This is a genomic window from Amycolatopsis sp. WAC 01375, from assembly GCF_003947325.1.
GTDB lineage: Bacteria > Actinomycetota > Actinomycetes > Mycobacteriales > Pseudonocardiaceae > Amycolatopsis.
The window spans coordinates 115,343-166,980 of the sequence record NZ_QHHW01000013.1 but is presented as its reverse complement, the minus strand read 5'-3'; the positions used below and the strand labels follow the sequence as shown (position 1 = coordinate 166,980).

Sequence of the window (51,638 nt, the reverse complement as noted above, 5' to 3'; positions counted from 1 at the left end):
GTCGTGAAGGGCCCCTTTGAGACCTTCATCGTCTCAAAGGGGCCCTTCACGACATCCCCACGGACCGCGACCACTCGCTGCCGGTGCAGGACGGTTTCGGTTTCGCTACCGGTTATCGCGCCGTGGCGAAGACTGTCCTTGATTTGCGGGCTGTTTCACGACGGACAGAATCAGGACAAGAAACCGCGAGCCGCAACGTCGCCGCCGCTTTCCCCGATCACCGGGTATTCGGACCACGAACGCCCGGGGGAGAGCATGGGAACCGCCACTGGCACCACGGCTGTGGGAAACGGCACGGCCGGTGCCCTGATCGTCGTCGTGATCGTCGTTCTGTACCTGGGCTATACCGCCTTCAAGAGACATGGATTCCGGCCGCGGCGCGTGGAAACGACACTGAGCGGGCAGCAGCTGCGGCAGGTCTTCAGGAGAACGGTCGCGAGGAGGGGCTGGTCCATCGCGGACGACGGAAATCCCATGATCGCCCACTCCGCGGCACTCGACGCGGTCCGGCAACGGATCGCTCTCAGTGTCTCCGAGACGAACGGGCGCACGGTAGGTGAACTGGCCGCCATTCTTCCCGGGAAGAAGACGCTCGGTGATACGACTAAGGCGTACAGCCTCCGGTGGCGGATGAACTCCTTCATCGCACAGGTCCGCCGGCTCGACTCCACCGCGAAAGTGGTGGATTGATCGATGGCGACCATCGACACTCGCCTTATCGGCGGCGAAATGCAGGGATACCGCACCTTGGCGAATTTGCCACGCCCGTCGGGCCGGCTGACCAAAGAGGTGCTCGCCCCGCTCGTCGTGGCGGCGAAGAGCGGCGATCCGGACGCGGTGCACGCCTTGCTGGCCGTCGTGAAGCCGATGCTGGTGCGCTACTGCCGCGCGCGGATGGGCGGCCGCGACCTTTCCTACCTGTCGGCCGACGACGTCGCGCAGGAGGTATGCCTCGCTGTCTTCAAGATGTTGCCCGCCTACGAGGATCGAGGTGGCTCGTTCCTCTACCTCGTGCGGGCGATCGCGGCCAACAAGGTCGCCGACGCCTTCCGCATGGTTTCCCGTGACCGATCCGACCCCGTGCCCGAGCTGCCGGAGGCCGGACCGGTCCGCAACGAGCCGGAGAGCCACGCGCTCGATGTCGACCTCGGCGTGCGGTTGGGCAGGCTCGTCGCCAAGCTCCCGAGAGTGCAGCGGGAGGTGCTCACCCTGCGGATCGTCGTCGGGTTGACCGCCACCGAGACCGCGGCCGCGCTCGGGTTGACACCGGGGAATGTACGGGTCAAGCAGCACCGCGGCTTGGTGAGACTTCGTGAACTGGTACGGGAAGAGGACGACTTCTGAGGCGGACGCCTGCTAATCCAGGACGGGGTCGCCCCAGGCCAGTTCCGGGAACCATTTGGTTTCAGTCGTGCCAGGGCGGTGGAATTCCAGCCGAAGCGTCAGCACCCCGGTGACGCCGATGTCGATCGTGGCCGGTTTTCCCAGCGCGACCTTGACCTCGGGTGACGGTCTTCCGTCGAGGAGCACGCGAAAGTGCCCGACCTGGAAGGGTTCCACGGCGTCGTCGAGGACGCCGGCCACCGCGGTCAACCTTCGGTAGGCCATTCCGAGGTCCACTTCGACGAAGGCGAGTCGCTCCGCCTCTCGTAGGACGATGCTGTCCGCGTAGTGGACGTCGTTGATCCGCGCGCCTTCCGTCCGGACACCGCCGCTGCACGCCCGCCATTCCAGGCCGGTCGCCAGCGACGTCCGGTGCGGTCCGGCCGCGCTCGCCGCGCCGCCGGACCACCGGCCGCGCTCGGGCCGCTGGTGCCGGGCTCTGCCGGTGATCGCGGCCAGCAGATCCTCCACGCCCTCCTCGGTGAACGCGTCGACCGGGTACCTCGTGGTGGAGAACGGGTTGAGGAAGTTCGGGATGTCCTCGACGGACTGCTGGGGGAACACGACCGGGAGCACCCGTTTGATCTCGCGGCCGAGATCCCTGGTCAGCCGATCGCGGATCCGCGCCGCCTCGAACTGGGATCCCCGTCCTTCGTCGGACGCAGCCGTTCCCTCCGCGCGCCGTTTGTACTCCGGGGAAGCGATGACCACTACGAAATTCGCCGTGTCGAGGTGCTTCAACGCCCACAATGACCAGTCGCGACGTTCGTTGTCGTCCCATTGATCAAGGTGCACTTCGAGGCCGATCCGGCTGTGCAGGAAATCTGCGAAGAGGCGAACCCGATCTTTGTGCTCCGGTGAATCGTGTGCGTAAGTGACGAACACGTGCGGCGGCTCGTTGTCGGCCATCGAAACTCCTGTCAGGTGAAGGTGACCCATTCTGCGGGTGCGTCGCATTCTTGACGATCGCACGGTCGAAGGCACTCGTTGTCACCCGCTTGTCATCTTTCTGTCTTTCCGTACTCGCCTGCGCTGCGGTGTCCACTTTTTGTCTTGTTTTTGGACCTTTTTAGAAACCCTCACGGGCCCCTACGATCAGGTCTGTCCGGCGGATCGGGGTGCGAAGGGGCGATGACGCTCGTGTACGAGTACGACGTGTTCATCAGTTATCGCCGTGGTGGAGGCGACGCCCCGGACTGGGTGCGGAATCATTTCCTTCCTCGTCTGCGGAGACTTTTCGACGACAATGTCGACTATGACGTCAAAATATTCCTGGAGGACAGCGTTCCCGTCGGAGGAAAGTGGCCACAGGAGATCCGGGACGCGTTGCAACGCACCCGGATCCTGATCCCGGTCTGCTCGCCGAAGTACTTTCTCGACGAATGGTGCCTGGCCGAATGGCACACCATGGCGAAAAGAGAGGAAATCGTCGCGAAGGCGGGCCGGCTGATCTACCCGGTGATCTTCAGTGACTCGGAATACTATCCCGGCTACGCCCACGAACGTCGTATGCGCAGTTTCCGGAACTGGAACAAGCCGCATCCGCAGTATCAGAACACCCTTGAGTACCTCGACTTCGATCGCGAGGTCGAGCGGATGGTGGAGGAACTGGTGGAGATCATCGCGCAGGCGCCGCCGTGGTGTCCCGAGTGGCCGGTCGAGACACCTTCGCCCGAACCGCCAAGACCGTCGAAGCTGCCGAGGTTCTGACCCATGCCGGGAACCGTGGTCACCTTCTACTCCTACAAGGGCGGCGTCGGGCGGAGCTTCACCTTGGCCAATATCGCCGTTCTGCTGGCGCGCTGGGGATATCGGGTGCTGTGTTTGGACTGGGACCTCGAGGCGCCCGGTTTGGACACCTACTTCCGGCCGATGATGAGCGCGCCTCCGTCGGGCGGCGTCGTGGACCTGATCGACGACTTCCGCGATGGCAGGCTTCGCCCTGGCGCGCATACGACTCGGCTGAAAGGCAAGGTGAAGCTCGACGTCATCACGGCAGGCCGGGCGGACGCCGCCTACGTCGGACGAGTGCAGGACCTCGACTGGGAAGCCCTCTACGAGCAGGGTTTCGGCGACTACCTCGAAGAATGCCGGGAACGGTGGACGGCCGACTACGACTACGTGCTCATCGACAGCCGGACGGGGATCTCCGACATAGGGGGAATCTGCACGGCCCATCTTCCGGATCGGCTCGTCGTCCTGTTCACGGCGAACGTGCAGAGCATGAAGGGCGCGGTCGAGATCGCCGAACGTGCCAACGCCGCTCGCGACCGCATGCCCTACGACCGGCCGCAGCTGACCGTCCTGCCGGTGCTCTCGAGATTCGACGCCCGCGAGGAATACGCCCGCTCGGAGGAGTGGCGGCGTATCTGTCTCGAAGAGACCAAGGACCTGTTCCGCAGCTGGCTCGACCGCGATGTCTCGCCGGACCTGATGTCGCGTCATCTGACCTTGCCGTACGTCTCGTTCTGGACCTTCGGCGAGCAGCTCCCCGTGATGACGGAACTCAGCCCGACCGCCGACCAGATCAGTTTCGCGCTGGAAACGGTCGCGGCGGTCGTGGCACACGACTTCGACCGGACGGACCTGCTCGCGGAGAACCGGGACGCCTATGTCGCCGCGATCCGTGCGGAGAAACGAACGTTCGGCCACGACGTCCGGGTCAGCACGACCAGATCGACGATGCGGCTCGCCGACGACCTCATGAAGTACCTTGCCGAGCTCGGTGTGCGCCCGGTGTTGTCGTTCTCGGGGGAACGGTCACTGCTCGACAAGACCGGGGACGACGCCAAGCATCTGTGCCTGATCGTCGACGGGGAAGTGAGCCGGTGGCAGTCGGCCGAGGTCGAGCTGTTCCTGCACCGGACCCTCGGTCAGGATCGCCGGGTCGTCCCGGTGCTCACCGAGGACACCGAGCCGAACACGCTGCCGGGCTATGTGGGCAATCTCAGGCATCTCCAGTTCGGCCCGTCCCGTGGGCCGGTGGAGATCGCCCGGAATCTGGTCGATCAGCTCACGGGAACGACAGCGCTCGTCGAGCCGGGTGAGCTCGACGTCGCCGGTGTGCTCCGGCAAGCCGCTCGCGCGCGACTGCGACCGCTGATGTGGGGACCGGTGGAAGAGATCGTCACCGAGCTGCAGATCGCGATCGGAGCGGGCGAACGGGATCGCGTTCAGGATCTCGCCGAGGAGCTCATGTCGGTGACGCGGCCACGAGCGACCGACGCGGAGCCGGGCGGTCGCTTGCTTGCGCCACCGGACACCCGCATGGCGATCGAGTGGGCCGTGCGGGCCGCCGAGGCGAGGGTCACACGACAGGGATTCAGCGGATTTCTCGATCAGTAGGAATCGGGTATGGGAAGGATCACGGATGACGGATCGATTGGGACAGAAGCAGATCGCGGCGATGCTCGTGCTGATGGTGATCGCGCGCGAGATGTCGAATCCGGAGCTGGACGAGATGGTGGGTTTCACACTCGACGGGAAGGAACGCCGCCAGCTCAACGATCTCGATCTCGTCAGCAGTGACCGTAGCAAGGTGCTCCGCGGCCGTCCGTTCGTGCATGAGTTGACCGAGTACGGCTGGGCCTGGTGCGAGGAGGAACTGAGCTCGGAGGGGGTGCCGTCGCCCCGGACCAGCCTTGGCAGCGCCCTGTACGTTCTGCTCGGCGGCCTCGGCAGACACCTCCGGCGGGAAAGGCTCCGTCTGGCGGACCTCTTCATGCCCGAAGTCCAGCTGACGGCGGACGAGATCGAGACCCGGATCCGGATCGCGTACCGCAAACTGTCCCAAGCTCCGCGCGACTGGGTCGGGCTGGTGGACCTGCGGCCGATGCTCGGCGAAGCGTCCACTGTGGACGTGGATGCGGTCTTGAAGGAACTCAGCCGGTCGGGGCAGGTCCGCCTGGTCCCGGAGTCGAATCGCAAGGCGCTCACCGCCGCCGCTCACGCCGCGGCCGTCCGTATCGGCGGTGAGGACAACCATCTGCTCTCGATCGAGGAGCCGTGATGGATCCTCAAGCGGCGCTCTCGGCCCTGCGCTTCGACTGGGCCGACACACCCGATCACGTGTGGCGCGATTCGCCCTACCACGTCGACGGCCTCCACACGGGTGTCCTGGCGCAAGTGGGGGCCGGGATCAGGGAGGCGGTCTCCAGTGACGGCCCGAGTCCGATCGGGCTCGTCCTCCAAGGAAAGAAGGGTGTCGGCAAGACACATTTGCTCGGGCTCGTCCGAAAGCAGGTGCACGAGGCTCGCGGCTACTTCTTCCTCAACGATCTCACGGCCGGCGACGCGTTCTGGGAGAACACGGCGGAAGCGTTACGCCGGGGCCTTTCGCGACTGGACGGTTCCGGTGTTCCCCAGCTGACCAGCTTCCTCCGGCGCGTTTGCCTTCGCGCGAGCATCGACGCGAACGTCACCAAGAAGATCTTGGACGGGGGTGGCCTGTCGAAAGGCGATGTCGACTCGTTCGTCGACGGCCTGCGTGCCTTCGATCGAGACGTCGCGAGGGAATGTGCCGACACGGCACGAGCGCTGGTGCTCTACGCGAGTGAGGATCCGAGCAAGAACTACGTCGGGGACGACTACCTCGGTGTGTTCCCGGAGTCGAAATCCGGGGACCGCCGCAAATGGGGGATCCGGTCGGCTCCCAAGTCCGCGGCGACCCAGGTCAAGAACATCACGAGGCTGCTCGCGCTCACCGGCCCGATCGTGATCGCCGTCGACCAGCTCGACACCCTGGTGGCCCGCTCCGCGGTGACCGCCGAGCAGGTGCGTGACAGCGCCGAAGAGGACCTGCTCGTCGCGCAGATCGCGGACGGGCTCATGGGGCTGCGGGAGGTGACCAGACGGACCATGACGGTGCTCGCCTGCCTGCCCGGCACTTGGGAGCTGCTCAAGAGGAAGGCCACGGACACGGTTCCGGACCGCTTCCGGGAGGCCGAGTTCCTCGGCCGGGTCACCGACGCGGAGGTCGGCAGGGCTCTGGTCGAGAAGCGTCTCGGAGTCGCGTACGAGGCGATGAAATTCGTGCCGCCCCACGCCACTTGGCCGGTGTCGCCCGTCGCGTTCGACGGTGTCTGGGAGGAATTGTCCCCGCGGGATGTGCTGAAACGGATCGTCGCGCACGTCGATTCCTGTGTGCGGGCGGGACGGATCATCGAGCTGACCACGTTCGACGAACGAGGCGTGCGGTCGGCCGGCCCGCCGCGGCCCGCGATGGCCGCCGATCGGTTCGTGGAGCTGGACAAACGGTTCGAGGAGCTTCGCTCGGAGGCCGACCCGTCGGCCCTCCTCGACCCGAAGGTCGAGGACAAGGTGATGCCGAGGCTGCTGTCCGCGGCGCTTCGGGGATGGATCACCGAGGTCGGCGACGACAACCTTGAATGGGTCTACGGGGCCAAGAGCGACCGGAACGAGCTGCACGCCTGGCTCACCCGCACGGTGGACGAGACGTCAGACCTGGAAGAGCATTGGGCGTTTCGGGCCATCGCGGCCTCGCATCCCATCGCCGTGCTGCACCGGTTCCGCAAGGCACGCTCGGCCGCCGGAGTGCGGAAGGGGGCCGAGAACCGGCATCTGGTCGTGATCCGCAACCTGGCGTGGTCGGGAGGGATCAAGACCCAGGCGGAACTCAAAGCGTTCGAAAAGGACGGTGGCAGGGCACGCGAACTGTCCGATGCGGACATCCGCACGTTCTCGGCACTCGACAAGATGTTCGCCGAGGGAAGCCGGGAACTCCACGAGTGGCTCGTCGACCGGCGTCCCGCCGGCCTGTCGGAACTCCTGGCGGAAGTCCTGCCAGAGCCCCTTCAGCGATCTTCGCCCGGATCCGTTGAGGCGCAGGCACCGGCGGCCGAGGGGGAGATCACTCTGGGCACGGTGACCGGCACTGGGAAGCCGGTCAGGATCGAACTCGCTGCCTTGCGTAAGCACGCGGCGATCTTCGCCGGCTCGGGTTCCGGGAAAACGGTACTGCTGCGACGGATCGTGGAGGAGTGCGCGCTGCAGGGCGTTTCGGCGATCGTGCTGGATCCGAACAACGACCTAGCCCGGCTCGGTGACGCCTGGCCGGAGCCGCCCGAGGCATGGCGAACGGACGACGCCGAGCTCGCCAAGCGGTATCTGGCCGAGACCGATGTCATCGTGTGGACCCCGGGGAGGGCAGGCGGCCGACCGCTCGCGTTCCAGCCGTTGCCCGATTTCGCAGGGGTTCTCGACGACGAGGACGAGTTCAACGCGGCCGTCGAGGTCGCGGTGGCCACGCTGGCTCCGCAGGTGAAGCTGACCGGAAGCACGGCGAAGACCACTGTCGGCCTCGCGGTGCTGCGGCAGGCCGTCGTGCACCACGCCCGTACCGGGTCTCGGAGCCTGCCTGAACTCATCGAGGTGCTCGAAGACCTGCCCGACGGGGTGAGCACCCTGAACGATGGGAGGAAACTGGCGGCCGAACTGGCCGAATTGCTGAAAGCCTCCATGGTCAACGATCCGCTTTTGGCGGGCGGCGGCGAGCCTGTCGACCCGGGGCTCTTGCTCGCTCCCGGGGAAGGAAAGCGGGCAAGGGTCTCGGTCATCAGTTTCGTCGGGCTGCCTTCGGAGAAACAGCGGCAGAACTTCGTCAACCAGCTTCAGATGGAGCTCTTCGCCTGGGCCAAGCGGAATCCGGCGGGTGACCGGCCACTCGGCGCACTCTTCGTCATGGACGAGGCACAGATGCTCGCCGCGTCGGGAACCCTCACGGCGAGCACCCGCAGCACCATCGTGCTCGCCTCACAGGCCCGGAAGTACGGTCTGGGACTGCTGTTCGCCACACAGGCACCGAAGGGCCTGCACAACCAGGTCGTCGGCAACGCGATGACGCAGTTCTTCGGCAGGCTCAACAGCCCGGCCCAGATCGCCGCGGCCAACGAACTCGCCAGGGCCAAGGGCAGCCCCGTCGACGACATCTCACGACTGGAACGCGCCCAGTTCTACGTGGCGGGGGAGGCGTTCGGCTTCCAGCGGGTGACCACTCCGCTGTGCCTCACCCACCATCCGGCCAGCCCGCTCAGCGTCGAGGAGGTGCTCGCCCGCGCACGCGCCGAAGCCGAGTGAAGCCGTAGCCCGTTCGCCCCATCAACTGTGCTCGCTGGAAGGGATTTCGCACCATGGCAGGAATCTTCATCACCGTCCGGTCCGGTGACGGTCAGGACCGGATCCGGGATCTCGAACGGAGTCTGGCTCACGTGTTCGGAAAGGACCAGGTTCTCCGGTCCGTCGGTTCAGCGTCGGTCCTGGTGGTGCCGATCGGCACCGAGGGGCTCGACGAAGAGGGCCGGGAGGAGCTTGCCGAGGCGCTGCGACTCGGCAAGAAAGCGGTCCCCGTCCTCATCGAAGACGACGAAGACTCCGAGGACGCCGTCATGCCGGACGAGATCGCCGGGCTCTCCCGCCTGCGATACCGGCGGCTCGGCTGGCGTACGGCGGAACAGGACATCGCCGGCCTGATCACCGAACTGATCCGCGTCGCTCCGGAATTGGGCATCGGCGTCGTCAAAGGCCTCGAAGACCTGCCGGAGTGGCTCGATTCCTGGCGGCACGAGACGAGTCCCGTACTGCCCGTGGAGCTCCCGGTGCTCGGCCGGGCCAGGGAAGTCGACCGGCTGTGCGCGTGGCTGGACGCCGCGCCATCCGTCCTGCCCGTGTACGCCGGCAGCCGTACCGAGGCCGCGGCGTTCGTCGCGACCGCGCTGGCGGCCCACCGGCCAGGACTTCGAGCGGTACGAGTGTCCACCCAGGAAGGCCGGCGTCACTGCCGGGACCTGGACGGTCCTTTCGTCGCCGTGATGGACGGGGTCGACGTGGGGGAGGGCGACACCGGTGGTGGCCATGTCGTCGTGGTGCGGCGCACGCCGGAGCGGAGTGGTGCCGAGGTCCTGGTGCTGCCCGGGATTCCCCGCGACGAGGCGGCCGAGGCGTTCGCGGCGGCAGGTGTCCCGCCCGCCGACGCGCATACGTACGCGGATCTCGCTCGGCGCGGTCTCGGCAGTCTGCGCCGCAGGCTGAGTGTCGCCGGTGCTCTCCCGAAGTGGGTGAACCCGCTGGAACGCGATCTCGCCGCACCGCTCCTGCTGGTCGGCCGATGGTCGGCGGGATCCCGGCACGATCTGGACGAGATCGCGGTGATCACCGGGCGGGAGACCGACGAGCTCGGACGCTTTTTCGCCAGATCCGAGGTCGGCGACGACCCACTGCTGGCCCGGTCGGGCGACGGGATGCGGTTGGCCGATCCCCACGATGCCTGGGCGCTCCTCCATGGCCGGCTGAGCGCGCAGGATCTGCGACGCTGGCACGAGGAAGCCGTCAAGATCCTCGGCGAAAGAGAGCCAGGGCGGAAGTGGTCGGCGGAACTGAGGCACGGGCTGGCAAGGAGCGTGGCGCTGCTGGCGGCCGAGGGAGAGACGACGTTGTCCGGTGGCGGTACGTGCGCCGACCACGCGACGCGGTTCGTTCGTGAACTGCTCGGACGAGCCAACGACGACGCGGCCGGAGTGCTCTGGCGGTCACTCGCCGATGTACTGCCTTTGCTCGCCGAAGCCGCACCTCATGAATTCCTCAGTGCTGTCGATCACGCGCTGACCAGTGATCCTTCGCCACTGAGCGGCGCTATCGACGGTCTCACGGCGGCTTTGGAAACGGTCAGCTGGTCCGACGACGCGTTGCCGATGGTGGTCTCGCTGCTGGCCGAACTGACGCGGCCGGGGAGGGAGGCGGGTGACCAGCCGCTCGAATCGCTGATCACCCTCGTGCAGCCGTGGTACCCGTATCTGGACCTGCCCGCCGGGCAGCGGACGGACCTGGTCAAGGCGATCGGACGGCGCTCTCCGGAAGCAGGCTGGCGGTTGGCTCTCGCACTCCTGCGCGGGCCGCGAGGACACCTTCTCGCGAGTCCGCGGCGTCCCCGGATCCGTCTCGAATGGACAGTCCCGGCGCCACCGGTGGCCGTCTCCGACGGGCCGGAGTTCGAAGACGAGTTGGTCGCTTCGGCGTTGGCCGCACTGGGGGAACGGCCTCATCGGTGGTGCGAGTTCTTCGAGCGGCTGCCCGAGCTGACCACCGCGCAGTGGGACCGCGTCGTCGAAGCCCTCACGAGGCTGGACGCCGAACGGCTCTCGGCGGACGAACGGCTGCGCCTCTGGGGGCTGCTCACCGCGCTGACCGCCGAGCATCGCCACTACGACGGCGCGGACTGGACGCTTCCGGAAGAATTGCTGCAATGGCTGGAATCCTGCGCCGAAATGATCGAACCCGCGGTCAATCCGGGGCGTCACGGCCTGTTGTTCGGGCGGGATCCGTACCTGGAGGGCGGCGACTCTCTCGATCCGGAGGCGCGTGACGCCGAGATCGATCGTCTTCGCCGCGATGCTGTGAGTGGCGTCCTGCGCGAGCACGGTGTCGCGGGACTGAGTGCTCTCGCCGCCGAGAGCGCGCAGCCCAGACTGGTCGGAGAGGTCGCAGCCCAGGTGGTGGTGGACGACCTTCAGGAAGACGCGCTCGCCGAACTGGGTCGCGAGGACTGGGCGGCAGGCTGGGCGGGCGAGAGGGCACGGTCCCAGGGCGAAGAATGGCGGCAGGAGGTCGCGACGCAGCTCAAGGAACAGGACAGACTGGTCGACTATCTCCTGGCCATCCCGGTGGACCACGCGGCGGCGCTTTTCGATTCCGCCGACGACGCGGTTCTCGAGAGCTACTGGGCTCACGTGGATCCGTGGCCGCTTCCGGAAGGGGAGGAGTCGTCCTTCGTCACGCGACTCGCCCGGCGCCGGCCGTGGGCCGCGGTCCAGGCGCTCGCCTTGGGCGTGCGCGCGGCAGAGCCGCTTCCGTTGCCCGCCTCCCTGGTGGAAGAGGTGCTGCTCCAGGCGTCCGCCGATGGCATCGAACCACCCGATCGCAGGGCCGTCGCGAATGTGGCGCCGCTGCTGGACCAGCTGGTCGAAGCCGGGGGTTCGGACGTCGCGGTCGCGCGGTTGGAGCTGCGGTTCCACACGGCGCTCAAGCACCATCGGCAACCGTGGAGCCTCCAGCGGATTCTCTCCGAGAGCCCGGGCGCGTTCGCCGAACTCTGCACCCTGATCCATCCCGCGGACGACGACGTGCCGAGCGTCGAACTGGTCAACATGTGGCTGACGGTCTTCGAGACGCGCACCATGCCGGGTGGTATCGACGGTGTCGCGCTCAAAGCCTGGGTTTCGCGCGCCCGAGCGGAGTTCGCCGAGCGCGGCCGGGCCGAGTTCGGCGACCGGGCGATCGGCACCGTGCTGGCGAGTGGTTCGCCTGTTCCGGACGGCATGTGGCCGCCGGAAGCGGTCCGGGACGTCTTGGACGTCGTCGACGGCGGGTATCTCCGGGAAGGCTTCGCCGGCGGCCTGACCTTCCAGGACGGCGACTCGCGGGATCTCGCGCAGCGTCATCGCGGCGCGGCCCGGCGGATCAACGTCGGCTGGCCGCGGGTCGCCGCACTCCTGCGTGAGCACGCCGACGAGCTCGCTCGGCGCGGGTAGCGGTCGAAGTCGCCCGTGTGGAGGGGCCGAACGGCTCCTCCACACGGAACGCCTCGTAGGCTGAATGCCACAAACGGTGGACGGGAGGCCGAGGTGACCGGGATGACGACGGCCGAGGTGATGGCCGAACTGGCCGCACTCGACGACCCGCGCGCACGTCAGGTGAACGAGAAACACGGCGACGACCACGGGGTCAACCTCGGCAAGCTGCGCGCGCTCGCGAAGCGGCTGAAGACCCAGCAGGAGCTCGCCGTGGAGCTCTGGGAAACGGACGACACCGCGGCGAAACTGCTCGCGTTGCTGATCTGTCGTCCGAAGGTGTTCGAGCGTGCCGATCTGGATCGCATGGTGCGCGAAGCACGCACCCCGAAGGTGCACGACTGGCTCGTCAACTACGTGGTCAAGAAGAATCCGCACGCCGAGGAGCTGCGCCTGGCGTGGTCCGCCGATCCGGATCCCGTGGTCGCGAGCGCGGGGTGGGCGCTGACCACCGAGCGGGTGGCGAAGAAACCCGAGGGCCTCGACCTCATACGGCTGCTCGACGTCATCGAGGCGGAGCTGAAGACCGTGCCGGATCGCCTGCAGTGGGCGATGAACCACTGCCTGGCGCAGATCGGGATCGACCACGCGGAGCACCGTGCCCGGGCGATCGCCATCGGGGAGCGCCTGGAGGTGCTCAAGGACTATCCGACCCCGCCGAACTGCACATCGCCGTTCGCGCCCGTCTGGATCGCCGAGATCGTGCGGCGGCAGGAGGAGCGGGCGGGCGCCGCGACCCGCTGACGACGCTGCCGATCGGGTGACGCGGGCAACGGCCGCGGCCCGGCGGGCGTGATCCGGCCGAAACCTGTTTCGGTACTGAGGGGATCCGCATGGACATCGGCCTGGTCAAACGATGCGCGGCGGCAGGCGTCGCCGCCGTCGCACTTTCCGTTTCTGTTTCGGCTCCGGCCGCTGCGAGCCAGGCGCCAGGCGCCGCGACGTGCTCGTATCAAGTGACGCCGGTCGTGGTGCCGCCTGGCGCCGAACGCCAACGGGTCGACGTCGTGGCGACCGATGGCGCGGGCAACTACTCCGGCACCGAGATCGTCGGCTCGTCCGGCGCGTACCGGCTCGTCCTGTGGCATGGGGACGACCCCGAAACCGTCGAGCCGCCCAAGGGATTCGACTCCGTCGCGCCTCGCTCCCAGAACCGGTCGGGCACCGTACTGGTCAACGCCGTCTCGGTCGCGGACAGGAAACGGCAGATCTTCTTGTACCGCGACGGCAACTATGAACCGCTCGCGATACCGGACGGTTTCGTCGATCCGCGGGGGGTCGCGATCAACGATCTCGGCGAGATCGTGGCCACGGCGAATCCGGTCGGCGGCACCGGCTCCGTGGTGATCGCGTGGCTGAGCCACGCCGCCGGTCCCGTGATCATCGCGCCGCCCGAACTGCCCTACGCCTCCGCTGTCGACATCGACCAGGACAGCACCATCATGCTCGGCGACGGCTACTCGGCCTATCTGTGGCGTTCCGGCAAGCTGATCGCGTTGCCTCCGTCGCCTGAGGTCCCGGTGTTGTCGCGGGGCATCAGCGCGGGCCGCGCGGTCGGGACGATCCTCGACGCGAAGGGGCCGAAAGGCGTGGTCTGGACCGGGAACATCCCGGAACTGCTCGAAGGCGGCGGCGCGGCGGAGAGCATCAACCGGCACGGCCTGATCGCCGGCCGCGCCCGTGCCTGGGACGGACCGCCCGTGGTCTGGCAGGGCACCCGCCTGGCGGCGGAGCTGCCGCTTCCGGCCGGGTCGACCTCCGCGAGGGCGGACCTCGTCAGCGACGACGGGACCGTCTTCGGGGATGCCGACGCCGGCGCCGGTCCGGTGCACTGGCGCTGCGCGGTCTGATCCGTCGCGGGCGGCGGAAAGCTCAGCCGAGCGCGTCCGCCTTGATGGCCTCGAACTGGGCGCCCATCCGCGCCGCGAGCGCCTCCGCCGCCCGCAACGGCCGGACCATCACCTTGAAGTCGGCGATCTTGCCGTCGGCGTCGAAGGTCAGGAGGTCGCAGCCGTTGATCTCCAGCCCGTCGACCGTCGCTTCGAACTCGTACACGTGGTGCGCGCCGTCGTGGATTTCGCGGACATAGCGGAAGTCCTCGAACACCCGCAGGACGCCGCGCAGGATCGCGGCGGTGATCGCCTTCCCTTGGTAGGGCTTGAACGCCACCGGGCTGGTGAAGACCACGTCGTCGGCGAGCAACGCCTCGATCGCGGCGGCGTCCTTCGCTTCGACTGCCTGGCGGAACGTGGGCATGACGATCTCCTCATAGTCAACTTGTTGAGTAGACGTCGCCGAGCGTAAGTGATCACCACTCCGGTGTCCATCAAAGTGCCTAATCAACTTTGCGACTAATCCGCCCGGGGCTATCATCGCGCCATGGCGCTGCGAAACGCGATCCTCGCGACGCTGCTGGACGGCGAGTTCTCGGGCTACGACCTGGCGAAGAGTTTCAACGCGTCGGTCGCCAACTTCTGGACCGCGACGCCGCAGCAGCTCTACCGCGAGCTGGACAAGATGGAAGCGCAGGGCCTGGTGGCGGCGCGGGTCGTCGAGCAGCGACGGCGTCCGAACAAGCGGCTCTTCTCCCTGACCGACGCCGGCGCGGCCGAACTCGCCGAATTCACCACGCGGGCGCCGAAACCGACCGCGATCCGCGACGAACTGCTGGTGCGGATCCAGGCGGTCGAGGCGGGTGACGACAAGGCGGTCCGGCGCGCGGTCGCGGACCGGATGGCCACCGCCGAAACGAAACTCAAACGGTTCGAACGCCTCCGGGAACGCCTTCTCGGCGAAGCCACGGAGGTGGAGTTCCTCGCCACCGCGCCCCGCGTCGGCCCGTATCTGACCCTCGCCCGCGGGATGGCGTTCGAACAGGAGAACATCCGCTGGTGTGCACAGGTTCTCGCGGTCCTCGACCGGCGCGCGACCGCGAACGACGGAGGGGAACGGCTTGGTTGAGCGGAAGAAGGGCCCGAAATTTCGTCAGGTGGTGCTGGATTGCACCGACGCCCGCGAGCTGGCGGAGTTCTACCGGCGGCTGCTGGTGTGGGACTACCGCCCCGGGGACGAACCGCCCGCGCCCGGCGCCGGCGACAAGGACTGGCTGGTGCTGAGAAATCCGGACGGCGGGGCGCAACTCGCCTTCCAGCAGGTCGATCGGCTGCCGCAAGCGAGCTGGCCGGACGCCGAACCGGTACCCCAGCAACTGCACCTGGATCTGACCGTGGACTCGGTCGAGGAACTCGAGGAGCAGCACGCCCGCGTCCTCGAACTCGGCGGGCGGCTCCGGTACGACCGCAGCGAAGATCCGGAAGAACCGTTGCGCGTGTACGTCGATCCGGCGGGGCATCCGTTCTGCGTCTTCGTCGCCTGAAGCCCTCAGGCGCGGCAAAGCAGCGCGTCGGGGGTGCGACTCGAGCCGACCCTGCCGGTGTACGCGACACCGGCGACGTACTCGCCCGGCGCGCACTGGCCCTTGTAGTGGCCCGAAGCGAAGTCGCCGCCGGGCGTCCCGGACGGCCGGTTGTCACCGCGGTCGAACCAGACCGTCCGGCCGGTGCGGCCCAGCGGAGTGGCGGACCGGCCGCACAACAGGGCGGAGAACGCCGAACCGGTGACGCTGTACCCGACAGCGGCGTGATCGGGCGGGCACTGCACCTTGGTGTAGCCCGACGCCCAGTCAGTGTCCACATAGGTCTCCCCGCGGACCACGGCATACCCGGCCGGGACGGCGAGCGTACCGGTGCACAGACCCCGGTTGCCGGTGTGGGAAAGGCCGGTGAGCCGCTGGCCGTCGGGGCAGGAACCCTTGCGCGCGCCCGGGTTCCAGTCCGGCATCGAACGGACCGTGCGGGAAGCCTGGAAATCGGCGTAGTCGAGGTTCAGCATCGACCAGCGCTCGGCAGGCGGGATTCGACCGGACCGGGACGGCGCGTCCACCAGCCTTCGCCAGGCTGGGCCACGCCAGTCCGTGCCGTCGAGCACGTCGACACGCCGGCCCGCCGTGTCCCACGACAGCAACGACCATCCGTTGCCCTTGCCGCCGTCATGGAAGCCGACCGCCGGCCAATAGGCGAAGTCGGTGTCGGTCTCGGCGAGATAGGCGACGAAGTTCTCGAACCAGGCGCGGCTCGCCGCGTCGGTGGTGTGGCGGCCTTCGCCGAACTCGCTGATCCAAAGCGGGGCGGTGTAGTGCTTGCCGGTCTCGGCCGAGACGAAGAACGCTTGCCGGTGAAGGACATCGCGCAGTTCCTGGGGTGACAGGTCGCGGTAGCGCGGATCGTGGGTCTCACCGGTGCCTGTCGCTCCGGAATGGTTCGGCCCGGTGTAGCCGTAGAAGTGTGCGGCGTAGACCAGCTTTCCGGAGTCCACGAGCGTATGCGACAGCGTCCGGGCAGGCTCCAGCGTGGGCCTTCCGTGGGGAAGGCCGTCCACGGGCAGGCCGGTCCAGTTGATGCCCTCGACGATGAGCAGCAGGTCGGGATTGGCCTCGGTCAGGATGCGATCGGCCACCCGCTGGCTCGCGCGCTGCCAGTCCGTGCCGTTTCCCCAGCCCCAATTGGGATCGTCGAAGACGTCGCGGCGGACTTCGTTGTACAGATCGGCGCCGACCACGCGCTTGTTCGCGGCGTAGCGGCGGGCCATGAACAGCCAGTCGTCCTGCCATCGCTGCTCGGTCTGCGCGGTGTTCCAGCGTTCGTTGCCGTCGAGGCCGCAGCACCAGCGAGAGGTCGTGGTGTGGTTGTTGAGGATCACCGCGAACCCGCGTGCGGTCAGCCGGGTGACGACGCGGTCGTAGACCTGCAACGGGGTCAGGCCGCGCAGTTCCGGGTTCGCCGGGAGGTCGGGGACCGGCTCGGTGTCGTGGATCATGGCGTTGGAGAAGGGAAGCCGGACGCTGTTCAGGCCCAGCTCCGCCAGCCCGTCGATGACGGTGTCGATCGACGCCCGATCCAGCCCGAGCGGTGTCTGATAGGCGATCTCACCGGCGTGGTGAGCGGCCGGATCAGGCACGTCACCGGACCCGGTCCAGGTACCGCTCGCGCCGTGCCAGTTGGCGGCCTTCAGCTTGAACCGGTCGCCCGCCGCGTCGACGATGTAGCGGCCGCGCGTGCTGAGCGGTGCGGTCCAGGCATTCGGGTCCGCCGCGGCGCCGGTGGGCGGGGGAACCACGATTCCGGCGGTCACCAGTACGGCGAGCAGCACACTCTTGATCCTCACCCGCCGGAGGCTAACCAGTCGCGCGCCCGGTTGTATACGGACGTTCGGGTTACTGTTGATAGCTTCGCGGTATGACTACCGCGCTGATCATCGGCGACCTCCAGCGAGGGATCACGGGCAATTACCCGTTCGCCAAGCAAGTCCTGCCGCCGGTCGCGGCCCTGCTGCCCCGGGCGCGTGCGGCCGGCGCGCTCGTCGTGTTCGTGCACTTCGCGCTCCGGGGAAACGGCGCTGACCTGCCGGCGGGGAACGCGTTGTTCAAGACGTTCCACGAGGCGGGGGACACCTTCCACGAGGGCTCGGCCGGGACCGGGATCGCCCTGCCGGTCGCCGACGAGGACGTGGTCGTGCTGAAACGCCGTGCCAGCGCGTTCGCCGGCACGGATCTCGATCTGGTGCTCCGCGCCCGCGGCGTCGACACCGTCGTGATCGCCGGAGTCGCGACCAGCGCGATGGTGGCCGCGACGGCCTACGACGCGGCGGACCGCGGCTACCACGTGACCGTGCTGCGCGACGGTTGTGCCGACGGCGACCCGGCGATGCACGACTTCTTCGTGGACGCCGTCTTCCCGAGCCGCGGGTTCGAGGTCGCGACGTGCGCGGACTGGCTGGCCGGCGGCGAATAAATCGCGAGACCGGCTCGCTCGGGTATGGCACCGTGGTCGCCGAGCCGATCAAGGGGGAGCCGGAATGGACACGAGACGACTCGGGCGCACCGATGTCGAGGTGACGCGGCTCGGATTCGGCGGCGGCCCGCTCGGCGGATTGTTCGCGCCGTTGGACGACGGCACCGCGGCGGGCGCGCTGGCCGCGGCCTGGGACGCCGGGATCCGTTACTACGACACGTCACCGCACTACGGGATCGGGCATTCCGAGCGCCGGATCGGCGAGTTCCTGCGTTCGCGGCCGCGTGCTTCGTTCGTCCTGTCGACGAAGGTCGGCCGCCTGCTGGTCCCGCGGGAACCGGACGGGGAAAGGGATCCGGCGGGGTTCCACGTCCCCGCGACGCACGACCGGGTCCGCGACTACACCCGCGACGGGATCCGGCGCAGTGTCGAGGATTCCCTGGAGCGGATGGGCCTGGACCGGATCGACGTGCTGTACCTGCACGACGCCGAGGAGTTCTTCGACGACGCGCTGCGCGACGGCTATCCGGCCCTGGCGGAACTGCGGTCCGAAGGGATCGTCGGCGCGATCGGCGCAGGCATGTACGACACGGCCATGCTGACCACATTGGTCAAGGAGACCGATGTCGACGTGGTCATGCAGTCCGGCCGCCACACCCTGCTCGAGCACAGCGCGCTCGACACGTTCCTGCCCGCGTGCGAGGAACGCGGTGTCTCGGTGATCGCGGCTTCGGTCTTCAACTCCGGGTTGCTCGCCGTGCCGAGGCCTGTCGCGGGAGCGCACTTCGACTACGAGGTCGCCACGCCGGAAATCCTGGCGCGGGCGAACAAGATCGCCGACGTGTGCGAGGCGCACGGCGTGACGCTTCCACAGGCGGCCATGGCCTTCCCGCTTCAGCATCCGGCCGTCGCCGGTATCGCGGTGGGAATGCGGTCCGCCGAGGAGGTACAACGCAACGTGGAGTCCTTCGCCGCGGAGGTACCAGCACCGGTCTGGGGCGATCTGAAGGCAGCGGGCTTGATCCGTTCGACAGCGACTAGGGTGGTCTGATGGTGTCGGTGAAACAGGTCCAGGTCACTTTCGACTGCGCGAAACCCGAGCGCCTCGCCCGCTTCTGGTGCGAGGTACTGGGCTACGTCGTGCCGTCGCCGCCGGACGGGTTCGCCACCTGGGACGACTACAACCGCACGCTGGCGCCCGAGAAGCAGGACGCCGGCTTCGCCTGCAGCGACCCCAACGGAGTGGGCCCGCGGCTGTACTTCCAGCGAGTGCCCGAAGGCAAGGTCGTCAAGAACCGGGTGCATGTCTGCGTGCGGGCCGGCATCGGACTCGTCGGTGAAGAGCGCCTCGCCGTCCTCCAGGCCGAGCGCGTCCGACTGACGGCGCTCGGCGCGGTCTGCGAGCGGGTCATGCTGGCCGACGAGGAGAACGAGTCCTGCATCGTGATGCAGGACATCGAGGGCAACGAGTTCTGCCTCGACTGAGGTCAGGTTCATCGCGCCTCCCGAATGCTGAACGTCGTGATGCAGAAGCCGCCGTCCTCCGTACGATCCGCGATCACGGTGCCCCTGGCGGACCGTCCTTTGACGACTCCGGCGACGTCGGCGAGGACGAACTTGGCGGTTCCGCCCGCCCTGGTGATCTCGACGCGGGAACCCAGCGGGAGAAGTGAGTCGATCTTGTCGTCCATGAACCGCTTCTGCGCCTCGCAGGCCAAGGCGATCGCTCCCGCCCTGTCGCTCCCGGCGATCTTCGCGAGAAAGTCCGTGACCACCTGAACACCCTTCTCCGGCGGCTGCGGAGCCGGGCGTACGGTCACAGTGACCCTCGGGCGCGTCGTGCGGCTGACCGTCGTCGTGCTCGGGCTGCTCGTCGGGCTGGAGGTCGTCGCCGGGCTGGAGGACGGGACGGGCAACGAGATCCCGGCGCTCTCGCGGAGCAGGAAGCCCGGAGCGGCGAAACCGGTGACGCAGAAGGCGACCAGCGCGATCACCGCGACCAGGATCCCGATGGCCACACCGGGCTTGACGGTCGAAGACTGGGTGTTCTGCTGGTCGGGCAGGCCTGGATAGCTCATCGGATTCACCTTCCGTGGGATCTGAAGTGGCGATCCGACGGAGCCCTGGCGGGGCGGGTTCCGATCCTTTCGGAGACCTTACGGCTCCCCGGCTTCTGTTCCGTGATAGGGAAAATCATGCTTTCGGCAGGTGTCGGCGATCCTTGCCGGGCAAAACTGTCGGTGGTCGCTGCCATACTCCCCGCCATGACGAACGAGGTGCGCCTCAGGGCTGTCGAGCAGGCCGATCTCGAAGTGTTCTTCGAACAGGAGCAAGACCCGGTCGCCGCCGGTCGTGCCGCCTTCACGCCGCGTGACCGTGAGCGGTTCATGAAGCATTGGGAGACCAGGGTGCTCGGCGATCCGGCGGTGACGGTGCGCACCGTTCTGGTCGGCGGCAGGGTCGCGGGAAACGTGGTGGCCTGGCCACAGGACGGCAGGCATTGGGTGGGTTATTGGTACGGAAGGGATTTCTGGGGAGGAGGTGTCGGATCGCGAGGTCTTGCGTTGTTCCTCGGCGAGATGCCGGTCCGGCCGTTGTACGCCGATCCGGTGGAGACCAACGTCGGGTCGGTCCGGGTGCTGGAGAAGTGCGGATTCCGGCTGTTGTCCGAAAAGGACGGTGAGCACGTGCTGCTCGTCCTCGACGAGTGATCCGCCGGGCGACCGTGCCCCGGCCGCGAGAAGCGACCGGGACACGGAAGGCGACGGGTCAGCAGGGCTGCAGCAGCCAGCAGAGCCGGTAGTTCGCCTGGTACGACGTGGACGTGCCCGGCGCGATGATGTTCTGCGTCCGCGCGCCGCCATGTGCCCAGCTGGTGTAGGCGTACTTCAGGTTGAGCGGTGGCAGCTTCTGCGGGCTGTCCGCGCTGATCGAGTTGGTGGATCCGGCGATCACCGTCCGGGAGAACGGCGTCCGCTGCTGTGTGCCGCCGACGGTGAGCGTCGCTTGGCCGGGATTGGAGGTGAAGCTCAGCGACACCGTCTTCGGCTGCAGGTCGATGGTCTTGGTGCCGGTGCGGCCGCCCGAGTCGGTCGCCGTGAGGGTCAGTTGCAGATATGACGGGTAGTCGTGGTCCGGTGCGACGAACGAGCCGGACGCGACGCCGGGGAAGTCCTGGACGTTGTGCGTATGACAGGTGCCGTTGGCCGCGCAGTGCCGGATCGCGAGCCGCCAGGACAGCGCCGACGCCGGGAGCTGACCGTCTTGGGCGTCGACAGCGCGGCCGGAGAACGCCACGGTCTCGCCGACGGACCAGGTCAGCGTGCCTGCCGGGCTGTCGATGACCGGCACCGGATCGAGGCCCTGCGGGTTACCGACGGTGACCCGCACGGTCGTGGTCGCGCCCGCGCCGTGGGAGTCCATCACCCGTAGTCCCGCGTCGACGGCGGCCGCCGCGGTGTAGGTCCAGGTGGGGTTGGCGGCCGACGAGTCGTCGTACGCGCCGTCGGCGTCGAGGTCCCAGGCGTAGGACAGCGTGTCTCCGGCGTCCGGGTCGGTGGAAGCCGTGCCGTCGAACTGGACGGTCAGTGGCGCGGGCCCGCTCGCCGGGGTCGCCGTGGCCACCGCGGAAGGCGGCCGGTTGGTGCCGCCGGGATGGCTCACGCGACGGAGTTCGCCGCTGCCCAGCGCGACGTAGAACAGGTCGCCGCCCGGTCCGGTGAGTACCTGCACCGGCGTGTTGACACCGGTCACGAACGGTACGAGACGGCTCGCGTCCGGCTGGCCGTTGACGGCCTGCATGGCCCAGATGCAGCCGCGGGAGGAGTCGGAGAAGAACAACGCGCCGGAGTACTCGGCGGGGTAGTTGCTCCCGGACTCGAAGGCGATGCCGCTGATCGAAGAGCCGCCGGTGGGACACGGATCGCTCGCCACCACCTTGGCGCGGTGGTTGTAGGCGTAATACGGCGTGGCGTGCCCACCGGAGGTGTAGAGGGACTCGCACCGGTCGAGGTTCGCGCCGTCGTAACCGGCCTGCCTGGCTCCACCCTCGAAACAGGGCCAGCCGAAGTTCTCCGCCACACCGTCGCCGACGTCGGCGACGCGGTTGATCTCCTCCCAGGTGTCCCAGCCGACGTCGCCGGCCCAGAGCTCACGGGTGCCCGGCCGGAACCCGAACCGGAACTGGTTCCGCGCACCGTAGGCGATCACCCGCCGGGCGTTGGCGTCGGCGCTGTTCGCGAAAGGGTTCCCTGGCAGGCCTTCGCCGGTGTCGGGATCGATACGCAGCACCGTGCCGTTGAGCAGGACCGGCTGCCCGGCGGGTCGCCGCGGCGACTGCGAGCGCAGTGCGCCACCCTCGGCCGACGGCGGCGTCAGGTTCGTCCCGGCGGGCGAGGGCGGATCGGCACAAGGGTTCCCGACCTGGCCGTAGTCGGCGAAGGTGAAGCTGGCGCCGTCGCCGCCGCCCGCGTACAGGGCGCCGTCCGGCCCGAAGGCGAGAGCGCCGACGGAGTGGCTGGGGAACTGCTGGCACCAGCCCGTGACCAGCGGCTTCTCGCTGACGGCGGTGCCTGCCGAGCCCATGGTCAGCTGGGAGACGCGGCCGGTGACGACGCAACCTTTGTCGGTCGCGCCCGGCGGGGTCGGGCAGGTGTCACCCCACCGCGGCGCGGTACCGCCGGGCTCCGCGTCGAAGGTGTAGGAGACGTAGACGTACGGCCTTGCGGGAAAAGCGGGGTCGACGGCCAGCCCGAGCAGGCCGCGGTCCCAGAAATCCTGTGTCTGCGGACGGAGATCGGCGAAAGTCGTCGCCGTCGTGTCGGCGAGTGAATCGAAGACCTTGACCAGGCCGCTCTTCTCCGCGACGAACACCCGGCCGTCCGGCGCGAACGCGGTGGCGGTCGGCGAGCTGAGCCCGCCGATCGCCACCGTGTCGGTGAAACCGGCGGGCACGGCGGCTTCGGCGGGCGCCACGGTGACGAGCCCGACGGCGAGCGCGCCGATCAGCGGGCCGATCACGCCCGCCGCCAACGCACGTCGTGATCTTCGGGGGAACAAGGAACGACGAGAACTCAACACACGGAACTCCTCCTGCGCGGGGACCGGACATAACGCGGCAGCTGTCCGGTATGGCGTGCCGAGACCCAAAGTTGTTACGTCGCTGACAGAAATGCGCACAAGTCGCTGAAGAAGAACCGGGTGGACGGGCGCCGTCCGGAGGTCTCATGTGGCGGAGTTGGAAAAAGAATCACCACGTTCGACAGAATGTTTGTCATTCGAATGTCCTTTTGAAAACGTATTCGCCTGTCTGTTCCGTTCTTCTTGATATGAGTGCGCTGAACGGCGTATGTGATATGCGTCGATGGTTTCGGGAGGCCGCGCCGCCGCAGATCTCCTTCGCCACGAAGAGCGGGGAGTTCCGGGACATCCGGACGCTCACCGGGCACGCCCTGCCGGTCACGAGCCTCGCGTTCGGTCCCGATGGGCGATCCCTCGCCAGCGGCAGCGACGACAGGACCATCACCGTCTGGACCTTGGCCGACGGCACGATGAAAAGCACCCTTCGCGGGCACACCGACATGGTCCTGGCACTGGCCTATTCACCGGACGGCGCGACGTTGGCCTCCGGAAGCCAGGACGGAACGCTCCGCCTGTGGGACGTCGCCACCGGTCTCCAGAGCGGGCGTCCACTCGAGTCCGGGGCCGGCTACGTCTGGTCGCTCGCGCCCTCGGCCGACGGCGCGAGCCTCGTGGCCGCCAACGGATCGACGGTCGTCGAATGGCCGTTGAGCAGGGGAGCGTGGCTGGACCGTGCCGGCCGGCCGGTCGCGTCCTGACCGCCGAGCGGAATCGCTACCTGCGGGGAGAGGCCTCTCTACACCCCTGTGCGTGACCAGCCGCGCGCCGCGGGAAGGTCGCGCTCGTAACCGCGTGTGGAGCGGCATGTGGACGATTCACCCGTTCGGAATAAGCTCTGCCCCGTGGGTAACCTTCGGCGGGTCTCGGAGCTGTGGCGGCGGCGGTGTGGCCCGGTCTGGTATCTCCCGGTCGCTTTGGCGCTCTTCGTCGGTTCGCTGCTCCCCGCGTTGCACAGCCACGGCACACAGTTCGGCGGGATGCCGAACCGTCCCTACGACGTCCTGGCCGTCGCTGGAGTCGTTCTCCAGTGCGTTCCGCTCGTCGTGTGCCGCCGGTGGCCGGTCACCTGTTCCGCCCTGGTGTCGCTCGGGTTCGCCATCGATCAGTTCGGGGGCTATCACTCGTTCGCGGGCACCGCGCTGCCGATCGCCCTGCTGACCGTGGGGCTTCGGCTGGAACGTCACCGTCGCTTGGCGGCGATCGTGTTCTCCGCGGCGTACGTCGGGGCGGCGGTCGCGTTCACGCTGCTCGGTGGGACGGAGTCACTGACCGGCTATGTGACCTTCTATCTCGCGCTGGTGCTGGCGTGGGGGTTCGGGACCTGGCTGCGGTCCGACCGGGGCGCGGAGGCGGAACGACGCCTCCGCGTCGCCGAGGAGACGCGGGCGGCCGAACGAGCGCGCATCGCCGCCGAGCTCCACGACGTCGTGACCCATCACGTCACGGCGATGGTCGTGCAGGCCGAAGCGGCCCGGTACCTCACCGACGCGCGGCTCGAGCGGAGCCTGACCGCCGTCGCCGACACCGGACGGCTGGCCATCGCCGATCTGCGTCACCTGCTCGACGTGATCGGCACCGGCCACGGGGCCGAAGCGATCCCGACGCTGGTGGAGCGCACACGCTTGGCGGGGCAACCAGTGGAGTACACCGAGAAGGGCGAGCCCGAGGCACCGGCCGGAGACGCCGGTCCCGTCGCCTACCGCGTCGTACAGGAGGCGTTGACCAACGCGCTGAAACACGCCCGCGGCAGCCGTACTTCGGTGCGGGTGCACCACGGCGACGGGGAGATCACCGTCGCCGTCGACACGGACGAGTCCGGTGCGCACGCGGGGTCGCCGGACGGCGGCGGACGAGGACTCGCCGGGCTGCGCGAACGGATCGACGGCCTGGACGGCGATTTCAGCGCGGGCCGCCGAAGAGACGGCGGGTTCTCCGTCCGTGCCCGCATCCCAGCGAGGACTCCGTCGTGACCGCGCCGACCCGGGTCCTGGTCTGCGACGACCAGATGCTGGTCCGCACCGGACTGGTGACGATCATCGACGCGCAGCCCGATCTCGAGGTGGCGGGCGAATGCGGGGACGGGCGGGCCGCCGTCGAACTCGCCGCCCGCCTCCGTCCCGATGTCGTGGTGATGGATGTGCGCATGCCGGTGCTCGACGGTATCGAAGCCACTCGTCTGCTCGCGGGCGCCGGTGTGGCCGAACCCGGCAAGGTGCTGGTGGTGACCACGTTCAATCTCGACGAGTACGTCTACCGCGCACTGCGCGCCGGTGCGAGCGGGTTCCTGCTCAAGGACACCCCGCCCGACCGGCTGCTGCACGGGATCCGCACCGTGGCCGCCGGCGCGGCCCTGCTGGATCCCGAGGTGACACGTCAGCTGGTGGGCCGCTACGCCGCCAGGATCCGGCCCGCGGAGGACGAGAATCCGGGCGACAGCCCGCTGACTCCCCGGGAACTGGAAGTGCTCCGCCTCATCGCGGACGGCCTCTCCAACAGTGAGATCGCCGCGACCCTCATGATCAGCCAGGAGACCGTCAAGACGTTCGTGTCGCGCATGCTCACCAAACTCGGTCTCCGCGACCGGGTCCAGGCGGTCATCTACGCCTTCCGCCACGGCCTTGTCACCTGAACTGTCCTAAGAGGACTTCGCGGCTTCGTCGGTGACGCGCTGAATCGCGCGAACGGCGAGGTCCGGCTGGTCGACGTAGATGTAGTGCTCACTGGTCGCCGCGGTGCTCAGATTGCCGCGGGCGGACAGCGCGAGCCATTTACGCTGACCCTCGGACCACGCCCGCTCCAGGGCGGCGCCGTACTCGGGGACGGCCGCGAGATACGGCTTGCCGTGCTGGATCACCTCGACCGGGATGGTCCCGGCCGGGCGGACCTCGCCGTCGGGGACCACCAGCTTCTCCGGACCCTGCCCCGCGATCACCGCCAAGGTCTGGTCCCGCAGTTCGGCCGCCATACCGGTGGCCGACTGCGGGATGTGCTGCCGCAGATCGGCGGCCTGGGTCGGAGACGTGGCGTCCATCAGCACCAGCCCCTTGACCCGGTCCTGATGGTCGGGGGCGTACCTGCCGGCGATCAACCCGCCGAGTGAATGCCCGGCCAGCACGACCGGCTTACCGCCGGCGACCCGGTCGATCACCCCGGTCAGGATCTTCCCGGTGCTCTCGAAACTCTGCGGTCCGTCAGGCTGGTCACTGGCGCCCGCGCCGAGCCGGTCGTAAGAGCAGACCTGACCCTGCGCGGCCAACGTGTTCTGGAGCCCCGCCAGCTTCCCGACGTCGTCGCCTCCGCCGTGCAGCAGGACGACGACCGGCCGCCCCTCGACCGGATCACCCGCACACGACACGTTCACGGAACGCTCGCCGACCTTGATCTTCTGGGTTCCGGTGAACGCGACACGATCTTCCGCGGACGACTCCGATTCCGTGGCTTCGTCGCAAGCCGAAAGCGCAACACCGGCCACGGCGCAGCACAGCGCGATCAGAGCGGATGCCTTACGGGACATGATGAACTCCTGGTACAGGGGGACGATTCACGGCAACGCTACGGATCTCGCAGCCGGGAATCGTCACCATGCGGAGGACATCTGCGCGTAGCTCTCACGGGGGACAAGGCGGCTTGAATCACCCTTCAGTGTTGTTCGTTCGATTTCATTGTTGCTTAAATTACGAACGCCTGTTCGATTGTTTTGCGGTATTCTTGAGGGGTGTCCGAGACCTTCCTTCCCGAGTTGCCGCAGGAACTGTGGCGTGCTGGCAAGCTGGAGCTTGCCCATGGCGTACGGCAGTCTTTGCAGGTGATCAGGATGGCCGCCGCCGGACTGGGGCAGTTCTTGGCGGAGGTCGAGTCTCGGGGCGTCAAGGACTTGTATGGGTATGGCCGTACGGCGAACTGGTTCGCCGATGTGGCGGGGTTGTCGGTGGGTGAGGCGCGTGCGGTGGTGAATCGCGCGATCGCGTTGAACCCGACGCGTGCGTTGGACGGGACCGAGGTTCCTGCTGTCGCGCCCGCTACCGCCGCGGTGGCTGCGGAGGGTTTGGTCGGGGATGAGCGGATCGATCAGATTCTGGAGATCTTGAAGAAGCTCCCGGCCGAGACTTCTGTTGAGGATCGGGTGAGTGCGGAGAAGATCCTCGCCACTCTCGCTCGCGACGCCGGACCCCGCCAGCTCGTCGACGCCGAAGCGAACCTGCTCGCCTGGCTGGATCCCGATGGGAACGAACCGAAAGACCCCGAACCTACTGAGCTGCGCCGGGAAATCACCTTGGAGCGCCGCAAGGACGGGTTCTGGAAGCTGACCGGGCTGCTCGATGATGAGACGGGTGCTCGCACTGCTGCGGCTTTGGAGGCGTATGCGCAACCGCGGCCGGTGGACGAGTTCGGTCAAGCCGATCTGCGGATGAAATGCGAGCGCATGGGCGACGCCTGGGTCGACATCCTCGACTTGGCGATCGCCTGTCCGGATCAGCCCGGCACCAGCGGCTACCGCACCCTGCTGCATGTCACGATCGGACTCGACGCACTGAAATCCGGCCTCGGCACCGCATGCCTCGATTTCGTTGGGAGGATGACCGCCCGCGAAGCCCGCCTCGCCGCCTGCGACTGCCTGATGCTCCCGGTCGTGATGAGCGCCGCCGGTGAGCCGCTGGATGTCGGGCGGTTGCGACGGTTCGTCACACCAGGCCAACGCCGAGCCTTGAACATCCGGGATGGCGGTTGTGCCTTCCCCGGCTGTCACCGGCGGCCCAGGAACTGCCACGCTCACCACATTCACCACTGGGCAGACGGAGGTCCCACCGATCTCCGGAACCTGGTGCTGCTCTGCGGTTTTCATCACCGGCTGATCCACCACGGCGACTGGCAAGTCCGGATGGCGGGCGATGGGATACCGGAGTTCATCCCACCCCAATATCTGGACCCGCTACGAAGATCCCGGCGCAACACCCTCCATCACGTGTGACCCGAGAAGCCCGTCGGTCACACCGACGACGGGCTCCTCGTCATGCCCGCAGCACAGACAAGTCCCTGCAAGGCAATGCCCAGGCTGCTCTCGACCGAGTGTGACCGCAGGCGGCGACCCCATCGGGACGGGGCGATGCGACGGTGGTCGGGAATGGCCGCGACGTACAACCGCGGCGAGGGGCGAAGCGCCAGGCCGAGATCCCGGCACCGGTTCGAAGAAGAAGCTCAACGATCTGATGGCGCAGTTGAGGCCGACCTGAGCCAGGAATCGCTCGGCGTTCTCGTCGACTGGCGGGAGGTCGGCGGCATCTCGTTCCGCGGTGTCGCGGACGAAGACCTCACGATCACCGAGATCACCCGGCTCGCCCCAGAACAGACGTTGCCCGTGCGCTACCGGCCGGCCGTCATGGACCACTACGTCGCCCTTGCCCGGGACGCGGACCCCGCCCATGTGCGGCAGCTTTCTGACGAGATCGCGACCCGCAAGCGGGCCTGACCCGAAGCCATTGGCCGGATCATCTGCCGGTATCGGTGCCGCATCCGCCCCACAGGGGATGGTCGATCGCTCGTCCTGTCCGGAGCCCGTCGCGGACCCCGGCCCGGATCGCGCAGGCACGTCGCGGCGGGGACGTGCCCGCCGCCGCAGTGTCCGTCCATTTTGGATCAGCCGTAGGCGCGTAGGAATACGTCCACCCCGTCGTCGAGGATCGCGAGGATCTCCGACTTGCCGACCGTGCCTGCCAGGTCGTCGTTGACCACGTCGAGGACCAGGCGCATCGTCAGTGCGACGAAGTGCTGCATGGCGCGCCGCGGGTCGGCCAGCCGGAGCCTGCCGTCCGCCGCGAACTTCGCGAACCGTTCCTCCATCATCCGTTCGGGCTGGTCGCGCGCCGCTTCCGGCAGTCGCGGCGCCACGGGGGCCTGCGAACTCAGCCGCCGGAACGTCGCGTAGTCCGAGGTGGGGAACATTCCCGTCGTCACCCGCCGCGCGAAGCCGAGCAGGGCGGCGCGGATGTCCCTGTCGTCGGTGAGTTCTTCGTCGATCGCCTTGTGCACGGTCGCGACCACGGCGTCGTTGGCGCGGCCGAGGACACTGCGGAAGAGGGTCTGCTTGTCGCCGAAGTGGTCGTAGACGGTGCGTTTGGACACGCCGGCCCGCGCCGAGATCGCGTCGACGCTGGTGAGTTCGTATCCGTCCGACACGAACAACGCCTCGGCCGCGTCGAGGATGGCCGCCTGCTTGGCCTCGGCCTGCAGTCGCCTGCCCGGTGTCCGCGCGGTCGCTTTCGGGGTCGCCATGTTCTCATCGTATTCTCAGCCGCAGAAAACTGCACCGTGTAGTGTAGCTTTTGAGGCGGATACGCCGCCTTTCCTCCATCCCGCACAAGGAGTCCTTTATGCAGGAGAGCAGGATCGGCAATCCCGGCGCAGGACCGCATACGAGGTGGAACAGGCGGCTCATCGGCCTCGTGGCCGTCCTGGTCCTGGTCAACTTCATGGTCGACACGGCCATCACGGCGCCGCTGCTCGTCCTTCCGGAAATGCTCGACCACTTCGGCACCGATCAGACGGCGTGGCTCAACGCCAGCGCGATGCTGGCGGGCGTGATGTGGGCGCCGCTGCTCGGCAAGAGCGCCGACGTGCACGGCAAACGCAAGGTGCTCGTACTGACGTTGCTGCTCAGTTGCGCCGGCGCGCTCATCTGCGCGGTGGCCCCGAATATCTGGGTCTTCGTGCCCGGACGACTGTTGCAAGGGTCGGCCGTGGCCGCCCTGTTCCTCTCCGTCGCGATCGTCCGGGAGATCTGCGCGCCCCGGATCGCGATGGTCGTGGTGGGCATCGTGACCTCCGGATCCGCGGTGCTCAACATCGGTTCCCGTTTCCTCACCGAGAAACTGGCCGCGGAGTTCGGCTTCCAGATCTTGTTCGTCGTATCGGCCGTCGTCGCCATCGCGATGGCGATCTGCGTGCGCCGCGTCATTCCCGAGTCCGTGCTCAGGACGCCGGGCCGGATCGACGTCGGAGGTGCGCTGCTCCTCGGCGGCGGCCTGGCCGGGGTGCTCGGCTATGTCAGCCTCGGCTCGGAGTTCGGCTGGTTCGCCGTCGGCCCGATGGTCCTCCTGATCGGCGGCGTCGTGGCCTTGGCCAGGTGGTTCCTGGTCTCGAGCCGGAAGCCCGATTCGCTGATCGACATCCGGAACCTCGGCGCGCCTTTGGCGCTCACACTGCTCGTGCTCGTGCTCAGCACCGGTTCGTACCAGAGCATGCTCCAGCTCATCCCGCTGGTCAGCGATGTCTCGGCGGGGCAAGGGTTCGGGTACGGACTGGCGGGCCAGGGAACGCTGGCACTGCTGCTCGCGGCGCCCGGTATCGGCGTCATGATCGGCGGTCCGGTAGCCGGGGTGCTCGCCACTCGCGTCGGGCCGGCGATGACCTTGGCAGGTGGGATCGCACTCGGGACCGTGGGAACCATGGGGATGTTCCTCGGTGTCTCCCAGTTCCCGGTCGCGGTGTTCTTCGCTTTCCTGCTGGGTTTCACGGTCGGCGTCCTCGGAACCTCCGGCTTCAACCTGGCGGGCAGCCTGGCACCCGCCGAACGGCAGGGCATCGTCTCCAGCCTGGTCATGGTCGTCATCGCGATCGGCTCGGTGGTGCTGGATTTCGTGGGCGCGGCGGTGCTCAAGTCGACCACCGTGTCCGTCGGCGGCGAAACCGTGAATTCGGGAACGGGTGTCTTCACCTACATCACGATCGCTTCCGTGGCCTTCGCGATCGCGGCCGTACTCGTCGTCTTGCTGGTGCGAAAGTCTCCACACAACAACAAAACGCCCTCACCGGCGTCTCTTTGACGGAATCGGAGAATGGAAATGAACACGGCAAAAGGAACAGTCCTCGTCTCCGGAGCGAGCATCGCCGGACCGGCCGTCGCATTCTGGTTGCGGCGGTACGGGTTCTCGGTGACGGTGGTGGAGAAGGCGGGCGGACTGCGAGGAGGCGGATATCCGATCGACGTCCGGGGCACCGCGCTGGAGGTGGCCCGCCGGATGGGGATCCTGCCACTGCTCCATGAAGCGCATATCGAGACGCGTTTGCTGACGTTCCTTGATTCCACCGGCGGAGAGGTGGCGTCGGTGCATCCGCAGGCGGTGGTCGGCGGGGTCGAGGGGAGCGATGTCGAGGTGCGGCGTGGTGACCTGGCGGAGATTCTGTACGGAGCCACCCGCGACGACGTGGAGTACGTATTCGGCGATTCCATCGACGCGCTCGAAGAACACGAGAACGGTGTCGAAGTCACCTTCCGCAGCGGAACACGGCGCGCGTTCGACCTGGTCGTGGGTGCCGACGGACTGCACTCGCGCACCAGGGAACTCGTCTTCGGGCCCGAGCATCCCTATCACCGTTATCTGGGATATTGCTTCGCCGGATTCACGATGCCCAACGAGTTCGGCCTGTCGCGAGAAGGTGTGCTCTGGACCGTGCCCGGCCGCGGGGCGGCGCTCTACGCGGTCAAGGGCAGCGAGCGGATCCACGGTTTCCTGGTCGCCGCTCGCCCCGAGCCGCCGTACGAGGTGCTTCGCGACCCCCAAGCGCAACTGGACCTCATCGCCGCGACCTTCGCCGGCGACGGCTGGGAAATCCCGGCCATGGTCACCGCGATGCGCGGCGCGGACGACCTGTTCTTCGACACCATCAGCCAAATACACCTGCCGCGCTGGTCCAGCGGCCGGATCGCCTTGGTCGGCGATGCCGCCTACGCGCCGTCGTTCCTGACCGGGCAGGGTTCCAGCCTCGCCCTGGTGGGTGCCTACATGCTCGCCAGGGCACTGACCGTCCACCGTGACCACATCGCCGCGTTCGACGCCTACGAAAACGACACGCGGGGATTCGTCGAGGTGAACCAGGCGCAGGTCGGCGTGGGCGACGCGGCGCTCTTCCCGGTCACCGCCGAAGCCCTCGCGCGACGCGACAGCCGGCTGCGTGGCCTGATCACCTCGGCGCCGGAAACCGGGCGATCGGCCCATACCGCTCTCACGCTGCCGGAGCCCATCGCAGAGCCGCAGCGAGGCTGAAACTCGCGACTAGCGCGGTGTCGTCGACAACGTCGGTGTCGGCGACACCGAGTCGCGTTCGACGGAAAAGACGGCGAGGAAATAGTTCGCCTGGGCGCAGTTGACGTTCTCCCCACCGGTGAGTTCCGCGGTGAGCGTGTCGCGTTCGACGGTCAGTTCGGCGCCGTCCTCGGCGCAGCCCGGCAGGACGAAGGCGAAACCGCGCCGGTCGGCGGGCAGGACGAACGACAAAGCCCCACGGACTTCGTCCAGGTTCGTCAGCTTGGCGCGTTCGAGGGTTCGCTGGAACTCCTGAGCAGGAGCCGTTCCGAGTTCGACTGGCCGCAGGCCCGTCAACCGGGTGCTCGAGCCGTCGAGTCTCGCGAACGCCTCCAGCTTCGCCGGATCGTTGCCAATGCCACATCCCGCCACCAGCAGTAGAAGGCACGCTGCAATCCATCTCATGCGCCGAGGACGTAGCCGACCGCTCCGCCGGTTGCGCCGTTTGGGTATCTAATCGAGACGTCAGGCCTGTGTGCCTGGCTCGAGCCTTCCCGGCCGGAAGGGCTCGACGCCGACGACGTGGCGAGCGCGGGTCGGCTCGACGAGCACCTTGACCCGCCGTTCGCCCGGGATCCGCCATTCGAACCGGTCGGTTCCGACGTACTTCTTCGCCAGCCGGTCCATGCAGTGATCCGCCTCGTCGCCTTCGACGAACTCGACGGCCCGGCCCTGGATCACGACGCGGTCGTAAGGGTTGTCCGTGTCCAGGCATGACAGCGACACGCGGGGATCGCGGCGCAGGTTCTCTTCCTTCACCCTGCCGACGGCGGTGTTGAACACGATGTGGTCGCCTTCGAGGTCGATCCACATGGCGGACACCTGGGGTGAGCCGTCCCTGTTCACCGTGGCCAGGTGCCAGAACTTCGGTGCCGCGATCCAGCCGCGGATCTGCTCGTTCAGCCCAGCCACGCGGCCCTCCAGTGAGTCCGGATCAGGACGACGATTGTCGCGCGGACGACCGCGGATGTCGACCGACGGAGTGGTGCCTATTGACACCCATGACAGTATTTTTCCAACTAGACGACTAGTGCGTTGCCGGGGTTGTGGCTGAACAGACGACGATCCGGGTCGGCGCCTCTGGGGAGAGGACCTGTCCATGCAGCCAACCCGTCGTATCTCTCTCGTTCTCGCACTCGGCGCCGCGGCGGGGATCGCGTTCGCGTCACCGACCATGGCGGGGCCGTCCACCGCCGCGGACGACTACTACCAGGACGCGCTGGGCAAGACCGGGCCCGAGCTCAAGGCGGCACTGCACGGGATCATCAGCACCAACACCAAACTGACCTACGAACAGGTGTGGGACGGGATCAGGGCCACCGACGAGGACCCGGCCAACCCGGCGAACGTCGTGCTGCTCTACAGCGGCCGCTCGCAGGCGAAGACCGCCAACGGCGGCGAGGTCGACGACTGGAACCGCGAGCATGTCTGGGCCAAGTCGCACGGCGACTTCGGCACCGCCGTCGGACCCGGTACCGATTTGCACCACCTGCGAGCGGAGGACGTGTCCGTCAACAGCACCCGCGGGAACAAGGACTTCGACGCCGGTGGCTCGCCGGTCGGCGAGGCGCCGGGGAGTTCGACCGACGACGACTCGTTCGAGCCGCGGGACGCGGTCAAGGGCGATGTGGCCCGCATGATCCTGTACATGGCCGTCCGCTACGACGGCACCGACGGTTTCGCCGATCTCGAACCCAACGACGCCGTCGACAACGGCTCCAAACCCAACATCGGCCGCCTCTCGGTGCTGCTGACCTGGAACACCCAGGACCCGCCCGACGCCGCCGAGCAGCGTCGTAACCAGGTCATCTACGACCGGTTCCAGCACAACCGCAACCCGTTCATCGACCACCCGGAATGGGCCGCCTCCATCTACGGATAGCGCCGCCGCGGCGAGCTCCTATCGCCCCAAAAGGCAGTTTGCGTGGTCCCTTGGACGATCCCTTCGAACGCGTCAAATGTGTGCCGAGGACAATATCGTCCTTTCTTGTCTCATTCGGCCATATTCGCCGCACGGAGGAAATCATGCGAAAGAGCATTCGGAGGATTGGCGGCGCGGTCGCCGCGACGGCGGTTGCGGGCGGCGTCATGGTCGCGGCCGCCGCGCCTGCACAGGCGAGCTTCGTCACGCCGGTGTACGGGATGACCTGCGACACCGGCTACAACTCGAGCTATCGGGCCTGGGGAGTCTGCTGGGCGCCCATTCCGGCGAAGTGGAAGCTGCGGGTGGACTGTACGTTCGGCGGAACGTACGACACGATTTGGCACTACCCGCCGCAGAACGAGTGGTACCGGATCGACCACCACGTCAGCTGCAACATCGGCGTCAACTCGGTCCACGTCGTCGAGGGGACCTGATCGGTGGTCAACGAGTGAGCTTCCGGTGGAAGCACACCCGGTCCTGGCCGGGGCCGTCGTAGTCGCTGTGCAGGGGGAGGCCGTCGGCCACCCGGTCGCCGGTTTCGAGCGTGAACCCCATGGCCTGGTGAAAGGCGATGGATCCGGTGTTGCCCGGCGAGGTGACCGCACGGACTTCCGTGCGGCCCGCCTCGGCGGCGCGCTGGAAGAAAGTCGTATACAGGCGGCGGGCCGTTCCCTGGCCGCGAAGGTGCGGATCCACTCCCACGAAATGGATGTACGCCTCGGTGGCATTGTCCGGTGCGTGGAAGCCGACGAGGAATGCCCTGATGCCCGCTTCGTCCTCCAGGACCAGGCTCGTGCTGGAGAAGAATTGCAGGAAAAGTTTGGGAAGCAGAAGCGAAAGCTCGCGAGCCTGAGCGGGATTGCGCGAATCGCCCCACCATTCCTGTACGCATTCGACGATCGTGCCGTGGTCGGAGACATGAGCTCGGCGGGGCTCGGGCATAGCATTCCCTTCTCGGAAGCCAGGGCTTGACGATCTTGGTTCGACACCGTTTCTACCAGGTGTCGACCGAGGTGGCACGGCCGCTCGACGGTGATTTTCCACCATGCCCGTGAGTAACACCGAATACGTACGCGTGAATTCATAGCACGGTGCTGGAGCGAGAGATCGTTTTCCCGTGCTGTAGAATCCTGACCCTGGGTGATGATCATCGGCTCGGCGTTGTGTCGGCGGATCATCTGTTGAGAACACTGGGGTTTCTCGGACTATCCGTGATGGATGAGCTGGACGCTGCGGTCCGTGGCTCCGTTGCCGGATTTCCGGACAAAGCAGGGGAGTAACACGTGTGCAGCGTTCAACTGACCGATCCGCCGTCGGTGGCGGATCCGGGCGGCCGCGACGGGGACAGACCGAGCGGCGATGGCCGGGCGTCCACGCGCCGGGGGATCCTGAGAGCCTCCCTCTCGGTCATCGTCGGCACGGTGCTGATCGCCGTCCACGCGAGCTTCTACGGCAACTGGATGATCGATGACGCGGCCATCACGTTCGCCTACTCCCGGAACCTCGCCGACGGCTTCGGGCCGGTGCTGCAGCCGGGGGCCGAACCCGTCGAGGGCTTCTCGAACCCGGTGTGGATGGCGCTGCTGGCCCTCGGCAAGCTGCTCGGCCTGTTCGACCACGGCACGATCTTCGGCGTCCCCGATTACGTCCTGTTCCCCAAGGGATTGGCACTGCTTTGCTGCATGGCCATCCTGGCACTGGTGTACGTCGGGGCGAAGCGCCTGACGCCCCGGCCCGCCTTGGTCACCCTGATCGCCGGGACGGCGCTCGCGGTCAATCCCTCGTTCGTCATCTGGTGCTTCTCCGGTCTGGAGAACTCGGTCTACGCCCTCATGGTCACCGCTCTCGCCGTGGTCATCCTGTGCGGCGTCGACTCCGGCACGCTCCTGACCGCGAAGATCGCCATGTCGGCAGGCGCGCTCGCCGCCCTCGCCGGGCTGAGCCGTCCGGACGGGGTCATCTACGCGGCCGCGTTCCCGATCGTGGTCGCGCTGTTCACCCGCCGCGGCGGCGTGCCTCCCGCCATCCGGGCGGTGCTGCTGTCCGCCGCCGGGTTCGTCGTCCCCTTCGGCGGCTACCTGCTGTTCCGCTGGATCGAGTACGGGCGTCTGCTGCCCAACACGGCGATCGCCAAGGCACAACCGCTCCCGGCCATCACGGACATCGCCAAGGCCGGGACGGTCCTCCAGTACGCGGGCTGGCTGCTGGTCGCGGTCGCGGTCGTCTGCCTCGCGCTGGTGATGCAGAAGCCGTCCAAACTCCGCGCGGGCGTCGTCGCGCTCCTGGTCCCGTTCGCGTTGTCGGTGATCGCCTTCTGCGTCCTCCAGGCCGACTGGATGGGGCAGCTCCGGTTCGCGACCCCGATCTGGGCGCTGGGTGCGCTCGGTGGCGCGATCGTGATCGTCGAGACCCTGCGGAAGGCGCGTATCCGAGGCCGGATCCTGCTGACGGCCACGCTCGTCGTCGCGACGGCGTCGTCGATCAGCGGATTCCACATCCAGGGCAAGAGTTACCGCGCCGTCCCGAAGACGCCGTTCTGCAGCGTGGTCGAGCGCGACGCCAGGGTCACCAACGGCGTGGCGGATCTCCTCAAGCTGCCAGGCTCGGCGAAGATCGGCGTGATCGACCTCGGCGGGATGGCGCTGGTCAGCAGGCTCCAGGTGGTCGACCTCGCCGGTCTCGCCGACCGCGTCATCGCCGACTACCTGAGCACCGCCGATTTCGCCGGAGTGCGACGCTACGTCTTCGACGAGCTCAGGCCGGAGCTGATCTCGTTCGTCGGCACCTGGGACACCACGCTCGGCTTCGCCCAGGACGAACGGTTCGGGCAGGAGTACGAAGTGCTCTACCGCAGCCCCCGTGACCCGTCCGCGTTCGGTGACGTCGGAGTGTGGGTGCGCAAGGATCTCGTGCGCGACCCCGCGGTTCTCGCCGCGGCACAGCGCTACGTCACCACCGAGACGCAGAAGGTCGTCGCGGCGAACTCGGTCGCACATCTGCGGTCCTGCGGGGACACGCTCCGCCCCGGCCAGACACCCCGGCCCTGACACTCACCCCGGCCACTAGGGCGCGCACCGCCCGCCGTCGACCGCGAACTCCGCCGGCGACCGGTGCGCGCCCGTGCCGTCCGCGTTGAAACCGATCGACACCGACGCGCCCGGCGCGATCCGGGCGTTCCACGGCGCGTTGCCCGCCCGGACGGCCGCGCCGGTCTGACTCCACGTGGCGTTCCATCCCTGCGTGATCCGCTCCTCGCCGTCGAACGCGAAGGTCAGGGCCCAGCCGTCCCATGCGGTCGTGCCGGTGTTCTTCACGGTGAGCGCCCCGGTCAGGCCCGTCTGCCAGGTCGAGGCCGTGTACGTCACCTGACAGTTCGCCGCGGTCGGAGGCGGGGCGGAATGCTCGGCCACCCAGTTCGACAGCCACGCGAACGCCGAGTTCCAGTTGACCGTGACCTCGTTGAGCGAGTACGCCTCGATGTGGTCGACCCAGCACCGTTGCGGCGCGCAACCGGGCAGCAGCCGCTGCGCGACCGGGTCCTGCAACGCGCTGTTGGGCCCGCCGGACAGGACACCGGGCGGCGCTGTCGGCAGCGACGGGGCCAGCTGGTTCGCCCAGTGCCGGTGGTGCACGTTGCGTACCGGCCGATCGCCCCAGCCGGAGACATACGAGAAACCGACCGGATTACGGCCCAGCAGGTAATCCATCGTGGCGAAAGCGCCGTCCCGGTACTTCGCCGCGCGGGTGAGGTCGTGGGCAAGGCCCAGCACCATTCCGTTGTTGGCGACCAGCCCGTTCGATCCCCACTCGTAGCCGCCGTCGCCGGTCCGGTACGGCGCCGGATGCCCGGCGGACGCCATGGTCGCGAGGTGTGCGTCCGCGGTCGTGACGATCGCGGACCGGATCGGCGCCGTGGGCACGTCGCGCGGTGTCAGTACCAAGGACACGTCACCGAGCGCGCCGGTGGCTCCCCAGTCGAATCCGCGAGCGTTGAAGCTCTTTCCCCCGAACAGCGGTGAATTCGTCACGTCCGTGCGGTAGCGGCCGGTGGTCACGTACAGCTCGGCCGCGGCCCAGTAGAACTCGTCGGTCACCGTGGGATCGCTGTACGAGCCACCGCCGATGCCGTCGTCCGGGTCGGCGATCATGCCGGGATGCGCCTTCGCCGCCGCGTACGCCTTCTCCGCGGCTGAAAGCGCGCGCGCCGCGAAGGCGGCGTCGTAAGGCGCCCACAGCCGCGAGGCCTGTGCCGCCACCGCCGCGAGGTTCAGGGTCGCCGCCGTGCTCGGCGCGGACAGCCTGCGCGGCTGGGCATCCTCGTGCGGCAGCGTGGGCAGGCCGGTCCATTGCTCGTCGTGGATCTTGTGGTGGGCCATCCCTGCCAGCGGCCGCCCGTCGGGGACCTGCATGCTCACCAGGAATTCGAGTTCCCACCGCGCCTCGTCGAGCACGTCCGGCACGCCGTTCGACCGCTCGGGAACGGCTAACGTGCCGTCGCCGAGCGCCGCCTTGTCACCGAGCAGCGCGGCACGCTCGTAGGCGTTCTGCAGCTGCCACGCGGCGATGCCACCGTTCACCACGTACTTGCCGTGGTCGCCGGCGTCGTACCAGCCGCCGCGCACGTCGAGGGTGTACCCGCACTCCAGGCCCGCCCGGCAGGGTACGTCGTCGTCCCCTCGGTTCGGCGCCACGTTCATGTGTCCGGCGGGCCGCGCGTACTCGGCGCCCACGTACCGGGCTTCGATCGGGGTGCCGCTGCGCTGGTGGTAGAAGAACGCGAGCGAGTCGGACCGCAGCCCGGTCATGGCGTTCGCGGAGATGTCGAACGGGTGGCTCACGTCGGCGCCGACGCTCAGTGTGTAGCCGCCGCCAGGCCGGTCGTAGGACGAGAAGTCGATGACGTGGACGTTCTCGTTCGATGCGGCGTCATGGCCCTTCGGAGTGGTCTGGCCGGTGGTGACGGAGGTGCCCGCGCCATCGCGCAGCGTCCACGTCAGCGGGGTGGCCGACCCGGTCGCGAGACTCGCCTGTTTGGGCAGGCCGGGCACGTAACCGACCTGGTTCACCCGCAGCGGGCCCGCCGGTTCCACTCCCGGTGGCGGCAGCACGCCGCCGGCGAGGGACACGTTGTCGACGCAGATGGTGTTGTCGAAAGACTGTCCGCCGAACCAGAACGCGAACTGACCGTTACCCGCCGCCGGGAAGTCCACAGTGGACTGAAAGGTCAGGGTGAAGGTCTGCTTGGCGGGGGTGATGGCCACGTCGGTGCGCGCGAGTTGCCGGTACGGGGCGACGGACTCACCCGCGACCGCCGAGATCCGCTGTTCGACGACCGCCCGCGCGTCGAACTTCATCGTGTAGGTCTGGCCTGCCTCGTACGGCACGCCGTTCTGACCGGACAAGGCGTCGTACCCGTTGGCCGTGCCGCCGGTGACATCGACGCAGTATTCCCCGCCGGTCACCGAGGCGCGGGTGTTCGCGCCTGCCCACCAGGGTTCGCCGCCGCCCGCCGAGAAGTCGCCGTTCACGATCCGCTCGTACCCGGCGGCCTCCTCCGCGGCCGAGGACGACGCTTGCGGAACGACCGCGACACCCGCGACGAGTCCGGCGGACAGCACTACACGCCAAATGTCGATCACCACGTCGTGATCCTTTCGAAGGCCGACTAATTGGGAGCGCTCCCACAATCTAGCCCGATATCCCGTCGCGGGGAAGACCGCGCTCCGGAATCACTGATGTCAAGCCATTCTCACTCGTTCGGCCTGTGTCGCCGTTATTCGAGTCGCGCTATGGTGCCAACGGCTGGGAGCGCTCCCAGTATGGTCGGAAAGAAGGCGCTATGCGACACGGAAAGGCAATGACCGCGATGCTGGCCGTCGTCACGACGATGGCGGCCTGCCTCGTGACCGCGACCCTGAACGCACCACCGGCGTCGGCACACGGCGCGATGATGAAACCGGGCAGCAGGACTTTCTTCTGCTGGCAGGACGGATTGACCCCGCAGGGCAACATCGTGCCGAAGAACTCGGCCTGTAAGGCGGCCGTGGGGCAAAGCGGGGAGAACTCGCTCTACAACTGGTTCTCCGTGCTCCGTTCGGACGGCGCGGGCCGGACCAAGGGATTCATCCCGGACGGGAAACTCTGCTCGGGCGGGAATCCGAGTTTCGCGGGCTACGACCGCACCGGGAACTGGCCGATGACGCATCTGACGGCGGGCGCGTCGTTCGGCTTCTCCTACAACGCGTGGGCCGCCCACCCCGGCTGGTTCTACCTGTACGTGACCAAGGACGGATACGACCCCGGCCGCGAACTGCGTTGGGACGACCTCGAGGAGCAGCCTTTCCTCACGGCAGACCATCCGCAGGTGAGCGGCAACGTCGGCAGCGTCGACGGCCAGTACAAGTGGACCGGGAACTTCCCGTCGGCCAAGTCGGGCAAGCACGTCGTCTACTCGGTGTGGAAGCGATCCGACAGCGCCGAGACGTTCTACGGTTGCTCCGACGTCGTGTTCGACGGCGGCAACGGCGAGGTCACGGGCGTCGGCGTGGTCGACGATCCGCCCGATCCCGGCGAGCCGCCGAACGGAGCGTGCACGGCCACATTGGCGAAGACCGGCAACTGGAACGGTGGCTACCAAGCGGAAGTGACCGTCACCAATCCGGGCAAGGCGCCGCTGTCCGGCTGGCGGGTCGGCTGGACCGTCCCGGCGGGGGAGACGATCACGAGCGTCTGGAACGGCACACTCGCCATGGACGGTGCCGGCACTCGCGCCACCGTCCGAAACGCGGAGTGGAACGGGTCGATATCGGCGGGTACCACCCGTTCGTTCGGCTTGACCGCCACCGCGACAGGGAGTGCCGCCACTCCGGAGCTCACCTGCTCCAGCCCGTAGCGTCCGGGGGACCACGGCTCAGTGGTGCCCGTGCTCCGGGTTGGCGAACACGCATCCCGCGACGTCGGCGGGAACCTGATGCACTCGAGGATCGAGGGAGCCGCATCTGAAGTAGTACAGGCCCAGCTCACCGACGCCGAGAAATCCCGCGGAGATCGCGAACCCGTTACCGAAGGCGAAGGCCGGTCCGTCGGCGATCCGGCCCGCCGTCATCGCCGAATGCCACGATTCCTGGAAGCGCCGCTGCTCGTCGCCAGTGAACAGGAAGAGTCCGACGACCGGGAATTCCGGGGAAACCCGGCAGGTGGCCCATTCGGACACATGCGGCTGAAAGCGGGCGGCGATGTCCGGCCCGACGAACGTGCGCAGCTCCGCGGGATCCCGGCGGGAAACGTCGGCGCAATCGCCTGCGTTGTCACGGATCCAATCGACAAGATCGTCCATTGTGGTCAATCGAGTGCCGAGCGCCTCGGCGCCGGCGGTGGCCTTCGGCGCCGGTGCGGAACAGCCCGCGAGTATTCCGGCGGAGATCAGCAAAGTGGTGGCGAGTCGCCTCATGCTTTTCAGCTCTACTCCGAAAAACGCCGGATCACAACAGAGGAGGACCTGTGAGATCACGACCACCGGCGCGCTCGATGAGAGCGCGTCCCAGTATGGCACTGGCCACCACAGTGGCACTCGCGGCAGCGGTCACGGCCGGTGCCGTACCCACGGCCGCGGCGGCCGACGTGTCCTGTACGACAACGTACAAAGTCAGCAGTGAGTGGGACAACGGCTTCGGTGCGACGGTGGCGATCCGCAACGAAGGCGCCGACGTCATCCCCGATTGGAATCTGACCTGGACCTTCGCCGACGGACAGCGGATCACCCAGCTGTGGAACGGCACGTACACGCAGTCCGGTGGCGCGGTGAGCGTCCGCGGCGCGGACTGGCAGCGTGCGATCAACCCCGGCGCTACCGTGCAATTCGGCTTCAACGCGGGGAAGAGCGGGGCCGCGAACCGGTCGCCGGTCGACTTCAAGGTCAACGGCATCAGTTGCGCCGGTCCGAACACCGGCCCGGTGGTGCGGCTCACGAAGCCGGTGAACAACGCGACCTTCGCCGTGCCGTCGCCGATCGAACTGGCCGCGTCCGCCAGTGACAGCGACGGTTCGGTGTCGTCGGTGGAGTTCTACGCCGGGACCACCCGGCTCGGCGCCGACACCAGCGCCCCGTTCGAGTACACGTGGACCGGCGCGACCGCGGGGGAGTATTCGGTCACCGCGCGAGCGATCGACAACCTCGGCGCGGCAACGGTTTCCGCGCCGGTCGCGGTGCGGGTGCTGGCGGCGCCGTCGGTCGTCGCCACCCCGTCGACCGTTCGCGTCCGGCAGGGGACCTCGGCCACCGTGGACGTGAAACTCGCGACTCCGCCGACAGGCCCGGTCACGCTGAACGTGGCACGCACGACGGGCAGCGCCGATCTCACGGCCACGCCCGCGACCCTCACTTTCGACCAGAACAGCTGGAACACGGCGAAACCGGTGACGATCGCCTCCGCCGCGAACGGCGGCGCACTCGCCACCGCCGCGTTCTCGATCACCGGATCCGGCCTCACCGCGGCCACGCTCGACGTGGCGGAGATCGACGCGTCCGCCTCGGACTACCGTGCCGCCTTCCTCCAGCAGTATCACAAGATCAAGGACGCGGACAGCGGCTACTTCCGGAATTTCGACGGCCTGCTCGTGCCGTACCACTCGGTGGAGACGCTGCTGGTCGAGGCTCCGGACCACGGTCACCAGACCACGTCCGAGGCGTTCAGTTACTACCTGTGGCTCGAAGCCGCGTACGGACAGCTCGAAGGTGACTGGACGCCGTTCAACCAGGCGTGGGCGTCGATGGAGAAGTTCATCATCCCCGCGCATGTCGACCAGCCCACCAACGACAAGTACAACGCCGCCGACCCGGCGACTTACGCGCCCGAGCATCCGAGGATGGACCGGTACCCGGCCGTGCTGGACGGCAACGTCCCGGTCGGGTCCGACCCGATCGCGGGTGAACTGCGCGCCGCCTACGGCACGTCGGACGTCTACGGCATGCATTGGCTGCTGGACGTCGACAACACCTACGGCTTCGGCCGCTGTGGTGACGGCACCACCGCACCCGCGTACATCAACACCTACCAGCGCGGGTCCAGCGAGTCGGTGTGGGAGACCATCCCGCAGCCTTCCTGCGACACGTTCGCGCACGGCGGGCCGAACGGGTTCCTCGATCTGTTCACCAAGGACTCCAGCTATGCAAAACAGTGGAAGTACACCAACGCGCCCGACGCCGACGCGCGTGCCGTACAGGTGGCGCACCTCGCCAACCAGTGGGCGACCGCGCAGGGCAAAGGGGCCGCGGTGGCCGATGTGGTGAAGAAGGCGTCGAAGATGGGCGACTATCTGCGGTACGCCATGTTCGACAAGTACTTCAAGAAGATCGGCGACTGTGTCGGCCCGAGCACCTGCCCGGCGGGCAGCGGCAAGAACAGCTCGCACTACCTCATGTCGTGGTACTACGCGTGGGGTGGGGCGACCGACACGTCCGCCGGCTGGGCGTGGCGGATCGGTGACGGCGCGGCGCACCAGGGCTACCAGAACCCGCTCGCCGCGCACGCGCTCGCCAACGACCCGGCACTGAAGCCGGTCTCGGCGACCGGCGCGGCGGACTGGGCGGAAAGCCTGGACCGGCAACTGGAGTTCCTGCAATGGTTGCAGTCCGCCGACGGTGGCATCGCGGGCGGCGCGACGAACAGCTGGGACGGCCAGTACGCCGCGCCGCCCGCGGGCTCCTCGACGTTCTACGGGATGTACTACGACCAGCAGCCCGTCTGGCACGACCCGCCGTCCAACAGGTGGTTCGGGTTCCAGGCGTGGGGCCTGGAGCGGGTCGCCGCGCTGTACCAGCTGACCGGCGACGAACGGGCGAAACGGATCCTCGACAAGTGGGTGCCGTGGGCGATCGCGAACACGACGGTCGGCTCCGGCGGGGAGTTCCGGATCCCGTCCGACCTGGAATGGACCGGCAAACCCGATACGTGGAACCCGGCCACGCCGGGGACCAACGCGAACCTGCGGGTCCGGGTGCTGAACCACAGTCAGGACGTCGGCGTCGCGGCGTCGTACTCGAAGATCCTGCTGAACTACGCCGCCCGGTCCGGAAACGCGGAGGCGCGGACGGTCGGCGAGGGGCTCCTCGACGCGATGCTCGCGCACACGGACTCGATCGGCATCGCGGTCCCGGAAACGCGGACGGACTACAACCGGTTCGACGACGAGTACGACTCGGCCACTGGTGAAGGTGTGTACCTGCCGCAAGGCTGGACCGGGACGATGCCCAACGGCGACCCCCTCGCCGCGGGCGCGGACTTCCTGTCCATCCGGTCGTTCTACCGGGACGACCCGCAGTGGCCGAAGGTCCAGTCCTATCTGGACGGTGGGGCCGCGCCGACGTTCACCTACCACCGGTTCTGGGCGCAGGCGGAGATCGCGACCGCGTTCTCGCTGCACGTACAGCTGTTCGGCTGAGCTCTCTGGCAGGCACGGCTCTCCGGCACGGCTCTTGAGGCCGGTGAGTGAGGTACCTAGTGCGGCGGTCCGGAAGGACACCTTGAGTCTCAGTAGCACCACCAGCCACAATCGGAGCGCGTGAAGGCCCCCTTCCCTCGGCTCAGCCGAGGAAACTCGACCTTCACACCTTGCCGAGGTACATGAAGGACCCCTTCCTTGCGCCTAGGTACAGGAAGGGGTCCTTCATGTACAGCCCGAGCCGGAGCAGACCCGCTCACCTGACCCAGGCTTAAACCCTCGTGTCCGGCCAGGGCAGGTGTTGCGAAAGCCACTTTCGCAACCTTCAACGTTGCGAAAGTGGCTTTCGCAACACCTCCGGCGAGGCTTCTGGTGACCGTTGGATTTCGGAAGCGTCCTTCGCCTCATCAGACGCAGCGAAGGGAGCCTTCACCCCACCGCCCCACAAACCCCGCCCGGCTCAGGCGAAATCCGGTGCCATGACCCGGTCGAAGCCGACCTCGCGGCGAGGGCCGGTCAACGTGCGGGGGACGGCCGTGACGATCCGGGCACTCGACGTCCCGATCCGCAGTTCGACGTCGCCGGGTTCGACGATCCGCTTGCCAGCCCGTCCGGTGTAGGACGTCAGGTCGGCGTGCAGCCCGATCTCGACCACCTCGGTCGCGCCGGGGGCCAGGTCGACCCGCTTGGCCGCGATCAGCTGCTGGACCGGGCGGGCGACCTCCGCGACCGGGTCGTGCAGGTAGATCTGGACGACCTCCGTCGTGGTGCGGTCGCCGTCGTTGCTCAGCGTCACCCGAACCCGGCAGAGGCCGTCCGTCGGCCACGTGGGATCCGGCGTCGTGACGTCGTCCCAGCGGACGGCGCCGTAGGAAAGCCCGTGCCCGAAGGGGAACAGCGGTGTCGGGTCCACCGTGCTGACCTCGCTGCGCAGCCCGAGCGGCGCCGTGAGATACGTCGACGGCTGGGACGCTTCCTCGCCGGGGAAGCCGACGGGGAGCCTGCCGGAAGGGTTGATCCGTCCACTGAGGACACCGGCGAGCGCGGCCGCGCCCTCTTCCCCGGGGTAGAAACCGCATACGATCGCGGCGAGACGGCCGGCCTGCCGTGACAGTTCGTACGGCCGTCCACAAAGGAGTATCAGGATCACCGGCGTCCCGGTCGAGAGCAAGGCCTCGAGGAGCTCTTCCTGTCGTCCCGGCAGCTTGAGGTCCGAGGCGTCGCATCCCTCGCCCGAGGTGCCGCCGCCGAACAGACCGGCGCGGTCGCCGAGGACGGCGACGCAGATCTCCGCCTCCTCGGCCGCGGCGACGGCTTCGGCGATGTCCGAGTCCTCGCCGCCGACCACGGGGCAACCGAGCGCGTGGATGACGTCGTGGTCGTCGCGGAGCGCGTCGAGCACGGTCGGAACCGCCACCCCGAACGGCACTTCCGGATGATGCACGCCGACGTGCATCGGGAACGAGTAGCAGCCGAGCATCGCGCCGGGATCGTGCGCTCGCGGCCCGACCACGGCGATCCGGCGGCCGGGGGAGAGCGGGAGTGCGCCGTCGTTGCGCAGCAGCACGATCGAGCGTTCGGCGATTTCCCTCGCCAGCGCGCGGGATTCCGGATCATCGAGGTCGATCTCGTCCGGCACCTCCGGCACCCAGTCCTCATCGAGGAGGCCGAGTTCGCATTTCTGCCGTAGCACCCGTTCGAGGGCGCGGTCGACGACGGCGGCATCGACCGCGCCCTGTTCCACCGCGGCGAGCAGCGGCTCGCCGTAGCAGTCCACAGTGGGCAGTTCCACGTCGATCCCGGCGGTCAGCGCCTGCGCGGCGGCCTCACCGCGATCGGCCGCGACGCCGTGCAGTTTGTACAGGAACGACACGGAGAAGTAGTCCGCGACCACGGTTCCGTCGAAGCCGTAGGTGTCGCGCAGCAGGCCGGTGAGCAACGCCGGATCCGCGGCGGCGGGGACGCCGTCGTTGTCGATGTAGGCGTTCATCACGGATCGGGCGCCCGCGCGCAACGCCATCTCGAACGGCGGCAGCAGGACGTCGGCCAGTTCCCTGGGGCCGACCGACACCGGCGCGAGGTTACGGCCGGCGCGTGAAGCCGAGTACCCGGCGAAATGTTTCAGCGTCGCGATCACACCGGCGGATTCGAGCCCGGCCACGTAGGCGGCGCCGATCGTCCCGACCAGCTGCGGATCCTCGCCGATGGTCTCCTCGACCCGGCCCCAGCGCAGGTCACGGGCGACGTCGAGGACCGGTGCGAGTCCTTGGTGGACACCCAGCCGTCGCATCGTGCCGCCGATCCGCGCCCCCATGCGGTACACGAGATCCGGGTCGAAACTCGCTCCCCAGCACAGCGGGGACGGGTAGACCGTTGCCTGCCAGGCGGCGAGACCGGTGAGCGTCTCCTCGTGGACCAGCGCCGGGATACCGAACCGGCCGCTCCCGACGATCTCCCGCTGGGAGCGCGCCAGGCTGCGCGCGCCGATCACCGGATCGACGGGCCGCGTGCCGTACACCCTGGTCAGCTGCCCGATGCCGTGCCGCACCAGTTCGTCCCAGTCCAGTTCCGCGTCGGCGAAGTCGTGCTGGTGCGGGGCCATCTCGCCGCCGGAGTCGATGCCGACCCAGACGCCGTACAGCTGGGCGAGCTTCTCCCGCAAGGTCATCCGGTCCATCAGCGCGCGGACGCGATCGGCGGGATCCGCGGTGGTGTCCTGCCAGGGCCGGGGTGAAGCGCTGGGCTGCGTGGTCAAGGCCGTCCGCCCTTCGTCGTGGTTCCGAGTGCACGCGTCGAGCGGCGCACCACGAGACCCGTGGACAGGGTGATGTGGGTTTCCTTCTCGGGTTCCCCGCTGATCAGCGAGATCAGGAGGGTGATGGCGCGGTGGCCCATCTCGCGGATGGGCTGGTCCACCGTGGTCAGCGGCGGGGTGCAGAGCGCGGACTCGGGGACGTTGTCGAAACCGACCACCGACAGGTCGTCCGGGACGGACAAGCCGAGTTCCGCGGCGGCCCCGACGGTCGCGATCGCCGAGATGTCGTTGGCGGCGAACACCGCCGTCGGCCGGTCCGCGCTGGTCAGTAGTTCGCGGGCGGACCGGGCGGAGATCTCCGGATCGTAGGCGCCGAGCCGGATCAGGTCCTCGTCGATCGGGACACCGGCGGCGGTGAGCGCCCGCAGGTACCCGGTTTTGCGCAGCTCGGCCGATTCGAGATCCGGCCGTCCGGAGAGGAAGCCGATCCGGCGGTGGCCGAGTTCCAGCAGATGCTCGGTCGCCAGCTGGGCACCGCGCAGGTTGTCGGAATCGATGGTGGGCACCGTCGAGGGGCCGGTGTGCGGATCGACCGCGACCACCGGCGTTCCGGGCACGGCCTCCAGCGAAGCCACCGGGGTGACCAGTACCGCGCCGTCGACCAGCGTGCCGGAAAGCCTTGAGAGATAACGCTTTTCCCAGCCCGATGGATCACCGGTCCGGCCGCCTGCCGAGTAGACGACGAGTTCGTAGCCGGTGCCTCGGATGGCGTCCGCCGCACCCTTGAGCAGTTCGGTGGAGAACGGTTCGAGGTCGGCGACCAGGATCCCGATCACGTTCGTCTTGTGGTTGCGCAGGCTCTGGGCGACCAGGCTCGCCTCGTAGCCGAGTTCGTCGATCACCGCACGGACCTTCGCGAGGGTCGCGGCGGCGACGCCGTAGCGGTCGTTGATCACTTTGGACACCGTGGCCACGGAGACGCCGGCACGGGCCGCGACGTCACGGATCGTGACCCTCGAACTGGGCTGCATACTGTCAGACTAGCCATGTAAAACGTTATCGACAACGATTGACATCGGAATTTCAGGCGCGCAAACTCATCGCCAGTCCGGGCGCAGTCACGCCCCGTCCTACTCGGCCGAAGTCGTCAGGAGTGGACTCACCATGCTTTCGAACCGCCGAATCCCCGCCGCCGCCGCGCTGGCGGCGGCCGTCCCGCTCGCGCTCGCCGGCTGCTCAGGGGGCGCCGAGACCGCGGCCGAGCCCAGCGGTCCGGTCACCCTCACCTGGTGGCACAACGGCACCACCGACCCGATCAAATCGATCTGGGCCCAGGTCGTCGCCGACTACCAGAAGGCGCATCCCGAGGTGACGATCAAGGGGCAGCCGCTGCAGAACGAGGAGTTCACCACCAAGGTCCCGCTCGCCCTGCAGTCGAACGAACCGCCGGACGTCTACCAGTCGTGGGGCGGCGGTGAGCTGGCCTCACAGGCCACCTCGGGCAAGGTCGCGGACCTGACCGGCCCGGCCGGGGAATGGCTCTCCTCGGTGGGCAAACTCGCCGAGAGCTGGCAGGTCGACGGCAAGCAGTACGGGATCCCGTGGGAGCAGCACTTCGTCGGTTTCTGGTACCGCAAGGACCTTTTCGCGCAGGCGGGCGTCACCGCGCCGCCGTCCACTTTGGATGAACTCAACACCACCGTCGTCAAGCTGAAGCAGGCGGGTCTCACGCCGATCGCGGTCGGGGGCAAGGATCGCTGGCCGGACGCGTTCTACTGGAACTACTTCGCGCTGCGGGCCTGCTCGGCGGACACGCTGAAGCAGTCGGTCAAAGCGGTGAAACTCGAGGATCCCTGCTGGACCAAGGCCGGCCGCGATCTGCAAGCGTTCCTGGCGACCCAGCCGTTCCAACCGGGTTTCACCGGCACACCGGCGCAGCAGGGCGCGGGCAGTTCGGCCGGGCTGCTGGCCAACGGCAAGGCGGCGATGGAACTCCAGGGCGACTGGGAGCCCGGCACGATGTCCTCGCTCACCGAGGACAAGGACCTCGACTCGAAGGTCGGCTGGTTCCCGTTCCCGTCGGTCCCCGGTGGGCAAGGTGATCCCGCCGCGGTACTCGGCGGCGGCGACGGTTTCTCCTGTACCACCCGCGCGGCCAAGGCGTGCGCGGACTTCCTGCGGTACCTCGGCAGCGAGCCGGTGCAGAACCAGCTCGCGGCGAAGGGCGCCGGGCTGCCGATGACCGCGTCGGCGGCGAAGTCCCTCAAGACCGAGTCGCTGAAGACCGTCTTCGACTACGGGCAGAAGGCGCCGTACCTGCAGATGTACTTCGACAAGGCGTTCCCGACCGCGGTGGGGGCCGCGCTCAACGACGCCGTGGCGAACTTCTTCGCCGGACAAGGCACCTCGGAAGGCATCGTCGACGCGGTGAACAAGGCCGCGGCGGGCGACAAGTGACGGCGACGGCCACGCGGGTGCGGGCGGCGGCGCGGCCGCCCGCACCCGCGGTCCGGGTGCGGGCGCCGGGAGCGCGCAAGAAGCTGGAACTGACGTTCCTGCTCGGGCCGGCGCTGGTGCTGTTCGCCGGGTTCGTGCTGGTCCCGATCGGGATCGCGGCGTTCTACAGCCTCTACGAGTGGAACGGTTTCGGCCCGCTGGACGATTTCGTCGGCCTCGGCAACTACACCGACGCCCTGTCCGGCTCGGTGTTCCAGGGTGCCATCGGGCACAACCTGATCATCGCGGGACTGTCCCTCGTGATCCAGCTGCCGCTGTCGATCGGGCTCGCGTTGCTGCTCAACCGTAAACTGCGCGGGCGTGCCGTCCTCCGCGCGCTCGTGTTCGCGCCCTACGTGCTGTCGGAGGCGATCACCGCGGTGATCTGGCTGCTGATGTTGCAGCCGGACGGTTTCGTGGACCAGATGCTGCGCGGGATCGGCCTCGGCGGGCTGGTCCAGCACTGGCTCGCCGACCCGGGGATCGTGCTCTACACCCTGTTCGCGGTGATCACCTGGAAGTACATCGGCTTCGGCATCATCCTGCTGCTCGCCGGGCTCCAGGGTGTGCCGTCCGAACTGCGGGAAGCGGCCGCGCTCGACGGCGCGTCGGCCTGGCAGACCACCCGGCACGTGGTGCTGCCGCTGCTGGGTCCGACCATCCGGATCTGGGTGTTCCTGTCGGTGATCGGCTCGCTGCAGCTGTTCGACCTGGTGTGGATCATGACCCTCGGCGGTCCCGCCGACTCGTCGGCGACGATGGCGACGTACCTGGTCGACCACGGGTTCAAACGCTACGAGTTCGGCTTCGGCAGCGCGGTCGCGGTGATCCTGTTCGTGATCTGCTTCGTGTTCGCGTTGCTGTACCAGCGGTTCGCGTTGCGCCGTGACACCGACGGCGCGCTGACCAGGATGGTGGACTGATGCGCCGCGCCGGGACGCCGATCGGCTATGTCGCCGCGATCGCCGTCCTCGGGATCACCGTGGTGCCACTGCTGTTCGTGGTGCTGGGCGGATTCCGCACCACCGCCCAGATCAACGCCTCGCCTGCCGGCCTGCCCGGCCCGTGGGTGTGGGACAACTACGCGGCGATCCTCGGCTCGTCGTCGTTCTGGACGTTCCTGGGGAACAGCGCGCTGATCGCGGTGATCGCCACGGCGCTGACCGTGGCACTGGGATCGATGGCCGCGTATGCCTTGTCCCGCTACACCTTCAAGGGCCGCGAGGGTTTCTACACCCTGTTCACGCTCGGCCTGTTGTTCCCGCTCGGCGTGGCGACCTTGCCGCTGTACCTGTGGTTGCGTCAGCTGGGGATGCTGGAGAGCTTCTGGGGCGTGGCGATCCCGGAAGCGGCGTTCTCGCTCCCGGTCACCATCGTGATCCTGCGGCCGTTCATGCGGGCGATCCCCGGAGAGATCGAGGACGCCGCCGTCCTCGACGGCGCGAGCAGGCTCGGTTTCTTCTGGCGGATCCTGCTGCCGCTGTCCGCGCCCGCGCTGACCACCGTCGCCGTGCTCGCGTTCGTGACCAGCTGGAACTTCTATCTGCTGCCTTTGCTGGTGTTCAACGACTCCGCGAACTTCACGCTGCCGCTCGGCGTCGCGACGTTCCAATCCCAGTACTCCCAGGACACCGCGCGTGTGCTCGCGTTCACCGCGCTGTCGATGATCCCCGCGCTCGCGTTCTTCGTGCTCGCCGAACGGCGCATCGTCGGCGGGCTGACCGGATCGGTGAAGGGCTGACTTCAAGCTCGCTCGGAAAGTTTCGCGATCGACCGGAACAGGAGTGATGACAATGAAAGCGTTCTCGGCAACGGTGGCCGTACTGGCGGGAGTGGCCCTTTTGCAGGCGCCTCCGGCGTCGGCGGCCGGCCCGTTGAAGGACATCACGAATCGCTACGTCGGCAGCGCCGTCGCGGCGAACCACCTGGCGAACGAAGCGGATTACCGTTCCGTGCTCACTCGCGAATTCGACAACGTCACCCCGGAGAACG

44 protein-coding genes and 1 pseudogene (1 of these 45 cut by a window edge) are annotated in these 51,638 nt (G+C 67.9%); 31 read left to right on the top strand and 14 right to left on the bottom strand.

Annotated elements, in window-relative coordinates:
* On the top strand, nt 1-690 hold a 690-nt coding region (locus tag DL991_RS42555; RefSeq protein ID WP_158634388.1), incomplete at its 5' end, for a hypothetical protein.
* A gap of 3 nt (nt 691-693) precedes the next feature.
* Complete coding sequence (gene shbA / locus DL991_RS05045) at nt 694-1,344, top strand: RNA polymerase sigma factor ShbA (protein ID WP_125781420.1); 651 nt, start codon at nt 694-696, stop codon at nt 1,342-1,344.
* Nucleotides 1,345-1,356: 12 nt separating this feature from the next.
* On the opposite strand, the gene DL991_RS05040 is transcribed toward shbA, so the two are convergent.
* Nucleotides 1,357-2,292: an SEFIR domain-containing protein gene (locus DL991_RS05040; RefSeq protein WP_158632605.1), complete on the bottom strand. Its 936-nt coding sequence runs from the start codon at nt 2,290-2,292 to the stop codon at nt 1,357-1,359.
* Nucleotides 2,293-2,514: 222 nt separating this feature from the next.
* Between DL991_RS05040 and DL991_RS05035 the strand changes: the two genes are divergently transcribed.
* From DL991_RS05035 to DL991_RS05005, 7 genes are all read left to right on the top strand, one after another.
* Nucleotides 2,515-3,093, top strand: coding sequence for a toll/interleukin-1 receptor domain-containing protein (locus DL991_RS05035; RefSeq protein ID WP_233598672.1), 579 nt, complete (start codon nt 2,515-2,517; stop codon nt 3,091-3,093).
* Nucleotides 3,094-3,096: 3 nt separating this feature from the next.
* Nucleotides 3,097-4,728 (top strand): CATRA system-associated protein, encoded by a 1,632-nt coding sequence (locus DL991_RS05030; RefSeq protein ID WP_125781416.1) that lies wholly within the window; start codon nt 3,097-3,099, stop codon nt 4,726-4,728.
* Nucleotides 4,729-4,753: 25 nt separating this feature from the next.
* The gene (locus DL991_RS05025) at nt 4,754-5,392 is read left to right on the top strand and encodes a hypothetical protein (protein WP_125781414.1); all 639 of its coding nucleotides are present in this window, start codon (nt 4,754-4,756) and stop codon (nt 5,390-5,392) included.
* Nucleotides 5,392-8,478, top strand: coding sequence for an ATP-binding protein (locus tag DL991_RS05020; protein WP_125781412.1), 3,087 nt, complete (start codon nt 5,392-5,394; stop codon nt 8,476-8,478). Before DL991_RS05025 ends, DL991_RS05020 begins: the two co-directional genes overlap by 1 nt.
* Before the next feature lie 53 nt (nt 8,479-8,531).
* Nucleotides 8,532-11,924 (top strand): hypothetical protein, encoded by a 3,393-nt coding sequence (locus DL991_RS05015; RefSeq protein WP_125781410.1) that lies wholly within the window; start codon nt 8,532-8,534, stop codon nt 11,922-11,924.
* A 93-nt stretch (nt 11,925-12,017) separates the two neighbouring features.
* Nucleotides 12,018-12,707: a DNA alkylation repair protein gene (locus DL991_RS05010; RefSeq protein WP_199753833.1), complete on the top strand. Its 690-nt coding sequence runs from the start codon at nt 12,018-12,020 to the stop codon at nt 12,705-12,707.
* Nucleotides 12,708-12,796: 89 nt separating this feature from the next.
* On the top strand, nt 12,797-13,813 hold the full coding sequence (locus DL991_RS05005; RefSeq protein WP_125781407.1) for a hypothetical protein: 1,017 nt from the start codon (nt 12,797-12,799) through the stop codon (nt 13,811-13,813).
* Between the two features lie 22 nt (nt 13,814-13,835).
* Here DL991_RS05005 and DL991_RS05000 read toward each other — a convergent pair whose 3' ends face one another.
* Entirely contained in the window at nt 13,836-14,219 is a 384-nt protein-coding gene (locus DL991_RS05000) for a nuclear transport factor 2 family protein (RefSeq protein WP_125781405.1), read from the bottom strand.
* A 123-nt stretch (nt 14,220-14,342) separates the two neighbouring features.
* Here DL991_RS05000 and DL991_RS04995 point away from each other — a divergent pair, with 123 nt between their 5' ends.
* Nucleotides 14,343-14,924, top strand: coding sequence for a PadR family transcriptional regulator (locus DL991_RS04995; protein ID WP_125781402.1), 582 nt, complete (start codon nt 14,343-14,345; stop codon nt 14,922-14,924).
* Nucleotides 14,917-15,339: a VOC family protein gene (locus tag DL991_RS04990; RefSeq protein ID WP_125781400.1), complete on the top strand. Its 423-nt coding sequence runs from the start codon at nt 14,917-14,919 to the stop codon at nt 15,337-15,339. Before DL991_RS04995 ends, DL991_RS04990 begins: the two co-directional genes overlap by 8 nt.
* 5 nt (nt 15,340-15,344) lie before the next feature.
* Here the strand turns inward: DL991_RS04990 and DL991_RS04985 are convergent, their stop codons facing one another.
* Nucleotides 15,345-17,186, bottom strand: coding sequence for a glycoside hydrolase family 5 protein (locus tag DL991_RS04985; protein ID WP_125781398.1), 1,842 nt, complete (start codon nt 17,184-17,186; stop codon nt 15,345-15,347).
* 71 nt (nt 17,187-17,257) lie between these two features.
* Here DL991_RS04985 and DL991_RS04980 point away from each other — a divergent pair, with 71 nt between their 5' ends.
* From DL991_RS04980 to DL991_RS04970, 3 genes are all read left to right on the top strand, one after another.
* A complete protein-coding gene (locus tag DL991_RS04980; protein WP_125781396.1) occupies nt 17,258-17,812 on the top strand; it encodes a cysteine hydrolase family protein in 555 nt (184 codons plus the stop codon).
* A 64-nt stretch (nt 17,813-17,876) separates the two neighbouring features.
* Nucleotides 17,877-18,863 carry an aldo/keto reductase gene (locus tag DL991_RS04975; protein ID WP_125781394.1) on the top strand — a complete coding sequence of 329 codons (987 nt, stop codon included), beginning with the start codon at nt 17,877-17,879 and terminating at the stop codon, nt 18,861-18,863.
* The gene (locus DL991_RS04970; protein ID WP_125781392.1) at nt 18,863-19,297 is read left to right on the top strand and encodes a VOC family protein; all 435 of its coding nucleotides are present in this window, start codon (nt 18,863-18,865) and stop codon (nt 19,295-19,297) included. The genes DL991_RS04975 and DL991_RS04970 overlap by 1 nt, the downstream gene beginning before the upstream one ends.
* 8 nt (nt 19,298-19,305) lie before the next feature.
* On the opposite strand, the gene DL991_RS04965 is transcribed toward DL991_RS04970, so the two are convergent.
* Complete coding sequence (locus DL991_RS04965) at nt 19,306-19,890, bottom strand: hypothetical protein (RefSeq protein WP_125781391.1); 585 nt, start codon at nt 19,888-19,890, stop codon at nt 19,306-19,308.
* 186 nt (nt 19,891-20,076) lie between these two features.
* Between DL991_RS04965 and DL991_RS04960 the strand changes: the two genes are divergently transcribed.
* Complete coding sequence (locus tag DL991_RS04960; protein WP_125781389.1) at nt 20,077-20,523, top strand: GNAT family N-acetyltransferase; 447 nt, start codon at nt 20,077-20,079, stop codon at nt 20,521-20,523.
* Nucleotides 20,524-20,581: 58 nt separating this feature from the next.
* Here DL991_RS04960 and DL991_RS04955 read toward each other — a convergent pair whose 3' ends face one another.
* Nucleotides 20,582-22,891: a PQQ-dependent sugar dehydrogenase gene (locus DL991_RS04955; protein ID WP_233598671.1), complete on the bottom strand. Its 2,310-nt coding sequence runs from the start codon at nt 22,889-22,891 to the stop codon at nt 20,582-20,584.
* 275 nt (nt 22,892-23,166) lie between these two features.
* On the opposite strand from DL991_RS04955, the gene DL991_RS04950 reads away from it, so the two are divergent.
* The 3 genes from DL991_RS04950 (at nt 23,167) to DL991_RS04940 (ending at nt 25,580) form a co-directional block, all read left to right on the top strand.
* Nucleotides 23,167-23,649, top strand: coding sequence for a WD40 repeat domain-containing protein (locus tag DL991_RS04950; protein ID WP_233598670.1), 483 nt, complete (start codon nt 23,167-23,169; stop codon nt 23,647-23,649).
* Nucleotides 23,650-23,793: 144 nt separating this feature from the next.
* On the top strand, nt 23,794-24,921 hold the full coding sequence (locus DL991_RS04945; RefSeq protein WP_125781387.1) for a sensor histidine kinase: 1,128 nt from the start codon (nt 23,794-23,796) through the stop codon (nt 24,919-24,921).
* Complete coding sequence (locus DL991_RS04940) at nt 24,918-25,580, top strand: response regulator transcription factor (protein WP_125781385.1); 663 nt, start codon at nt 24,918-24,920, stop codon at nt 25,578-25,580. Before DL991_RS04945 ends, DL991_RS04940 begins: the two co-directional genes overlap by 4 nt.
* A 6-nt stretch (nt 25,581-25,586) precedes the next feature.
* On the opposite strand, the gene DL991_RS04935 is transcribed toward DL991_RS04940, so the two are convergent.
* Complete coding sequence (locus DL991_RS04935; RefSeq protein ID WP_125781383.1) at nt 25,587-26,465, bottom strand: alpha/beta fold hydrolase; 879 nt, start codon at nt 26,463-26,465, stop codon at nt 25,587-25,589.
* A gap of 201 nt (nt 26,466-26,666) precedes the next feature.
* Between DL991_RS04935 and DL991_RS04930 the strand changes: the two genes are divergently transcribed.
* Together DL991_RS04930 and DL991_RS04925 are read left to right on the top strand one after the other, a co-directional pair.
* On the top strand, nt 26,667-27,920 hold the full coding sequence (locus DL991_RS04930; RefSeq protein ID WP_125781381.1) for an HNH endonuclease signature motif containing protein: 1,254 nt from the start codon (nt 26,667-26,669) through the stop codon (nt 27,918-27,920).
* A 153-nt stretch (nt 27,921-28,073) separates the two neighbouring features.
* On the top strand, nt 28,074-28,418 hold the full coding sequence (locus DL991_RS04925) for a hypothetical protein (RefSeq protein ID WP_233598669.1): 345 nt from the start codon (nt 28,074-28,076) through the stop codon (nt 28,416-28,418).
* 167 nt (nt 28,419-28,585) lie between these two features.
* Here the strand turns inward: DL991_RS04925 and DL991_RS04920 are convergent, their stop codons facing one another.
* A complete protein-coding gene (locus tag DL991_RS04920; RefSeq protein ID WP_125781379.1) occupies nt 28,586-29,221 on the bottom strand; it encodes a TetR/AcrR family transcriptional regulator in 636 nt (211 codons plus the stop codon).
* A 98-nt stretch (nt 29,222-29,319) separates the two neighbouring features.
* On the opposite strand from DL991_RS04920, the gene DL991_RS04915 reads away from it, so the two are divergent.
* On the top strand, nt 29,320-30,771 hold the full coding sequence (locus DL991_RS04915; protein WP_125781377.1) for an MFS transporter: 1,452 nt from the start codon (nt 29,320-29,322) through the stop codon (nt 30,769-30,771).
* Nucleotides 30,772-30,789: 18 nt separating this feature from the next.
* The gene (locus tag DL991_RS04910; protein WP_233598668.1) at nt 30,790-31,992 is read left to right on the top strand and encodes an FAD-dependent monooxygenase; all 1,203 of its coding nucleotides are present in this window, start codon (nt 30,790-30,792) and stop codon (nt 31,990-31,992) included.
* Between the two features lie 9 nt (nt 31,993-32,001).
* On the opposite strand, the gene DL991_RS04905 is transcribed toward DL991_RS04910, so the two are convergent.
* Nucleotides 32,002-32,436: a hypothetical protein gene (locus DL991_RS04905; protein WP_233598667.1), complete on the bottom strand. Its 435-nt coding sequence runs from the start codon at nt 32,434-32,436 to the stop codon at nt 32,002-32,004.
* A gap of 60 nt (nt 32,437-32,496) precedes the next feature.
* Nucleotides 32,497-32,943 (bottom strand): PPOX class F420-dependent oxidoreductase, encoded by a 447-nt coding sequence (locus tag DL991_RS04900; protein WP_125781373.1) that lies wholly within the window; start codon nt 32,941-32,943, stop codon nt 32,497-32,499.
* Nucleotides 32,944-33,130: 187 nt separating this feature from the next.
* Between DL991_RS04900 and DL991_RS04895 the strand changes: the two genes are divergently transcribed.
* Nucleotides 33,131-33,913: an endonuclease I family protein gene (locus tag DL991_RS04895; RefSeq protein WP_125781371.1), complete on the top strand. Its 783-nt coding sequence runs from the start codon at nt 33,131-33,133 to the stop codon at nt 33,911-33,913.
* Between the two features lie 143 nt (nt 33,914-34,056).
* Complete coding sequence (locus DL991_RS04890; protein ID WP_125781370.1) at nt 34,057-34,389, top strand: hypothetical protein; 333 nt, start codon at nt 34,057-34,059, stop codon at nt 34,387-34,389.
* Between the two features lie 7 nt (nt 34,390-34,396).
* On the opposite strand, the gene DL991_RS04885 is transcribed toward DL991_RS04890, so the two are convergent.
* A complete protein-coding gene (locus DL991_RS04885; RefSeq protein WP_125781368.1) occupies nt 34,397-34,897 on the bottom strand; it encodes a GNAT family N-acetyltransferase in 501 nt (166 codons plus the stop codon).
* 341 nt (nt 34,898-35,238) lie between these two features.
* On the opposite strand from DL991_RS04885, the gene DL991_RS04880 reads away from it, so the two are divergent.
* Nucleotides 35,239-37,002, top strand: coding sequence for a hypothetical protein (locus DL991_RS04880; protein ID WP_125781366.1), 1,764 nt, complete (start codon nt 35,239-35,241; stop codon nt 37,000-37,002).
* A gap of 15 nt (nt 37,003-37,017) precedes the next feature.
* On the opposite strand, the gene DL991_RS04875 is transcribed toward DL991_RS04880, so the two are convergent.
* Entirely contained in the window at nt 37,018-39,597 is a 2,580-nt protein-coding gene (locus tag DL991_RS04875; protein ID WP_199753832.1) for a glycoside hydrolase family 9 protein, read from the bottom strand.
* 215 nt (nt 39,598-39,812) lie between these two features.
* On the opposite strand from DL991_RS04875, the gene DL991_RS04870 reads away from it, so the two are divergent.
* A complete protein-coding gene (locus DL991_RS04870) occupies nt 39,813-40,847 on the top strand; it encodes a lytic polysaccharide monooxygenase (protein WP_125781364.1) in 1,035 nt (344 codons plus the stop codon).
* An 18-nt stretch (nt 40,848-40,865) separates the two neighbouring features.
* On the opposite strand, the gene DL991_RS04865 is transcribed toward DL991_RS04870, so the two are convergent.
* Nucleotides 40,866-41,405: a hypothetical protein gene (locus DL991_RS04865; RefSeq protein WP_125781362.1), complete on the bottom strand. Its 540-nt coding sequence runs from the start codon at nt 41,403-41,405 to the stop codon at nt 40,866-40,868.
* 77 nt (nt 41,406-41,482) lie between these two features.
* On the opposite strand from DL991_RS04865, the gene DL991_RS04860 reads away from it, so the two are divergent.
* Nucleotides 41,483-44,395: a glycoside hydrolase family 48 protein gene (locus tag DL991_RS04860; protein ID WP_125781360.1), complete on the top strand. Its 2,913-nt coding sequence runs from the start codon at nt 41,483-41,485 to the stop codon at nt 44,393-44,395.
* Between the two features lie 460 nt (nt 44,396-44,855).
* Here DL991_RS04860 and DL991_RS04855 read toward each other — a convergent pair whose 3' ends face one another.
* On the bottom strand, nt 44,856-47,150 hold the full coding sequence (locus DL991_RS04855; protein WP_125781358.1) for a beta-glucosidase: 2,295 nt from the start codon (nt 47,148-47,150) through the stop codon (nt 44,856-44,858).
* Nucleotides 47,147-48,181, bottom strand: coding sequence for a LacI family DNA-binding transcriptional regulator (locus DL991_RS04850; RefSeq protein ID WP_125781356.1), 1,035 nt, complete (start codon nt 48,179-48,181; stop codon nt 47,147-47,149). Before DL991_RS04850 ends, DL991_RS04855 begins: the two co-directional genes overlap by 4 nt.
* Nucleotides 48,182-48,314: 133 nt before the next feature.
* Here DL991_RS04850 and DL991_RS04845 point away from each other — a divergent pair, with 133 nt between their 5' ends.
* The 4 genes and pseudogenes from DL991_RS04845 to DL991_RS04830 form a co-directional block, all read left to right on the top strand.
* Nucleotides 48,315-49,607 (top strand): ABC transporter substrate-binding protein, encoded by a 1,293-nt coding sequence (locus DL991_RS04845; RefSeq protein WP_125781354.1) that lies wholly within the window; start codon nt 48,315-48,317, stop codon nt 49,605-49,607.
* Nucleotides 49,604-50,569: a carbohydrate ABC transporter permease gene (locus DL991_RS04840; protein WP_125781352.1), complete on the top strand. Its 966-nt coding sequence runs from the start codon at nt 49,604-49,606 to the stop codon at nt 50,567-50,569. The genes DL991_RS04845 and DL991_RS04840 overlap by 4 nt, the downstream gene beginning before the upstream one ends.
* Nucleotides 50,569-51,387, top strand: a complete 819-nt coding sequence (locus DL991_RS04835) for a carbohydrate ABC transporter permease (RefSeq protein WP_125781350.1) — start codon at nt 50,569-50,571, stop codon at nt 51,385-51,387. The genes DL991_RS04840 and DL991_RS04835 overlap by 1 nt, the downstream gene beginning before the upstream one ends.
* Before the next feature lie 46 nt (nt 51,388-51,433).
* Nucleotides 51,434-51,638, top strand: a pseudogene (locus DL991_RS04830) (endo-1,4-beta-xylanase); it runs 800 nt beyond the window's last position.

Bases quoted from the DNA above. Each gene is read 5' to 3' on its own strand.
- shbA (WP_125781420.1), top strand. From the start codon at position 694: ATGGCGACCATCGACACTCGCCTTATCGGCGGCGAAATGCAGGGATAC.
- DL991_RS05040 (WP_158632605.1), bottom strand. From the start codon at position 2,292: ATGGCCGACAACGAGCCGCCGCACGTGTTCGTCACTTACGCACACGAT.
- DL991_RS05035 (WP_233598672.1), top strand. From the start codon at position 2,515: ATGACGCTCGTGTACGAGTACGACGTGTTCATCAGTTATCGCCGTGGT.
- DL991_RS05030 (WP_125781416.1), top strand. From the start codon at position 3,097: ATGCCGGGAACCGTGGTCACCTTCTACTCCTACAAGGGCGGCGTCGGG.
- DL991_RS05025 (WP_125781414.1), top strand. From the start codon at position 4,754: ATGACGGATCGATTGGGACAGAAGCAGATCGCGGCGATGCTCGTGCTG.
- DL991_RS05020 (WP_125781412.1), top strand. From the start codon at position 5,392: ATGGATCCTCAAGCGGCGCTCTCGGCCCTGCGCTTCGACTGGGCCGAC.
- DL991_RS05015 (WP_125781410.1), top strand. From the start codon at position 8,532: ATGGCAGGAATCTTCATCACCGTCCGGTCCGGTGACGGTCAGGACCGG.
- DL991_RS05005 (WP_125781407.1), top strand. From the start codon at position 12,797: ATGGACATCGGCCTGGTCAAACGATGCGCGGCGGCAGGCGTCGCCGCC.
- DL991_RS05000 (WP_125781405.1), bottom strand. From the start codon at position 14,219: ATGCCCACGTTCCGCCAGGCAGTCGAAGCGAAGGACGCCGCCGCGATC.
- DL991_RS04995 (WP_125781402.1), top strand. From the start codon at position 14,343: ATGGCGCTGCGAAACGCGATCCTCGCGACGCTGCTGGACGGCGAGTTC.
- DL991_RS04980 (WP_125781396.1), top strand. From the start codon at position 17,258: ATGACTACCGCGCTGATCATCGGCGACCTCCAGCGAGGGATCACGGGC.
- DL991_RS04975 (WP_125781394.1), top strand. From the start codon at position 17,877: ATGGACACGAGACGACTCGGGCGCACCGATGTCGAGGTGACGCGGCTC.
- DL991_RS04970 (WP_125781392.1), top strand. From the start codon at position 18,863: ATGGTGTCGGTGAAACAGGTCCAGGTCACTTTCGACTGCGCGAAACCC.
- DL991_RS04965 (WP_125781391.1), bottom strand. From the start codon at position 19,890: ATGAGCTATCCAGGCCTGCCCGACCAGCAGAACACCCAGTCTTCGACC.
- DL991_RS04960 (WP_125781389.1), top strand. From the start codon at position 20,077: ATGACGAACGAGGTGCGCCTCAGGGCTGTCGAGCAGGCCGATCTCGAA.
- DL991_RS04950 (WP_233598670.1), top strand. From the start codon at position 23,167: ATGCGTCGATGGTTTCGGGAGGCCGCGCCGCCGCAGATCTCCTTCGCC.
- DL991_RS04935 (WP_125781383.1), bottom strand. From the start codon at position 26,465: ATGTCCCGTAAGGCATCCGCTCTGATCGCGCTGTGCTGCGCCGTGGCC.
- DL991_RS04925 (WP_233598669.1), top strand. From the start codon at position 28,074: ATGGCCGCGACGTACAACCGCGGCGAGGGGCGAAGCGCCAGGCCGAGA.
- DL991_RS04920 (WP_125781379.1), bottom strand. From the start codon at position 29,221: ATGGCGACCCCGAAAGCGACCGCGCGGACACCGGGCAGGCGACTGCAG.
- DL991_RS04915 (WP_125781377.1), top strand. From the start codon at position 29,320: ATGCAGGAGAGCAGGATCGGCAATCCCGGCGCAGGACCGCATACGAGG.
- DL991_RS04910 (WP_233598668.1), top strand. From the start codon at position 30,790: ATGAACACGGCAAAAGGAACAGTCCTCGTCTCCGGAGCGAGCATCGCC.
- DL991_RS04905 (WP_233598667.1), bottom strand. From the start codon at position 32,436: ATGAGATGGATTGCAGCGTGCCTTCTACTGCTGGTGGCGGGATGTGGC.
- DL991_RS04895 (WP_125781371.1), top strand. From the start codon at position 33,131: ATGCAGCCAACCCGTCGTATCTCTCTCGTTCTCGCACTCGGCGCCGCG.
- DL991_RS04890 (WP_125781370.1), top strand. From the start codon at position 34,057: ATGCGAAAGAGCATTCGGAGGATTGGCGGCGCGGTCGCCGCGACGGCG.
- DL991_RS04885 (WP_125781368.1), bottom strand. From the start codon at position 34,897: ATGCCCGAGCCCCGCCGAGCTCATGTCTCCGACCACGGCACGATCGTC.
- DL991_RS04870 (WP_125781364.1), top strand. From the start codon at position 39,813: ATGACCGCGATGCTGGCCGTCGTCACGACGATGGCGGCCTGCCTCGTG.
- DL991_RS04865 (WP_125781362.1), bottom strand. From the start codon at position 41,405: ATGAGGCGACTCGCCACCACTTTGCTGATCTCCGCCGGAATACTCGCG.
- DL991_RS04860 (WP_125781360.1), top strand. From the start codon at position 41,483: ATGAGAGCGCGTCCCAGTATGGCACTGGCCACCACAGTGGCACTCGCG.
- DL991_RS04850 (WP_125781356.1), bottom strand. From the start codon at position 48,181: ATGCAGCCCAGTTCGAGGGTCACGATCCGTGACGTCGCGGCCCGTGCC.
- DL991_RS04845 (WP_125781354.1), top strand. From the start codon at position 48,315: ATGCTTTCGAACCGCCGAATCCCCGCCGCCGCCGCGCTGGCGGCGGCC.
- DL991_RS04835 (WP_125781350.1), top strand. From the start codon at position 50,569: ATGCGCCGCGCCGGGACGCCGATCGGCTATGTCGCCGCGATCGCCGTC.